Here is a 57,671-nt window from a genome sequence, read left to right as displayed (position 1 = left end):
AAAGCACGGTGTAGTCTGGGGAAACTCCCTCTTTAATTTTGATCCATTTGCGTTCCGGCGGTCCTTCGAAGCCCTTTGGAAATTCCATCCCAGTTGTGTTCATGATCATAAAGGCTATCGCATCCTTCGAAGGTGAAATCACCGCGGCATAGTGGCCATTTTTCAGAAAATGGGGCTTCTTGTACTGAATTCGTTCTTCCACCGATGGAATGGTTTGGTGAACCATCTCTCTCAGTTGCTTAGAAAGCTCAATTTGCCAAGCTGCTCCCAAGTTCTCGATAAAGGCGGCAACCTCTTCGTTCATCACTCCCTCATCATCTCCTTTCCTCAAATTTCATTCATATTTTGAATATACCATATTAGGAATATTCCGGTAAAGGAATTTTGTAAAAATTTTCTATTCACGAAATGCTGCACCGCGCCTGCTTGTGGAGAGACAGAAGCAAAACCAACAAGCATGCAATCACCACCTGACCCGACTGCCCAACTGTGGCTGGCTCCGTGGTTCCTGCAACTGCTTTCCCCAGCTTCTTGTTTGCAGGCTGTTGACAGAGAAACCAAAAAAGGGCCGCAACAACCTGCCACTTGGCAGCTGTTACAGCCCCTAAACCGTTTACGACACGATTTCTAGCTTACTCTTCCTCCCCAGTCGCCACCGGGTTGTCTTCCCAACTGATCCAGTCGCTCCAGCTTCCGCTGTAGAGCTTCACATTGTCGAAGCCCGCTTCGCTCAGGCCCAGCACGTTCGGGCACGCCGTCACGCCGGAGCCGCAGTAAACGATGATTTCATCGGCATCGCGCAAGCCGGCAAAATGCTGCTCCTGCTTCGCCGCAGGCAACCACGAGCCATCCGCGCCGAGCACGCCTTTCCAGAAGTAATTCCGGGCGCCGGGAATGTGACCGGCTACGGGATCGATCGGCTCTTCCAAGCCGAGGTAGCGGCGCTCCTCGCGCGAGTCCACGAGCACAACGCCCGGACGGCCAAGCTTGTCCTTGACCTCGTCCATGGAAGCCAGCATCGTGCGCTGCACCTTCGGCGAGAACGTACGCGGATACACAGCGGGCTCTTCATCCGTTACGGGATACCCGGCTGCTTTCCAAGCGGCGTATCCTTGGTCGAGCACGTACACCTCGGAGTGGCCGAGGAATTTCAGCATCCACCATAGGCGCGAAGCCATGGCTCCGCCTTGATCGTCGTAAGCGACGACGGTTTTCGTGCTGTCGATGCCGAGGCTGCCGACGAGGATCGAGAAGGCTCCCAGATCCGGGAGGGGATGCCTGCCGCCGTGCGCCATTTTGGCACCGGATAAGTCTTTCTCCAAATCAACGTATACGGCTCCCGTTATATGGTCCTGCTCATAATTGTTTCTGCCGGATTCTGGCTGTCCTAACGCAAAACGGCAATCCGCAATGACGATGTTGGCATCGCCCAGCTGCCCGAGCAGCCACGATTGGCTCACGATATTTTCCACAGATTATGCCACCTTCCTCTACCTGCAATGACTTGCCCATTTCATTAAACCTTCACTTATTTTATCGTAAAAATCCCGCGCACGGAAGTTATGTTTGGAACTTGGCTGCGGTACATTCAGCTACCTAAAAGAAAGACCGTCAGGCAATGAGCCTAACGGTCTAATGGTTTCTTCGATGTGGTCCCTTCTATGTTGTATTTTATACAACCATTATGGGCTTGATGAAGCTTAAACATCCTCTACATTGTATTTTATACAACGCGGAGGGCTATAAACGGTTGATTCCACGCCATTTAGGCAGAAATGGTTGCACTTTATACAATCAGGTGCCGCTTTGCAGGTCACAGACACCTTTTATGTTGTACTAAGTACAACATAGGCTAGCAGCCGTGAAAATCCCCTAACACAGCTACCGGACGGAGCATCCACACCCCATTACCCGCGGTCAACCGCCGGCGCAGAGACTGGGTTTGGGGCTGCATCGGTTGAATCTTCCTGCGGTTTTACCTTACGGATGAAGAAAGCAAGCACAAGCGCAGCAATACTCAGCCAAGTCGCGATGACGAAGGAGTGATTGATGCCGTAGATCGTTGCCGCTTGCGTAACTTCTGCCATTTGAGCTTTGTTGGTCGGATCGATTCGGCCCGAGATAATGAGCTCTTTTGCATGAGAAGCCGCTTTGTTCGTCATGAATGTCACAAGAAGCGCCGTTCCAAGTGCGCCCGAGACGTTCCGAAGCGTCTGCGACATCGCGGATCCGTGTGCATTCAAGCGCCGCGGCAATTGGTTCATACCTGCTGTTTGAATCGGCATCATGAGCATGGACATCCCAAACATCCGCGTCGTATATACCAGCATCAAATGATTGTAAGTCGAATCTGCTGTAAGCTGGCTGAACTCATAAGTGGTTATAGTTGTAATGATAAGGCCGATAACAGCCAACCAGCGGGCGCCTACTTTGTCGAAAATCATACCCGTAATGGGGGACATAATCCCCATGAGGATTGCTCCCGGCAGCAAGAGCAAACCCGATTCCAGCGGTGTGAAGCCCCTGATGTTTTGCAGGAAGATGGGCAGCAGGATCATGCCTGAGAACATGGCCATCGTGATAATGGCATTGATTAATGTCGTCAGCGAGAACATCGAGTATTTAAATACGCGGAACTCGAGCAACGGCGTTTTACCTTTTACCGAGCGTATAACAAAGAGCAGCAAAGAAATGGCGCCCACGACAAGACAGGTCACAACATTCGTGCTTCCCCAACCATCGCTCCCCGCTGCACTGAAACCGTAAAGAATCCCGCCAAAGCCGAGCGTCGAAAGAACAACCCCCAAGATATCGAGGTTCGGTCTTGAGGTTTTAATAACATCCTTCATAGAGATAGCGCCGAATATAACGGCAAAGATAGCAAGTGGCAGAACGATATAAAACAGAACATGCCAATGGTAATGCTCCACAATCCATCCGGACATCGTCGGCCCGATAGCCGGAGCGAAAATCATCGCGATCCCCATCATGCCCATAGCTTTACCGCGTTCAGCGACAGGAAAAATCGTTAGAACCACAACGGACATAAGCGGCATCAGAATCCCGGCACCGACAGCTTGCACAAGACGGCCAGCCAAAAGCATACTAAAACTTCCGGATAACGCACATATAATCGTTCCGATAGCGAATAATGTCGAGGCAGTTAGAAATAGCCTGCGCGTTGTGAAACGGTTGATCAGGTAGGCACTGATTGGAACGAGAACACCGTTCATGAGCATATAGCCGTTTGACAACCATTGGATCGTGCTTTCATTCACGTTCAGGTCCGTCATCATTTTAGGCAATGCCACATTTAAAACGGTTTGACTTAATAAGGCCACGAATGCTGCGATCAGCAACGAAGCCATGATAGGGCCTTTGCGTAGCGTTGCATTAACCATGCTAATCATTGAGATCATCCTCACTTATATTCTTTAAAATCTTCAAAATCTCATTTTGAACCCGGTTGAGCTGCTCCTGATCCTCCTCAGACAAGTTGAGCAATGGCCGAAGGAGTGCCATACGCGTTTCATTGGATTCCTCCCACAGCGCCGCTCCTTTGTCCGAAAGCTTCAGCGTCATCGCCCGGCGATCTTTCTCGGTGCGTTCACGCGTCACCAGTCCCGATTTGAACATGCGATCGACGATGCCGCTCGTTGTGCTGTTCCCAAGTCTCAGCTTCTCAGAAAGCTCCATGAGCCTGATCCCCGGATACTCTTCAAGAATTCGAAGTACGATGAGCTGGAGCGGCGTAAGCCCATGACGTTGAGCAACTCTGGTCATAACTTGATAGAAAGCTTGATTGACTTCCCGGTACGTCTGGAAAATTTGCATAAAGCGCTGCTGTTCGTCCAAAAGAGCCCCCCTAATTATTTCGTATACGAATTAATATTATGTTCCAAACTTAATGATATGTCAATTTTTATATATGGGTAATGTGGAAACATTCTTAGTATTTGTGATTCTCCCTACATTATGAAACTGATTTTTAGGTCGTATCTGCCGAACAAAACTGCACGCAAAAAAACCTCCAACCGCACGAAGCGGAGATGAAGGTTAACCTGTTATGGTCAGAATGGTGAAAGATAGATTAATCGCCGAGACCAATCGTCGGATTCACAGAATACGTGAGCCAATCGCTGCGATCTCCGCCCATTTTATCGTAAAAAGCTTGCGCACGGAAGTTGTCCTTGGCCGTAGTCCATGATAAATTAGCGTATCCATGTCTGGCCGCATACCCTTTGCAAGCTGCGAAAAGCTTCGCCGCCGCACCTTGACCGCGCTCTGCTTCAATCACGTAGAGATCGTTCATGACCGCTATTTTGGAAGCACGCAAAGTACTGAAGGTAAAATACAAGGTCGCGAAACCGACCAATGTCCCCTCCTCCGTCTCGGCTACGAATTGAATGCCGTCCTTTTGCTCCAGCAGATGATGGATCAGCCCGTTCAGCTTCTCATCCTCAGGCTGGCGATATTGATAGAAGTCCACGATATAAGCGAGCATTAACGTTTTTAACTGGGGAATATCTTGTATAACAGCTTCACGAACTGTAACTTGGGTCATTGCAATGACCTCCTCTTCCAAATAAAAATCGTTATCTTCATTGTACCCAAAAACTTTCAGTTGCATGGATCGAACTCCAACAACAACCCTGCAACGACTTACAGCTCCTCCATCTCTTTGCGATACAACAGGTACAGCATCCAGACCAGCACGATGCAAAAGCCCGCAGCCCAATAGAGGATGGACGCCACATGCGTGGATACTCCATAATAAGCCGAAGAGAATAACACAAAGGCAGTCAAAAGAGCGGGAAAAAACACATAGTTCTGGGGATGCCACACATGCCGCAGATGCTGCACATTCCAGCCATTCCGTACGTTCCGAGTCTCCCCGGCACTCCCTGCATTCTTTCCATGCCGCTCCAGCCGCAAAGTAAAACCTAATCGGTTCATATGCAAGAGCAACGCCGTAAGACTCGTAAGGAGCGCGGCATAGATCTTCAGCGGATGATACACCGAATCGAGCCTGTCAAAATAATCGTACACGGGAACGCCCGTCACGATGGATACGGCAAATAAAACAATAGCCAAAAAGACGCTATAGCCTACTGCCCCAATCATTACGATCATGAGCGCATGGAGCCCGCGCAATCGAAATAGATAGTGAACGCAAACGGCTTTCAGTACAATAAGAAGCATAGGACTCCAAGACTTCGTACCCGCCATTAAGGTGAATAGATCGATAAAAGAGGAGATGCCTACGGTGCAGATTAGCGCAATCGGCCATTTTTTATTAACCGAAATACGAAATGTATGTAATCCTAGCATGAGCATAGAAAAAAGAATACATGAACTGCCTGAAATATGTAAAAGCCAACCCATGCGAACCTCCAGCCAATAAATGAAAGGGTGATAATCAAATGGCCTATGCAGGCTTACCTTGGCAAATTGTGCCCCTAACAGACACGCACTGCGTGGAAGTATGTACATGGAAATACCCGTCTCCCTATGAGCTGTACAATTGGCCATCATGGGACATCATGCTCCGGGAGCAGACCGAATTCGCAGATGAGAACATTCGAGCTGAACAATACCGGGCCATCGTTGATGAAAAAGAGAGCCTGTGCGGCTTCGTTCAATTCTTCCCGATGCTTGGCGTTATGCGCCTGGGACTGGGCCTCCGTCCGGACCTTTGCGGGAAGGGCAATGGCGCACAATTCGTGCGGCTCATTACCCGCGAAGCGCTGCGGCGAGCTCCAGGGCAGGAGATCGATTTGGAAGTGCTCGTATGGAATGAGCGGGCCATCCGCACTTACGAGCGTGCCGGTTTTTCCATCACCGATACGTATGACAAGAGGACGCCCACCGGCATGGCGCTTTTTCACTGCATGGTGTACGGCGATTACTCAAAATCATAAGCAACCGCCTCGGCCTCGCTCTCTCCCGCATACGTGCGGAGAAGGTCGAGGAAGGGCTTCCCGTAGTTGCGGTATTTGACCTCGCCGACGCCTTTGATCCGCAGCATGGCGGACTCTGAGGTCGGACAGCTCTCGCTCATCTCACGCAGCGTGCTGTCGGAGAATATAATGTACGGCGGCACTTTTTCGCGCGCGGCAATTTCCCGGCGAAGCAGTCGAAGCTGCTCGAACAAAGTATTGTCGACGGCAGCGGCTTTGACCTGCTGCTTGCGCACCTTTTGGAAGACGGGCAGCTTGCCTTGAAGCACTTCCGCTGCGGGCTGCATCAACCGGACAACCGGATACTGGCCTTCGGACAGCTGCAGGAACCCTTCCGAGATTAGCACGTTGATCAGATCGGAAATTTCTTTCTCCGGCAAGTCCCGCATAATGCCATGCGTCGGCAGTCGATCGAACCGGTATTCGACAATTTTCTTCGCTTTGGAGCCCTTGAGCACAGAAGCAACCATCGAAATGCCGAAGCGTTCGTTCATGCGGCGGATGCAGGAGAAAATTTTCTGCGCTTCAACGGTAATATCGACCGTATCGCGGTCGTCTTTGCAGGAGGAACAGTTGCCGCAGGTGTCTTTGATATTCGTTTCATCAAAATAGTGCAAAATAACATTCCGCAAACACCGTGGCGAATAGCAGTAATCAATCATCGTCTGCAGCTTCTTATACTCGTTCGCTTTGCGTTCAGGCGAAAGCTGGTTCTGCTCGATAAGGAATTTCTGCGTCATAATATCCTGTGCGCTGAACAGCAGAATGCACTCGCTCGGCTCCCCGTCCCGCCCTGCGCGGCCGGCCTCCTGATAATAGGCCTCCATATTTTTCGGCATATTATAGTGAATAACATAACGCACGTTCGACTTGTCGATGCCCATTCCGAACGCATTCGTCGCGATCATTACCCGAATATCGTCATAGAGAAACGCTTCCTGCATATAAGAGCGCTCGTCATCCGTCAAACCGGCGTGGTACTTCCCAGCGGCGTAGCCTTTTTTCCGCAAGGACTCGTACAACTCCTCCACATCTTTGCGGGTAGCGGCATAAATAATACCGGGCTGATGCGTGTGCTCTTTCACATAATTGTGGATGTAATCCCGCTTATTCTCTCCGCGAAGAATCGTGAGCTCCAAATTATCGCGGGAAAAGCCGTTCACGAAGATGCCCGCCCGATCCAGCTCCAGCAGCCTTGCGATATCGGCCGTCACCTCGGCTGTGGCTGTAGCGGTAAAGGCCGCTACGATCGGACGATTCGGAAGCTCGCGAATAAACGGAGCAATGGCGACATAGCTGGGGCGGAAATCATGCCCCCATTGGGACACGCAGTGCGCCTCGTCAATGGCCACAAAAGGGAGGTTCAGCGCCGCCATCCGCGCGCGGAACCGCTCCGATTCAAGCCGCTCGGGGGCGATGTACAGCAGCTTGTACTTGCCCTGCATCGCGCCCTGCATCCGTTGTTCGACTTCTCTGGCTTCCAGCGTGCTGTTAATGAACGTCGCCGGAACGCCCAGCGCACCCAGAGCATCCACCTGATCCTTCATTAAGGAAATCAGCGGCGAAATGACGAGGGTCACGCCCTCCATCAGCAGCGCGGGGACCTGATAGCAGATCGATTTACCGCCGCCCGTCGGCATAATGCCAAGCGTATCCTTCCCCTCGAGCAGATGGGTAATAATATTTTTCTGCCCTTCGCGGAACTCGGGGTATCCATATACTTGTTGTAAAACCTTCCGTGCACCATCCAACATAGCTTGCATACACCTTTCTTTATCTCACTAAAAGCACTCAACAGACTCGCATTTAAACCAAGTAAATGACGGAAACCAGCTTTTCCCCATCATGAACCTTCAACACGTGATTTCCCGGGTCGTGGCGAACCGAGCCCACACCGATCTGCATCACAGGGCTGCTTCCTAATCCATAGAAAATATCATCAGCCAGCGTACGCAGACATTCCTCCTGTTCATTCTGCTCAAGCTCCTGCCAGTCGTCCGCGTTCATGTCCAGCAGCTCATAGAAACCGTCCACCATCTCTATGCCGCGCACGAAATCCGTTACAATGTCCTTATATTCTCTTCCGAATTTTATACCCATGATCAAGTCTCCCTTCGGTAGCTAACCTTCTGTCTTCACTTTATCATATTATAGGTTGGAATGCAGGGTTAACCGATTTTCCCCCGGATAAAAAAATACCGTTTGGCATAAACTGTGGAAATGGGCAATTTCGGAAAAAATCTGTTACTATGGAAGAAGGAATGTACCGCTCGGAGGGTAGGAAAGCACACATGCTGAAACTGCAGATTCCCAAAAATCGAATGAACTACCTAATCAAGCAAATCCCGCTGCATTTCGATGCTGCCGTTCTGGAGCAGGGCTGGGAGTACTATCATAAAGGCCGTGTGGCGGATGTCGATCTGAAGGGCACGAGCATTCAGGCGACGGTTGCAGGCAAGAGACTGCATAACGCGACGGTGAATTTAGAACATTTTGCGGACAGCTCCTGCAGCTGTTCCTTTGATGGCTTTTGCCAGCATATCGGGGCTACGTTCTTCAGTCTTTACGCCCCTTATGGACGGCCGGAGCTGCTTCTTCAACAGTTAAAGCAGCAAATATACGCCAGGAAAAGGCCCGTACGCGGCGCTTCCCCGGCACAAGAACGCAAAGAAGCCGCCAAGGCGAACAAACCCGAGGAAACGGCTCTGCCCGCCGATTGGCATCGTTTTTTCGAAGGCAGATTTCATGGCTTTTCGATTTCGCATCAGCATTCCATCGAAACGTTTTATGACTCTGCACTGGAGTCGCTGCCAGGGTTTGCGGCCGATTGGAAAAGCGCGATGCGCGAAATCTACATGCTCCATATTGTGCTTTTCATGATGCGCAAAATCGAACAATTTTATCAGGAGACCAAAAGCTCCTATTTGTCTTATTATCACGAAAACGGGTGCAAAATCGCCGCCAAAAACTGCGAAGACAAGCTCGTCCAGCTTGCCCAGGGGATGGATATGAACGCCATCTTCACGGCTGAGCCCAAACACCTTCTTGCTACGCTGAAAATGCTCGGGGAATTCGCGCTGCAGGGCAAAGACAGCCCGATCGACTGGCTGTTCGTGTACCGGTTCGTCTGGTGGAAGCTGTCCGGCCAAACAGAAGCGCAGAAAGAAGAGATTCAGCGGCTTGATGCCCTGCTTTCCAAGAAGGAACAGCTTGCCAGGAAGAAAGATGCGCTGATTGCGGCAAGAGCTCATTTTCACATTATTCAAGGGGATACGGACAGCGCCTTCAGGCTGCTGGAGCTTCTGGCTCATCCCAACGCGAAGGATTATTTCCTGTACCTGAATTATTATTATAACGATAAACAGTGGAACAGCATGCTGGTATGGCTTCGCTGGTTGTTTAAGTCCATTGCGCAGGCCAATCACGATGATTTCCGCACCTTTTGCCAATATTGGCTCGATACTACGAAGCATTTGGAGTCCGATAGCGAATGGGTACAGGTTATGGAGTCTCTGCTGCCTCGCTCGTATTACTATTACACAGCCTATTTGCTGCAGACCAAACGGTACCGCCAATGGGTGGATTTGCAGCTCGCCAACCGCATTTCGCCGCTGAACCTGTACACGCTGGAGTTGAAAGCAATCGAAGAACACGATGCGGCTCTGCTCCTTCCTCTGTATCATCAAGCGGCGGAACGGGCGGTTTTGGAGAAAAACAGAGCTTCCTACAAGACCGCCGTCCGTCTTCTGAAGAAGCTTCACGCGCTTTACAAACAATTAGGCCAAAACGATCGCTGGGAGCACTATGTGTACCGTTTATCGGATAAATTCTCACGCTTGCGTGCCTTCCAAGAAGAGCTCAAGAAAGGAAAATGGATTCGATGATCGAAACCAGCGCGCTGACGGTTCATGTTAATTCCCTCCCCAGCGGCTCCTTGTTCCTATGGGGATCCCGCGAGAACGGCGGCATATGGGACGCCCTTGATTTGAAAAATATGCTCTTTGCCTGGCACCGTTCTTCCTTCTACGGCACCTTCATGGAGCCGAGCGAATGGCAAAATCGCGAAGGCATCGAGCTTGCGCCCCTTGAGGCGCTCGACTATTTCAGCGATCCGCAGCCTGTCCAGCATCTGCAGCTCAGCTGGCATCAAGACTGCGCGGATTTCATTCGCTTAGCGCCTGCGGTTCGCGAGGCACTGGCAGCCGGAAGCTTCATGCCGGATTATGAGAAATGGAAAGCAGGCGAGATCGGCTGGAAGCTGCAGCTTCCGGCCGACCTGCAGGCGCTGGAATCGCCGGCCGTCTCCCGCTGGATTCATGCGCTCATCCCCGAATGGGTGGACGCCGACGGCATGATGAAAGATAATTTGCGCAAACTCGAATCCGCTTATCCGCTCATGCGCCGCGGCGAAATTGCCGACGATCTCTGGCTCGACGAAGAGGACTGGCTCGTCGCCATCGGTTGGCGCCAAGACCGGTCGCCGATGCGCACGTGCCTGCAGCTCGCCGAGCCGGACCTTGCGCACAGCGCTGGCTGGCAGCTGCGCGTGCTGCTGCAGGACCGGCTTGCGCCGGAAGTGCTGCGCACGGTGACGCCTGCCGGCGAGCCGGTGCGGGGCGAACTGCCGCTGCCGGAGGCGTGGCAGCCGGAGCTTGGCCGCGTAGAGCGCGACGCGGCCAAATGGGTACGCATCCTGCCGTGGCTGGATGCGGGCGAAGGCGCCCTCCGTCAGACGCTGACGGAGGAGGAGGCTTGGCGCTTCCTCGCAGAGGGAAGCGTGCGGCTTGTGGAGGCCGGGACGAGTGTGTTCCTCCCGGCCTGGTGGGAGCGCATCCGCAAGATGAAGCCGAAGCTGCGCGCGAAGATCAAGTCTTCCGTCGGTTCGGGACGGGAGACGATGTTCGGGCTGACCCAGTTGATGCAATTCGACTGGAAGCTGGCTGTTGGCGACCTGGAGCTGACGGAAGAGGAATTCCGCCTGCTCCTGGAGGAGAAGCGCAAGCTGATTCAGATACGCGGCAACTGGATTCAGCTCGACCCGAAATTCATGGCGCAGGTCGAGCAAATCATGAAGCAGGTGCAGAAGAAGCAGGGCCTCTCCTTCCGCGATGTGCTGGAGCTGCATTTCGCGGGCGATGCGGCCGGGCTGCTTCCCGAAGAGGACGATCCCGATGCGATGCGCTACATCGAGATGGAGGTCGAGCTGAACGAACAGCTGCGCCACATGGTCGATCAGCTGACACAAAACGCGGCGATTCCTACGGTTGAGCCGCCGCCCAGTTTTCAAGGCTCTCTGCGCCACTATCAAGTGGACGGGATTTCTTGGCTGCTGTTCCTGCGGCGCTTCGGCCTCGGCGGCTGCTTAGCCGATGACATGGGGCTCGGCAAAACGATCCAATGGATCACCTATCTGCTCACGGTCAAAGAGACCGAGCAGCCTGCCGCTCCTTCCCTGCTCATTTGCCCGACCTCTGTGCTTGGCAACTGGCAGATGGAGCTGAAACGTTTCGCCCCCTCGCTGAAAGTGCATCTGCACTATGGACCTCAGCGTTTAAAAGGAGCTGCCTTTACGGAGGCTGTCGGCAAAGTTGATTTAGTACTGACTTCTTACACGCTGTCCCATCTGGACGAAACGGAGCTTGGCGGCATCGCCTGGAACTCCATTTGTCTGGACGAAGCGCAAAATATAAAAAATGCGTATACGAAGCAAGCCTCGGCGATCCGCCGCTTGAACGGCTACCATCGCATTGCGTTGACGGGTACGCCGATCGAGAACCGGCTCACAGAACTGTGGTCGATCTTCGACTTCGCCAACCCCGGTTATCTCGGCACGGTGCGCGAGTTTACGCATCGCTACGTGAATGCGATCGAGAAAACGCGCGATAGCGAGATCATCGGCAAAGTTCAGAAGCTGATCCGCCCGTTCCTGCTGCGCCGCGAGAAGAAAGACCCGGCGATTCAGCTGGATCTGCCCGAAAAGAACGAGTCCAAAACGTTCATCTCGCTGACCGCCGAGCAGGGCTCGTTGTACGAAAACTATATCCAGGACATGTTTGACCGGCTGGATACGCTCTCCGCGATGGAGCGGCGCGGGCTCATCCTCGCCGCGCTGACGAAGCTCAAGCAGGTATGCAACCACCCTGCTTTGCTGCTCAAGGAAGGGCTTGCCGCCCCGTGGAGCGGACGCTCGAACAAGCTCGAGCGCCTGCTGGAAATGGTCCAGGAGCTGCGCCAGGAAGGCGACAAATGCCTGATCTTCACGCAATTTGTCGAGACCGGCAACCTGCTTCAGCATGTGCTGCAGCAGGAGCTGGGCGAGCCCGTGCTGTTTCTGCATGGCGGAACGACCAAAACCGGGCGCGATAGCATGATCGCGCACTTCCAGAGCACGGATGACCTGCCGGCGGAGGAGCAGCGCAATGTGTTCATTCTTTCGCTGAAGGCCGGGGGCATCGGGCTCAATTTGACGGCGGCGAACCATGTGTTCCACTATGATCGCTGGTGGAACCCCGCCGTCGAGAACCAAGCGACGGACCGCGCCTTCCGTATTGGGCAGACGCGCCATGTGCAGGTGCACAAGTTCGTCACGCTCGGCACGCTGGAAGAGCGCATCGACGAGATGATCGAGCGCAAGCTCGGCCTCAGCCAGCAGATCGTCGGCTCCGGCGAGAACTGGATCACCGAGCTGTCGACCGACGAGCTGCGCGATTTGTTCTCGCTGCGCCGCGAGTGGGTTGAGGCGTAGGCCGTGCTGAGCGCCATGGCGGATGGTGGATGCTGGGGCTGAGCCACATGGTGGATGCTGGGGCTGGGCCACATGGCGGATGCTGGGGCCTCTGTGGCTGCTGCAGATGCAGCAGCCAGCATAGTCGCGGCGGACGTATTATTCCGCTAGCTGACTTTGCTTCAACCGTGTGCGAGTCTGTGTTATGTAGGAACTGCAGGCCGCTATTTAGGCCATAAACGGAGTCTTCACAATCTCAGGTGAACAGCAGGGCCTTATTTCACTGAAATGAGCCCTTTTCTAACCAAAACGGCAAAATAGAGGATTATAGTTCCCCATTGCTGGCTCAAAGAGCTATTATCGGTGGAATAGTGTCCTCACGTTACCTTTACTGTGAGGGAGTGGGGCACGCGCTTTATGCGTCTTTTGTGCCTCCCCATTCCCATGTCACAAAAAAGACCGTCTAGCTTGATGCCTGACGGTCTTTCTCTACGTTGTATGTCATACAACAGTATTTCTGTATTTTGTTTTTGCTCCGCTCTATGTTGAACTTTGTACCACAGTATTTCTGTACTGCGCCTCTGTTCCACTCTATGTTGAACTTTGTACCACAGTATTTCTGTATTGTGCCTCTGTCCCACATGTTGAACTTTGTACCACAGTATCTCTGTACTGCGCCTCTGTCCCACTCTATGTTGAACTTTGTACCACAATATTTCTGTACTGTGCCTCTGTTCCACTCTATGTTGAACTTTGTACCACAGTATTTCTGTATTGTGTTCTTGTTCCGCTCTATATTGTACTTCGTACCACAGTATCTCTGTACTGCGCCTCTGTTCCACTCTATATTGTACTTCGTACAACATTAATGCTATATTTCCACCCCTGCTCCACCCTATGTTGTACAAAGTGCAACGTTTCGGGCTGAAATGGACTATTTTTAGGATATTTCGGCAAAATGAGTGTATATTGTACAATGAACGCTAGGATGGCGACGTAAAGACCACCTTTATATTGCACTTTATACAACGAAGACGGGCATTATAGAGAAAGCTCTACCTTGTCGTAGATTCCCGCCCGGCCCTGCCTAAATCATCAAATCCAAAAACAAATAATACCCATCACCCAACGCGCAGGAGTAGGTCTGAATTTGATGCGAAGTATCCAAATCCGTGTATACTTGCGATAAAGTCCCCTGCTTCTGCAGGTTCATCATAAGAATGTTGGAGATAAAATACGGACGCCACGTCCAGTTCGCTCCGCGGTAGCTTACATCTTTGCTCCAGGCATCGTTTTTGCGGATGTAGTTGGAAGAAATTTGTGAGCCGTCCTCCATGCATATGTAAATCCGAATACAATTATCGGTCACAGTATTAATCGTATGTTCAATAAGCCGGTCCGCATCTTCCGCCGATACAATCCCATAAGCCGATTGGGTCAGGGCGTCCAAATTTCGGTGAATGGCTGACAAGTGGCTGTTTCGTTGAAACTCGCCTTGGCCGAACAGGTTCATTTCTTCTTTGAGCAGCGGCTTGAAAGCATCCTTATATTGCAGATACGGCTCTGCTTTGGAGAAGAGGTAGCCTTGAACATACCTAGCTCCCACTTGCAGCGCACTGTGCAGCTCCTGCTTCGTTTCAACTCCCTCTACGAGCAGGGAAGCGCCCATTTGAGCCGCCAGAATGGAGAAGGATTGCATCAATGCTTTATAACCTGCATGGATCGCGCTTTTTTTCAATATATTCAGATCGATTTTCAAAATTTTCGGCTGCAAGCTGGCGATGCGGTCAAAGTTGCTGAACCCGCTGCCCACATCATCTATCGCGATGGTACAGCCGAATTCCCGATAAAGCTCCACAATTTGGGTAAGCTCATGCAGCTTCCCTGTGAACTCCTCTTCCGTAATCTCAATCACGATACGCGCCGGATTGATATCATATTTTCGCAATAGTTCGATCGTAGGCAGCACGCCTGTGCGTTTATAGGTCCGATAAATCCAAGACGGTTTTAAGTTAATAAATAATGAACTTTGGTCGTGTGCGGAGGCCAGCTGTTCAATCGCCAGCTCCCTGAGGTGTCGATCGATGAGCAGCTGCATATCTTCCGGAATGTCAGGGTTTTTGAAAAAAGGCCCCAAGCTTTCGACATGATTTCCACCAATTCGCCTGCCCAGCGTCTCGTAGCCGATGATCTCCTGCGTTTGAAGAGAAAGAATGGGCTGGAAGAACGGACGTACTTCATGTCTCAGCGGAATCCTGCTGTCATTAACCTGCACGGTATGCGCCCTCCTCATCTGAACTTCCATGTTGCCAAACGTAACATGAACCTAGTAATGAATAGTATTGTAAACGACATTGTCGATTCTTGCAATCCAATTCATGGGAGATAACATAACACGATTGTAAATTGAAGGAATTTTGTTGAGTCTTGTCGAATTTCATCTAAAAATCCAAATCCATCATATATTCTATGTAGAATTCAGGTGACCAAGTGGCAATGAGAACATTCACGAGATCGAGAATCTCCATGTTATACGTTATTTTAATCGTCGTTTTGCTTGCTTTTGTCAGCGTATCCAACTACATTGCTTCACGCAATATGGAGAGTGAAAGCAATGCGATCGTGAATGATTCCATTCCGATCACCAAAACAACGAACAGCTTGCTAACCGATCTGATCAATCAGGAAACCGGCATTCGCGGTTATGAGATAACCGGCAGCGAGCAATATTTGGAGCCTTATACGACAGGCAGAAAGCAGCTGGAGGAAGATCTGGACAACATTCGCATGTACGATAAAAAGTATCCGACCCTGCAGCTTATTATGGATACGCAGGCGATTCCGGCGATTACCAATCTGCAGAAGTTCTTTGACTCCCAGCTGGAGCTGATTCGCGCAGGCAAATTGGATGAAGCCAAGTCCCGGACGGCAGCCGGCAAGACAATGATGGATCGTTACCGTGTCATCCATACGAGCATCGAGAAGATCATTGGACAAATTACAGAAGATGCCTACGAAACTTCGCTCAAAGCAGGCAAAACCTCCCGGGCCATTACACTGGTTGGAGGCATTATCGCTTTAATTGCAGGGGTGCTGTCCCTCTTCATCTCCTTCCGGGCTATTCATGCCGAAGAAGAGCTTCGTAAAAGCGAGGAAACTTACCGCTATATGGCCGAGAGCCTCGAAACGCAGAATGAGGAGATCATTGCCCAGCAGGAAGAGCAGCAGGTCACTTTAGCCAAGCTGTCCGAGAGGGAGCAAGATCTTGAGCTGATTTCCTCCTACCAAGAGAAACTTACCGGCTACGTGGAACTCAAGGATTTCTTGAAGCATACGCTGCCTGCGCTGTTGAATTCCCTGCTGCAGGATGCAGCCCTTGTCGTGATGAAACGGGAAAACGCGGGCACGACTCCCTCCTATGAGGTCATCCATTCCATCGGGTATCCGAAGGATCACATCCAGGTGCATCAGAAGGAGCTTTTTGGGCCGGCAAGGCGGGTTTTCGAAGAAGGAACGAATCTGATCCACACGCGGGATGTCTCCGGGCATGAAAAGGGTGTGCATGGCGGAATGAACCATGCTGTCGATCACTATGTTCCACTGCTCGACGATAAACAGACGGTCATCGGCTTCCTTCTGCTTACGAGCTACCAAAGCTCCGTGTTCCAAGAAAACAACCAACGCTTGACCAAAGGTTTGGTCCGTCAATTCGGCTTGGCGTTCTTCGCGCAGGTGATGAATGACGAGAGAGTGAAGCAGGCCGCTCATTTGGCGGAATTGAACGATGAACTCATTGCCGAAAAACTGTTAATCGAAGGTCAACGCGACCTGATTCAAAATATTTTGGAATCGGCGCACGAAGGCATGATGATGTGCGATTCCCAAGGGACGATCCTTTTCTCCAATCACCGAATGAACCGCTATTTTGGCCTGAACGAGCGCATCGGCGAGAATTTGGTGACTTGCTGCCACGCTATCGCTGCTGAAACGACGAGCTTTTTTGGTGCGGCGGCTTCGATTGAAGCGCTGATTAACGGCACGCATACGCATCTTACGCAGCGTTTTGGCTTTGTGCTTGACGACCAGCCCCAGCATGCGGAGCTTTATGCGACCGTCGTCAGTGAAGATACGGAACAGCAAGGATACCTCTTTGTTTTCCGTGACCGGACAGAAGAAGAACGTGTGGATGAAATGAAGAATGAGTTCATTTCCATTGTCTCTCATGAGCTGCGGACTCCCTTGGCCAGCGTGCTCGGCTTCATCGAGATTTTGCTGCATCGCGAGCTGCCGCAAGATAAACAGAAGAAATACATGGAAACCATTTATAAAGAAGCTCACCGTCTATCGAATTTAATTAACGATTTCCTTGATTTGCAGCGGATGGAGTCCGGCCGGCAGTTATACCATTTCTCCCCGATCAATTTGCTGCCGACCGTACAGGATATCGTCGATCAATGGCAGGACAAGCAAAACCACAGCATCGTCATTCACCAGCAGGAGAAAGAATTATGGGTACGGGCAGACGCGGACCGGATCCGGCAAGTATTCCACAATCTGATCTCCAATGCGATTAAATATTCTCCGGGGGCGGAGCGCGTCGACATTTATTTGTCCGCAGCGAACGGTAAAATTGTCGCATCCGTGCAGGATTACGGACTTGGCATCCCGGAGGAGGCCCATGATCAAATGTTCTCCAAGTTTTTCCGGGTCGATAATTCCGACCGCCGCCAAATCGGGGGAACCGGCTTAGGCTTAGCCATTGTGAAAGAAATCGTCGAAGGGCATAACGGACAGATCTCCTACGAGTCTCAAATGGGGGAAGGCACTACTTTCCGAATTGAATTCGAGCAGTACAAGCTATCTTCCATGGAAGGGAAAATCGTTATTTTCGAAGATGATGACGACCTCGCCAAACTGATCCAAGTTGCGCTGAATAAGCTAGATCTCCCTTCGATTCAATTGCGCTCTGCGGAAGAAGGCATTATCGCTTTGAACCGCTGCAAAGGCGAGCCGATTCTGTTCATCGTGGATATTCATCTTGAAGGCGTTAAGAACGGATGGGATTTCATCTCCGACTTATCCAGGCACCCGATGTACTACCAAACTCCGGTGATTGTATCGACCGCACTCGATCAGCCGCAAGATTTCCACGAAAAGGATATTCAGAAATATCTTAAAAAACCTTTCTCGATGCAGCGACTCGTCCAGGTTGCCAAAAATTTGCTGGATAACAAGAAAAGCAATGCATATGTTTTTCCGGCGCAGGACAAAGACTCTCTCTCCAGTACTCTACAGCGCAACGGAATCGATGTGCTTGAGATGAAAGAAAATATGGATATGATTGAAGTAGAAATTAAGAAGCCGAAGTTAGACGCCTAGATCAGCCTAGTCACTCCTTCTCCGATTCGGGGAAGGGGAGATTTTTTTATTGTAAAGCGACAGGGATTTCTCTGCCCGGCGGCCAATATACTAAAGGAAACGCAACTCATCATTAGGAAAGGGTGACCCCGGTGGCAAAGCTTGAACCCGCTTCCAACCCGATACACACTCGCAGCGCTTGGACATTGTTCTTCTCCCTGCCGATATTCGCTTGGGCCATGTATGATTTCGCGAATACGATTTTTTCCTCCAATATCGTGACGGTCTTCTATCCTTTTTATTTAAAAGAAACGTTAGGCAAAAGCGAGGAGCTCAATCAGATTGCCAGCACGTTCATCACGTACTCCAACGCTTTATCCAGCTTTTTTCTCGTGCTGCTGTCCCCCTTATTCGGCGTGTGGATCGACCGGACGGGCAAAAAGAAAGCCTACCTTGTCCCTTTCACCTTAATTTCCATTCTGGCGACACTGCTCATGGGCGCTTCCGCCATTTGGCATACGGATCAGCAATGGGCAGGGCTCAACGCATCGATTCTGGGTGTCATCTTCTTCTTCATGATCGCCAAATTCTTTTATAATTCGAGCTTAATCTTCTATGATTCCATGATTTCTGATCTGGGCAGCGAGCGTGAAATCCCTATCGTGTCCGGCATCGGCGTAGCGGTCGGTTATGTCGGCACTTTGGTCGGGCTCGTCGTATTTCCGCTCATTAACGGCAATCATTTTGAAAATACGTTTATTCCCAGCGCGCTTATGTTCTTACTTTTCTCCTTACCGATCATGTTCCTCTACAAAGAGAAACCGCAGAAGCCGGTTAGCGGGAACAAATCACTCTTGAGCGGCTATCGTGAGATCTGGGCTACGTTCAAAGAGGCGCGAAAGTACCGTGCCGCGTTTCTGTTCATGATCGCCTACTTCTTCTTTAACGATGCCATTGCCACGGCAATTGCCGTCATGGCGATTTACGCAAATACGGTGATGGGCTTCACCACCGGGCAGTTCATTCTTCTCTACTTAGTTTCGACCGTATCGAGCATCATCGGCTCCTTCCTTTTCGGCTATGTCACCCGCCGTGTAGGACCTAAGAAGGCCGTAACCATCGTTGCCTTCATCCTCATTATCGCGATTGCCATAGCGGCGCTAGCGACAAGCCAAAGCCTGTTCTGGGCCGCCGGCAGCCTCTATGGCGTGTCCATGGGAGCCATGTGGGTAACGTCCCGCACACTGATCGTGCAATTAACGCCCGAGGAGAAACGCGGCCAGTTTTTCGGCTTATTCGCCTTCTCCGGCAAAGTATCCTCGATTGTCGGACCGGCGCTGTACGGATCGATTACCTGGGCACTCGCTTCTACAGGCAATCTCGCCAGCCGCGTCGCGCTCGGTTCCCTTCTGGTGCTGGTCGTCATCGGACTCCTTGTTCACATGCGCGTGCCGCAAAAATTGCAATCTTCCACTTAGTTCGTGTACAATAGCTTTTAATCATAAGCGAAAGGTGTGAGGAGTATGAAGGGTCCTGTGATCAAGCAGAAACGTTTCCTATTTCTCATTTCCGTTAAACACTAAAGCGTTCGCTGCTTTAGTGTTTTTTTTCGCGCCGAAGCTGATCTTCCTAAGCGGGCAGCGGTGATTTTGAAGCAAGAATACAGATTGTCTCAAAGGGAGGAGAGATCGACATGCGGTATAAACGGGTCCTCATTAAACTAAGCGGTGGGGCTGTAGCGGGAGAAAGCGAGTTCGGCTTCGATCCTAAACAGCTGGATCATATCGCGAACGAGATTATGACCGTCGTTCAGTTAGGCGTCGAGGTGTGCCTTGTCATCGGCGGAGGCAATATTTTTCGTGGCAATATGGGCGAAAGCTGGGGGATCGAGAAGGCGGAGGCCGACAATATCGGCACACTCGCTACCGTCATCAACAGCCTGATGCTGCGCGGGGTTCTGAAAGCGAAGACCGAAGCGGAAGTGCGCGTCATGACGGCGATTCCGATTGCTTCTGTGGCTGAGCCTTTCATCCGGCTTCGAGCCATTCATCATTTGGAAAAAGGGTACATCGTGATTTTTGCAGGCGGCAACGGACAGCCCTTCGTCACTACCGACTATCCGTCGGTTCAAAGAGCCATTGAAGTGAACTGTGAAGCCATTCTTGTAGCGAAGCAAGGCGTTGACGGCGTGTTCGATAAAGACCCTAAGCATCATAAAGAGGCGCTTCAGTACAAATCTCTCCACTACAACGACGTTATCCATCATAATTTGAAAGTCATGGATCAGTCCGCTTTCATTCTCGCGCGAGACTATCATATTCCCATTCATGTGTTCAATTTCGACAAACCCGGCTCCATGAAAGAAATTTGCGCAGGGCAAGATACAGGCACGATCATCAGCGCCTCCTCCGAGCTCATTTACCAGCAGGGATAAGCAGACAAAAAAAGGATAGAGATCAGTTTACAACTGCCGCTCTATCCTCTTTGTTTATTCGTTTTTGCCCAGCATTAGCACGTAATAGTCATTCGCATTCTTCGTTCTAAAGCCGCAGGATTCATATAACCCGAGCGCTTTCTCGTTCTCGACCGCTACTTCAAGCTTGACCTTGCCCGCCTGATGCCGCTGCTTAAGCTCTATAATGGTCTGGCTCAGTATCTGACGCCCATAACCTTTGCCACGATATGCCGGCAGGACGCAAAAGCCGTAGATGAATCCGCTGCTATCCTCCCCGATCATGGCTCCGATTTTTGCAATTGGTTCTTTCTGCTCACCGAGCCCAAGCTCTGCGATCCAGGTTCGCTCTTTGTCACCGGCAAGCGTTTGATTGACGTATTGTCTCGCATCGTCCTCCGGCATGTTGAAGCCGGACGTGTTCAGTTCAACGAGCAGCTCCGTATCCTGCACAGTGGCGGAACGAAGCGCGATCGGCTGTTCGCCAGTTTGCGGAGCCCTTGCCGCATCCTCCTGAAGCTCCATCACATACTCGGAGAAACTGTAGTCCGCTCCAAGCTTCGTCAAAAATGCCTTGCCGCTCACCGATCCGCGTTCATTGATGAAAATCGCTTTCGGCACTCCCCTGCCTCTGCACGCTTCCAGCGCGGCCTGCACCAATTGGCCGAAAATCCCCTGATTCCGCACCTCCGGATGCACCATTCCGCTAATTTCCACTTCCGTAGACAGGAAGCTGTATATCGCCAGAAAGCCGACAATCCGGTCATCCCGGTAAAATAAAAAGTCATTCGTCACGCCTGGCGGACGATCGGATAATGTGCTCCAGTTCAGTTTTATTTCAATATGGTCATGGCGGTTGCAAGCCTCCCATAATTCCCTAACTTCCTTCAGCTCCTGCGACGACAGTCCTGCCCGTGGAATAATGCCTTGTTTCACTAGGTTGTCCTCCATAAGACTTAATTACTTGCCTACTGTCATTATACAGGTCTGGTCTGCCGCGGGGTAAGCTAATAATTCGTTTTACATAAAGTTTCGTCACATCGTCGCCCTTGAAAGATTGCCTCTTGATAGAGCTGCGGGTGAACCAACGGGAAAAACTCCCGTTAATCTCCCCCTAGAGAAGGGTGTTGCTAGAATTTACTGGAATTTCTCCTGTTAATATAGCCATAACGCCTACAATTGACGGTTTTCCGGTTAATTAACGGGAGGATTTCCAGTTAAAAGAGCAGACGGAGGTTATACTTTGAAATTAACAGGATAAATTCCATCTAAATTGATGAAAAGAACCAGCCCGCTAAGAAGCCAAGAAGCCGACTCTTCTTATTGCGCCTGCCGGGCGTATTCATCCGGCGTTTGGCCGGTTATGGATTTAAAATCTTTAATAAAATGCGACTGATCGTGATAGCCGAGATCCATCGACAGCTTGGACCAGTTCGGCTTCTCGCTGACATCGGTCGCCTCCGCCGCATTCTGAATGCGCGCCAGCTTAATGACCCACTTAGGGCTAACGCCTACATAGTGGTCGAACAAGCGCTGCAGCGTTCTTTTGTTTATGTCGAAGCGATCGCAGAGGGCGTCTACCTTCGTGACGTCAGGCTGCTCGTTAATGAAATCAATGATTTCATTGATATAAGTCACCTGCGCATCCTTCCCGGGCAGCTTCGGCCTGATCATTTGCTCCATAAGCGCCACCATGCCCTGCTCATCTTCTGCAGCGAACATAACCTTCTCCAACGCAAGCGGATCGACGTCAAAAACACTCCGAACGCTCAGCGGACTGAGCCCCATGTCGGAAACCGGCCGCCCCACGAACGGATAAAAACCGCCGGGCTTGAATTTGGCGCCAAATACACAGCCCTGCCCTTCCAGATAATGGCCGTATTTCTCTTTGCCAGGACCGTAAATAGCCGTTCGCCCCGGCTCCACGATCAGATTGACGCAGGGGTTCGGAATGACATGCTGCTCATAAGGTTCTTGGCCCCTTAAATCCCACCTTACGATCCAGAAATGGCGAATGAAAAAGGCCAAATCCTCCGAGGGAGTCACTCTGGAAAGCTGAAATTTCCGCGGTACTTGCTGGAGATTCATAATGCCCAGACTGGGTGTAATGAGGTCAGACATGATGCCGATCACTCCTTGTCGCGTTTTTACAATACTTGAGGCGTACAATCCTATATCATGAATGTAACACATACGAGGGAGTGAGTGGCAGTGGAACTGAGATACGAATTTTATATTGGTGCAACATGCAAAGAAGTGTGGGATATTTTGGTGACACCGGAGGGGACGCGGAAAATTTTGTTCGGAAGCGTGCTGGAGTCCACATTTGAGATCGGCTCCGATTTCAGATACATCGGGCCTGGCAACGACGGCGATGAAACCGTTCATGTGTACGGCACGATTCTGGCCTATGAACCGGAGAAGCATTTGTCCTGCATCGAACATGCCGGTCCGTCCTACAACCCGAATCATGCGGATTTCCAATCCCGGATGACGTTTACTTTGGAGACGGTCGGCAGTTGCACGAAACTGACGCTCGTCAATGACGAATGGACGCCGAACCACCCGAGCTTCGAGAGAACGAAAGCAAGCTGGTGGATGATTCTAAGCAATATTAAGACACTTGCGGAGACGGGCAAAACACTCGATTTCGGCTGGTAAAATTGCGGCTATCCCAGAAGGTCATTCATGCGGACCTTTTGAGATAGCCTTTTTCAAATCGCCATTATAACGGTAAAAGCGCGAGCGATGTTTTCTCCTCCAGCCCGGCAACCATATCATGCCAAGCCTGCGGCTTATTCGCCAAAACGGAGTAGTAGCGTTTCAAGAAGCTCGCAACAATCGCCGCATCAAGCTGAGTCATCTCCTCATCTGTCGGAAGGAAACAAAGGTCCAGCTCCTCCACCGCTTCCCCGTTGTTCTCCCAAGAAGGATGAACGTATGGGAAATCAATCCGTTTGTACCCGAGATGCGACAACACTTCACGCCGCACATAAGGATCCATCGGCTTCACGCCGCCGAATGCATGGCTTTCGATCCGATACGGATCATAGATCTCGGCAAACATCCCCAGCATCGGCTTGCCCGATTCGGCTGCTAAGGCCTCCAGGTCGTTCCAGCGCTTGCGCGCCAGGAAACGGCCAATGCCCAGTCCCGCTTGACCGATAATGGTGAAGTCCGTCAACGCTACCTGGAAATCTTCGTAATAGCGGTACTCTGTCGTGCCGACGACCTTCCCTTCATGCACAGCGACGAACACCCGGATACCAGGGTCCTCCAGCGGCTCTTTCCACAAAGCATATTCCAGTACTTCCTCTGGCGGGAATACCTCTTTCATCAAATCGTGCATGGCACGAAACAAAGGGTTGTCTATACTCTTAATCCGTATGTATTCCATTAGCTCCTCAAGCTCCTTTATGTCAAAATTCGAAATGGATTTCGCCACTCCATCAAAAGCGCATAGTTCAGCGACTCTTTATCCTCCAAATAGTCCGGCACCACCTGCACCGGCGTCCGGCCGCAGCGCAGCAGGAAGGTAATAACAGGGTCTTTGCAGTTCCCTGCCATGACCGCTTTCGCATATTCCTCCGCGCTCATGGCGTCAGCATACTTGTGGTAGCCCGGCATGCGCCCGCCCCCAAGCAGCCTGCGCAGCCCCAAATGCACAACAACCTCATACATGGATTGCATCATCCATTTGCCGAGGCCGAACTTGCGGTAGGCGGGCATCACGCAAATATCCACAATGTATAACGTATCGCCTTCCGGCCGATGCGTACGGATGTAGCCGTCGTCAGTCAACGCCGACCAGCTGTGGTCGCTAGCATGCTCTTCCTCGTAGCTAACGAGCAGCCCCGTGATCGACCCAACAATCCGGCCTTCCACCTCGACACAGAGGGCGCCTTGGGGGAAACGCGTGACATGCTCCGTGAGCTGCTCTTCGTTCCACCAAAGCTCTGACGGAAACGGCGGCGGAAAGCTTTCCTGCTGGACGCGGATCAGCGCGTCGAAATCGGCTTTTTCATAATTGCGTATGACCGCCTCGATCGGCTTGTCTCCGTCGAAGACGTACAGCTTTTTAGCATAAAATCGGTGCGAATTTACGTCCATAACGCTATGAAATCCCCCCAGCTTTCATTAAGCCCAATCGGTGTACAGATCCGTTCTGCGGTCACGCCACGTAGTGACGGAGCCCTTGTCGCGGACAAGCGTCAGCAGGTCTAGATCCAAATCAGCCGTGACCACCATGTCACCGTTGATTTCGCCTTCAACCATAATGCCTTTGGGCGGAAAAGGCACGTCGTTCGGGGTAATGACAGCCGCCTGGCCAAAGTTAGCACGCATGAAATCTACCGTAGGCAGAGCGCCGACCGTCCCCGTTGTGACGACATAGATTTGATTTTCGATCGTTCGCGCATGGCACGTATAACGCACCCGGTGGAACCCATGCCGGTCATCCGTACAGGACGGAGCAAACAGCACATCGGCGCCGCGGGCTCTGGCCATCCGGACAATTTCCGGGAACTCCACGTCATAACAGACGAGAATCGCAATACGCCCTTTTTCCGTGTCAAAAACCTGCAGCGAATCGCCGGCTCCCATATTCCACTCCTTCACCTCGGTTGGGGTAATATGGATCTTTTTCTGCTCCCCGATCCGACCGTCCGGATAAAATAAAAACGCTGTGTTATACAGTTTGCCTTCCTCAGAAGTAATGTGCGTACCGCCAATGATGTGCATGCCCGTCGTCTTCGCCAACCCTTGGAAAAGCGTCCGATAAGCATCCGTATACGTGGGCAACGCCTCAATCGGCAGCGCTTTGCCGTTCTCATCGCCAATGGACATGAGCTGTGTCGTAAACAACTCAGGAAACAGCACAAAATCCGCCTCAAACTCTTGAGCCACCTTCACATAATGCTCAACTTGCGCGGCGAACTCCTCAAAATTACGTATCGAGTGCAAATGATATTGTACAGCCGAAACTCTCATTTTCAAGTTCATCTCTCCTTATCTTGTCATCGTTCCCAGTACCCAGTACCGGATTTACAGGCTAACGAGCACCCGTCCTCTTACTTTCCCATCCAGCACCTCTTGCGCCGCCTCGGCAGTCCCGTCCAGCGCAACTTCCTTATACACCATCCGCTCAAGCAGCGGCGGCTTCAACTCAGCAGCTATCCGCTCCCAAAGGGGCTTCCGGATCTCCGCCGGGCAATACACCGAATCAATGCCCAATACATTCACGCCTCGCAGAATAAAAGGAAACACAGTCGCTGCAAAATCGCCACCGCCCGTCAGACCGCTCAGCGCGACGGAACCGCCGTATTTCATCCGGCTCAGCACATAGGAGAGCGACTCGCCGCCAACAGGGTCCACGCAGCCGGCCCAATACTCCTTGTCCATCGGCTTCCTCACAGATGGGGTAAGCTCTTCCCGCGGTACGACCCGTTTCGCCCCCAATTCAAGCAAATACGCATGATCGGCGGACTTGCCCGTGCTTGCTTCTACCTCGTAGCCAAGCGCGGCCAGCATCGACACGCTGTTGCTCCCTACCCCGCCCGTCGCGCCGCGAACGAGCACGGGGCCCTTCTCCTTGCCCAGCCCGTTCTCTTCCATTCGCTGGATCGAGAGCGCCGCGGTAAAGCCAGCCGTCCCCAAGATCATCGCCTCGCGGGCGGACAGCCCTTTCGGCAGGGGGACGACCCAATCGGCCGGAACACGCGCATACGCGCTAAATCCGCCGTAATGTCCCGTTCCCAGCTCATAGCTGGTCACAAGCACCTCATCGCCCTCGCGAAAGCGCGGGTCCTCCGAAGCGGCAACCGTCCCTGCCAGATCAATCCCCGGCACCATGGGGTACGTGCGCACGACGCGTCCGTTCGGACTGCAGGCCAACGCATCTTTATAATTAATACCCGAGTAACGCACGCGTATCGTCACTTCACCCGGCGGTAAATCTTCCATTCGCAGCTCTTTCACTTGTACGGAGAAACGCTCCTCCGTCCGCTCCACCACCAACGCACTAAAGCTTTCCATGCAGCTTAGCCTCCTCGATCCTCGATCCATATAAGTTTCGATCAGGTGATTTTCCATCAACTACCTATTCAGTGTACTAGAATCGGAAGCAGGATTCAAAGGGTTTGCAGCGCATCAACGCGCAAAAAACTCCCCGGCCTCATGACCAGGGAGCTTCTCTTACTGCTGCTGCACAAAGCCCGCAGCTTCCAAAAACCGTCCAAAAGCCGCTTGCCCGGCTTCATCACGCTTGAACACGCCCGCGTCGAGCAGCACGTCCATGAACTTGCTGCCGACCTCCGCCTGCAGCGCCGCCTTCGCGCCGCCTGCCGTCAGCGCAGCGCCGTGCTTCGCAAGCAGCGCCTCGATCCATGCCGCATGCTTATGCAGCGGATGAGCGGCCTCCTCGCGGATCGCGCTGCCGAAGTCGGCTTCGCCGGTGAGGATCTTGGCGATATCCGCCAGCTCCTCTTGCAGGCGGCCTGGCAGTACCGCCAGCCCCATGACCTCAATCAAGCCGATGTTCTCCTTCTTGATGTGGTGCAAGTGCCGGTGCGGATGGAAGATGCCATCCGGATGCTCTTCGCTGGTGCGGTTGTTCCGCAGCACCAGGTCAAGCTCGTACTCGCCGCGCGCATTGTTGCGGGCGATCGGGGTAATCGTGTTATGCGGGACACGCTGTCCGTCCTTCTCGCTGAAGGCGAGGACGTCCGCTTCCGCATCGCTGTATGCGCGCCAGTCGTCGAGCAGCTTGCTGGCCAGCTTATACAGCAGCAGCTTGTTATGGCTGCTCAAGCGCACAACCGACATAGGCCACTTCACGATGGCGGCCTTCACGCCGGCAAATTCAGCGTGGGCGAACATGCTCTCGCTTGCCGCTTTCTCCATCGGGAATTGATGGCGTCCGCCCTGGAAATGATCGTGGTTCAGAATGGAGCCTCCCACGATTGGCAGATCCGCATTCGATCCGATGAAGTAATGCGGGAATTGATCGATGAAATCCAGCAAGCGGTAGAACGTATTCGCCGTCGTTTTCATCGGGATATGTTTCTCATGGAAAATAATGCTGTGCTCGTTGTAATACACGTATGGCGAGTACTGGAAGTACCATTTCTCATTATCCAGCTCTAACGGGATAAAGCGCAGATTTTGCCTTGCCGGGTGATTCACACGGCCTGCATAGCCTAAGTTGTCCGCGCAAAGCAGGCATGCGGGATAGCTGCTTTGGGGCAGCGTTTTGAGCAGAGCAATCTCCTTCGGATCCTTCTCCGGTTTCGAGAGATTGATCGTGATTTCAAGATCGCCGTAGGCCGTATCCGCCAGCCAGTATGCATTCCTCTGAATACGGTCCATTCGAATATAGTTCGAATCAATGGACTGCTTGTAGAAATAATTCGTTGCCGCCTCGACCCCGGTGGTCTTGGCCGTGCTCCAGAATTGATTCACAACCTCGGAAGGACGGGGCATTAGCAGCCCCATAATCCGTGCGTCCAATAAATCGCGGTACGTCGTTGTATTCTCCTCCAGAAGACCCGCCTCATAAGCCGCATCCAACAGCTCTTCCAGCAGGGCAACAGGACTGCTTAGCTTCTCAGCCGGCACTGCTCCTGCATAAGGCTCAGCAAGACCGAATAAATCAAGCAAAGCATTGCGTGACGTATAAACATCCAACTGCTCGATCAGGCCATTTTGCTGTGCGAACTGAAGGAGCCTTTCTATGGTCAATGCTGCAGATTGCGATGCTTCAACTGTCCGTTCCATGTGCCACATTCCTTTCTTAAACAAGCCTACTCGGCATAACCGTCCGGGTTATTTTGGTGCCAGTTCCATGCGCTTTCAATGATGGATTCCAAGGAATCGCGGCTCGGTTTCCAGCCAAGCTCCGTTCTTGCCCGCTCGGAGGAAGCGATCAGCGTAGCCGGGTCGCCAGCTCTGCGCGGCTCGATAACTGCCGGAATCGCATGCCCGGTTACTTTGCGGGCGATATCGATAACTTGCTTGACCGAGAATCCCGTACCGTTGCCAAGATTATAAATATTGCTCTCCGCTCCGCCGCGAAGCTTCTCAACCGCCAGCACATGAGCGCTCGCCAAATCGCTGACATGAATGTAGTCGCGCACACAGGTTCCGTCTTCCGTCGCGTAGTCATCTCCGTAGATGGAGATATGGGCGCGTTGACCTAACGCTACTTGCAGGATGATTGGAATGAGGTGCGTCTCCGGACTGTGATCCTCGCCGATTTTGCCGCCGGCATGCGCGCCAGCCGCATTGAAGTAGCGAAGGGAGACGTATTTGATGCCATGGGCCGTGTCGAACCATTTCATCATTTTTTCCATCGCCAGCTTCGTCTCGCCATACGTATTCGTAGGAAGGGTCCGGTCGCTTTCCAGAATCGGAATGTTCTCCGGCTCGCCGTAAGTGGCGGCTGTCGAAGAGAACACGATATTTTTCACGCCGTATTGATTCATTTTCTCAAGCAGACACAGCGTTCCGTACACGTTATTATGATAGTATTTGGCCGGGTTCGTCATACTCTCGCCAACCAGCGAATTCGCCGCAAAATGGATAATCGCGTCAATGCTGTTTTCCGTGAAAACCGTATCCAAAAACTCGCCGTCACGCAGATCGCCGACATACAGCTTGCCGCCAAGCACAGCATCCCGGTGTCCTTGCTGCAAGTTATCGACAATAACGACTTCTTCCCCTTTGTCCAGCAGCTCAGCTACTGCATGCGAACCAATGTAGCCGGCTCCGCCCGTTACTAATATCGCCATTTACAACGCCTCCTCGACTTGTTCGACACCGTTTCCGATATCACATACATAGAAGCTTGGTGTTAAACCTGTTTGCTCGGTATATTCTTTGCCCACTTGATCGATAAATGTTTGCACGCTGTCCTCATGAACCAAGGAAACCGTACATCCGCCGAAGCCTGCGCCTGTCATGCGCGCGCCAAGCACACCCGGAACCTTCAATGCTGCCGCAACCATCGTATCCAGCTCGAAGCCGGTAACTTCATACAGATCGCGCAGGGAGTCGTGGGAACCGATCATCAGTTTGCCGAAGGCTTCAAGATCGTTCTTTTCCAGCACTTCAATCGATTTGAGCACGCGATCAATTTCTTCAATTACGTGCTGCGCTCTACGGCGGACCGTTTCGTCCGGAATGAGGTGCTTGTATGCGTTGAACTGATCAAGGTTCAATTGGCCCAGCAGCGTGATCTCAGGGAACTGCTTTTGCAGATAAACAACGGCTTGCTCACATTGGCTTCTTCTCTCGTTGTAAGCGGAATCGACAAGACCTCTGCGTTTGTTGGTGTTTCCGATCACCAGCTTATAGCTGCCGCTTTGGAACGGTACATGGCGGTACTCCAGCGTGTCGCACATGAGCAGAATTGCGTGATCCTTCTTGCCGTTAGCAACAGCAAACTGGTCCATGATTCCGCAATTCACGCCAACGAATTGGTTCTCTGTTTGCTGCGCGAGCAGGGCGATTTTCACCGTGTCAACCGGATATTTCTCAAGCGTTTCCAATGCGAAAGCCGTAACAACCTCGATGGAAGCCGAGGACGAGAGTCCGGCACCGTTCGGAATTTCGCCGTGGAACAACAGATCGTAGCCTTGAGTAACCGGCAAGCCTGCTTTGGCCAAATGAACGAAGATTCCCTTCGGGTAGTTGATCCAGTTATCTTCTTCTCGATAGGACAAGTCATCTATGGAAATTTGTTTGCAAAGCGCCATGTTGGTCGATGCAAATCCGATGACACGGTCTTGTCTTGGACGGATCAGCAGCGTTGTTCCGAACGTTAACGCCGCCGGGAATACATAACCGCCGTTGTAATCCGTGTGCTCACCGATCAGGTTAACCCGGCCAGGAGCATGAAACGCTGAAATTGGCGCTGCGGTTTCCCCGTAAATTTCAATAAACGTGTCTTTTAAAGTTTGCAAATCTGCCATTCTGGCACCGCCTTTAGTTTATTTAGGATTGCTGCAGGAGCAACTTTGTAACTTCAGTATAAGAGAAGTACGTGCAATTGGCTATGGAGGCATGTTATTTTCGCATGGAAAAATGTGATTTCAATCTTTCTTCCCTTCAGCGAAATATGGTAAATTAGAAAGACCATAAGGCCATATCAATGGGAGCTGAGGATACGTCATGTCAAAGCAGGAAAGCTACTACGTCGTTTCGAACCCGTTACCGTCCGGAGAAAGCGCTCTGACCGTGCTGTTTGCCGGGGAGAGCCAGACAAAGCCTGTACACCGGTTAGGCCCCAAAGTGTACGACTACTACTTAATTCACTATGTTATTTCAGGGAAAGGCGTGTTTTCTACACAAGGGGAGGAGTATGCGCTAGGCGCGGGCGACAGCTTCGTCATCGAGCCTGAGCAGCTCATCAGCTACGTTTCGGATGAAAGCGATCCTTGGCATTACTGCTGGATTGCTTTTACGGGCGAGCAAGCTCCGGCGCTGCTGGCTTCAACAGGCGTCAATCCTCTGCGGCCTATTCTTCATACGAACCGCAACCGGCATATTCCTGTGCTGTTTCGGCATATTCAACAAGCTTTGCGGGCCAGAAAAGCGAACGCACAGCTGAAATCCGTCGGATACTTGCTTCTTCTATTAGGTGAGTATTGCGAAGCTTTATCCGCCTCCACAACCGCCGGCATCGTCTCGGAAGTGGAGAGCGACCGGATTGTTCAGCAGGCTATTCACTATTTGTCTACGCAATATGCCGAGCCCATCACCATTGAAATGATGGCGGAAAGCTTAGGCTATAACCGTGCCTATCTGTCACGCTTGTTCAAGCGGCATACGAAGGTCGCCCCGGTTACGTTCCTGCTCAAGCTTCGAGTGGATAAAGCGCGCCAGCTGCTGCGCGAACGGTTAGAGCTGACGATCGAGCAGATCGCGGCTTCTGTGGGCTTTTATGATCCGCTTTATTTTTCCAAGCAGTTCCGGCGCTTATACGGCGTTTCACCCAGCGAGTACCGGAATCAAATCAAATCGCTTTAAACGATGTGGCCATCTCTTCCAAGCAAGCTACTTCATTCCCTCTGAATTAAAGGGAAAAGTTCCTGCTATTTCGCGCACATTCAGGGAAATCGCGCGATTAAATGGAATTCCTCCTGCTATTGGCGAGGATTAACCACACACACATGGGATACGGGCAAATTAACAGGAGTTTTTCCTGCTAACTGGAACACGCAACTAAAAATCACTTAAATAACGGGAAGTTCTCCCGCTAATGCTCTACAAACGAAAGAAAAGCAAAAACACCACCCCAGGAGCGTGCTCCCATGGTGGTGTTTCTCATTTCTTTTACCGTTTGCCCGGATCGTAAGGCTCGCCAAGAGCCGACGGTGCTTTAGCCCGGCCTACTGCGCCAGCCAATACTAAGATCGTTAGTACGTAAGGCAGCATGTAGAGGAACTCTTGCGGAATGTTTTTCGAGAATTCGAACAATCGCATGAAGTTGTTCAGCGCCTGCGCCATACCGAAGAATACGGCAGCGCCAAGGGCGCCAAACGGATGCCACTTACCAAAGATCATCGCAGCCATCGCGATAAAACCTTGGCCGGAAATCGTGTTATGCGAGAAGGCGCTTGTTGTCGTCAACGTAATTGTCGCGCCGCCAAGTCCGCCCAACAGACCGCTGATCAGAACTGCGATGTAACGCACGCGCTTAACTTTAATTCCAACGGTATCCGCGGCACTCGGATGTTCACCTACGGAACGCAGTCGCAAGCCGAATGGGGTTTTGAAAAGCACGTAGTACGTTACGCCTACTAGAATTAGCGCAATATAAGTGGTTGGATAAGCGGTAAATAGCGCATATCCGAGATACGGGATTTTCGACAATAGCGGAATTTCCCATTTGGAAAACACATCGTTTAACGTTTCGGTTTGACCTGCGCCGTTGAACAATACTTTAACCAGGTACAGCGTAACGCCAGCGGCCAAGAAGTTAATGACCACCCCGCTGATTACTTGGTTGGCCTTGAAGGTAATTGTCGCTACCGCATGAATGAGAGCGAAAATCAGCGCAAACAACATGGCTGTCAGCAGCCCGATCCAAGGGGACCATACGCCCATGTCCGCCTTTTCCGCATAGTAAGTGCCAACCGCTGATGCAAAGGCACCCGACACCATAAGACCCTCGATTCCGATATTGACGACCCCGGAACGCTCCGAGAAAATACCGGCAATAGCTCCGAAGATCAGCGCCGTTGAGTATACGAGTGTTGTGTTAATAAGTTCACTGAATTTCGTGAAGAACGCGTTGAGCATTGTGAGCAGGTCCATGTTACGACGCCCTCTCTTTCTTGCGTTTGCTATAGAACGGGATGAGCACCCATTTGACAATTCCTTGTGTGGCAACAAAGAAGATGACCGAACCGATGACGATACGGATAATTTCCGGCGGCACATCGGCACCGAAACTCATTCCCGCTGATCCGTAGGATAAGCCGCCGAATAACGCAGCACCGAGGATAATCCCGACCGGATTGTTAGCGCCCAGCAAGGATACCGCAATGCCATCGAATCCGTAGCCCGGCGAACCTGCTGCAACGACTTGATAATGGAATACGCCTAGAATTTCGAAGACGCCGCCAAGTCCGGCAAAAATACCCGAAATAAACATCGCTTTAACAATATTTCGATTTACATTCATACCCGCATACTTCGCGGCATCAATGTTATGGCCAACGGCACGCAGCTCGTAGCCCTGCTTTGTTCTCCATAGAATCACATAGAAGACGACTGCTGCAAGAATCGCAATCACGGTCCCCCAGTGAATTCTGGCATGATTCATAAGCTCTGACAGCCAAGTGATGCTTAGCGAAGCCGAGTCCTGAATCATGTAGGAACGCTGCTGTTTCGGCTCCAACAGGAACGCATTTACGATATAGTTCGACAGGAATAACGCGATCCAGTTAAGCATGATCGTTGTGATAACTTCGTTAACCCCGCGTTTCGCTTTCAAATAACCCGCGATCGCTCCCCAGAGACCTCCAGCGAGCGCACCGACGATAACGGCTAGCGGAGCATGAATGATCCACGGCAGCCCTGTCACTTTTACACCGATAAAAGTAGCTCCCGTCATGCCCATGACGAATTGTCCCTCGGCTCCGATATTAAACAAGCCTGTCCGGAACGCAAAGGCGACGGATAATCCCGTCAAAATCAACGGCGTGATCGCACGAATCGATTCCCCGATATCATAGGAATTACCAAAAACACGGGAAAATAACGCCCCATAGGCGGCAATCGGGTTGTAGCCCCCTGCCAGCATGACGAGCGCTCCGAATAACAGCCCGAGCACAATCGCCACGATGGGGTTCACCGCTGATTCACTTGTAAAAATACGAACAACCTTATTCATGAGCAGCTCCTTTCCCTGTGCGCTTGCTGCCAGCCATCAGGAGTCCGATCTCTTGATCGTTCGTCTCTTGCGGCAGCACTTCTCCCACAATCTGTCCTTCATAGATAACGGCAATGCGATCCGATACATTCATAATTTCATCCAGCTCAAAAGAAATCAGCAACACGGCTTTGCCCTTATTCCGCTGCTCAATCAGTTGGCGATGCACGAATTCAATGGCACCGACGTCCAATCCGCGCGTAGGTTGAGCGGCAATGAGCAGATTTGGATTCTTGTGTATTTCCCTGGCAATAATTGCTTTTTGCTGGTTGCCCCCCGATAAAGAACGGGCCTTATTGTAAATGGTTGGCGTTCTTACATCGAACTCCTTAATAAGCGCTTCCGCGTGGCGGTCAATCGCTTCATAATTAAGGAAGCCCGCTTTGTTATAAGCAGAGTGGAAGTACGTCTCCAACACCATGTTTTCACTCATGGAGAAATCGAGTACCAGTCCGTGTTTGTGCCTGTCCTCCGGAATATGCGACAAGCCGGCCTCGGAGATCTCTCTCGGTGTCCAGTTCGTGATCTCGCTTCCTGTCAGCATGACTTGTCCGCTATCAACGGATCGCAGCCCTGTTAACGCTTCGATCAATTCACTCTGTCCATTGCCGTCGACTCCGGCGATGCCCAGAATTTCTCCGGCTTTCACCTCGAAGTTAAGCCCTTTCAAAGCAGCAAGGCCTTGTTGATTCCGCACAACCAAATCTTTAACTTGAAGAACGGATTCCCCTAGTTTCACTTCTTTTTTCTCAACCTTGAAAGAAACATCGCGCCCGACCATCTTCTCCGCCAAAATCTGCGGATTCGCGTCTGCGCTTGCAATGGAACCGATTACTTTCCCGCGGCGAATAATCGTCACGGTATCGGCAATCTCCATGATTTCTTTCAGCTTATGTGTAATGAGAATGATGGATTTACCTTCTTTGACCAAATTGCGCATGATGACCATCAATTCGCTAATTTCTTGCGGCGTCAGTACAGCTGTTGGTTCATCAAAAATGAGAATATCGGCGCCGCGATACAGCGTTTTCAATATTTCAACGCGCTGCTGCATGCCGACGGAAATATCTTCGATTCTTGCTTTTGGATCAACGCGCAGCCCGTATTGCTCGGATAGCTTGCGCACTTTGTCTTGCGCTGTTTTAATGTCAACGTTAAACCCTTTTTTAGGCTCCATGCCCAAAATAATATTTTCCGTTACGGTAAATGGCTGAACCAGCTTGAAATGCTGATGCACCATCCCGATGCCTAACTCAATCGCCCGATTGGGGCTATCGATAAAGACTTCCTTGCCTTGTACTTTAATAAAGCCTTCGTCAGGCTGGTACAGCCCGAACAAAATATTCATCAGTGTGGATTTACCTGCACCGTTCTCGCCAAGCAGGGCATGGATTTCACCTTTCATCAGCTTCAAGCTGATGGCATCATTCGCTACAATGCCCGGAAACCGTTTCGTTATGCCGCTAAGTTCAACAACAGGGACTTTTTCGCTCATCAGATCACCCTAAGGATCAATTTTTTGGTACTTTAAACTAAGAACAAGGCTAGTTATTGTAACTAGCCTTGTTTGAACAGAAGCAAATCTATCGTTCGTAACCGCTATGCCTTTTATACAATTATTATGGAGTTTCAGGAACTTTGATTTCGCCGCTGATGATTTTTGCTTTGTACTCGTCAACTTTTTTCAAGATATCAGCAGAAACATTTTTCTTGGAAGTATCAGGAAGGCCTACACCGTCATCTTTCAGACCAAGTGTAACTGTTTTGCCGCCTTGGAATTTGTTGTCGATTACGTCTTTGGAAACACGAGCAACCGCGTTGTCAACACGTTTCAACATGGAAGTCAGTGTCACTTCATCGCCGAACTCAAGGGATTGGTCTTTATCTACGCCGATAACCCATACTTTTTTACCGTTTTTCGCACGGTCTTTGGCCTCGTTGAACACACCGTTACCAGTGGAACCAGCTGCGTGGAAAATGACATCAGCGCCATCGTTGTAGATCGTAGCTGCTGCCGCTTTACCAAGGTCAGGCTTGTCGAATGCGCCTGTGTAGTTGATTTGAATCTTCGCATTTGGATTTACCGCTTTCACACCAGCTACGAAACCGGCTTCAAAACGTTTGATAACCGGAATGTCGATACCGCCGACGAATCCGATTTTGTTGGATTTTGTCGTAAGACCTGCAACTACACCTACAAGGTAAGAACCTTCTTGCTCGGAGAAAGTAACGGACTCTACGTTTGGAGCTTCAACAACGTTGTCAATGATCGCCAATTTCGCGTTCGGGTTTTGCGTTGCAACCGTTTTAAGTGCATCGCCCATCAAGAAGCCGATACCCCATGTCAAGTTGTAGCCGTCTTTAACGAATTGGTTTAAGTTAGGCGTGTAGTCTGCATCGCTTTTACTTTCCAAGTTCTTCACGTTAGCGCCGGTTTGCTTTTTCAATTGCTGCAAGCCTTCCCATGCGCTTTGGTTAAAGGATTTATCGTTAACCCCACCAATGTCTGTAACCATCCCGATTTTGAAATCTTTACCGCTGTTGTTGCTTGGTGCTGCGGATGAGCTAGCTGCTGGAGTTGCGGATGCTGCCGGTTTAGTTTCTTCTTTTTTGGCGCAACCAGTCAAAGCAAGTGCGGAAACAGTGACAGCCATCAGTGCAGTTGTGAGTACTTTCTTCATCATTTCTACCCCCAAAAGATAAATTTAAAATTGAACCTTAAATCCCACATTCTAGGTTGACCAGAACCACCATAATTATGCGTGTTTGGCTAAACCGAGTGTATCACTTTATAACGGAAGTTAAAAGCAATTCACAGCATAATTCGTGATGTCAAACAAGTTGACACGGCCTTTTTTGTAACCCCCTACAATATAGGTTTTAAGCCCCAATGATTTATTATACTACCGCCGGTTAATAAAATCTAGATGACGTTTTCTTTTATTTTTCGACCAATAACGTCAAAAATTGATCAGGCACCAGCGGTTGGCTAAATAGTTCTCCTTGCACCTCCTTGCATTGGAGAAATTTCAGGTATTCGAACTGCTCCTCCGTTTCGACGCCTTTCGCAATCAGATTCAATCCCCAGCGGTTAGCCATCCGAACGATAGCGGCAGCGAGCAGTTGATTCTCGTCATCATCGACCAGATCCCTGATCAAAGTGCTGTCCAGCTTCACACTGTCAAACGGCATGCCCTCCAAGCCGCTTCGCGCAAACAACCCGGTACACAAATCATCCATCGTAATGCGCACGCCAAGCTTCTTCAGCATCAGCAACTTCTTGCTCGCTTCCTGCACATTCGACGACGTAATGCTCTCTGTCAGGTCCAACTCGATCTGCCCGGGATCCATTCCCGTCTCTTGCAGGATCTCAGCAATTTCTCCCGTGAAATAGTCGCTTTTGAACTGCGAGGCTGTAATCGCAATCGTCATCCTTAACGGTTCATGGCCTGCGTCCTGCCAGGCTCTCATCTGCTTGCATGCCGTCCGCATCGCCCAATGGCCGATTGGCACCATGAAGCCCAATTCTTCGGCTGCTTTGCGCCAATCCATAACGGTGCGCAGCTGACTGCTCCCTTTCTCCCAATGAAGGCTGACTTCCATCCCGATCAGCTTACGTCCCGCGATTTCATATTGCGGTTGATACCGCAATTCAAATCGTTCCTGTTCCAGGGCCGAACGGAGCTCGTTTTCCATGTGGGCTTTAGTCTTCACCCTGACATCGATGTCCGAGGCGTAGAATTGAAAACGGCTATTCTCCTGGCTTTTGGCTTCATACATCGCCTCGTCCGCACGCTGCAAGAGGTGCTCGGGCCGTGTGCCGTCCAGCGGATAAAGCGCAATTCCCATGCTGGCTGTGATCGCGACAGGCTTTCCATCCAGAATAAAAGGTTCCTCCAAAACCGATTGAATGCGCGTAGCTACCACTCTCACATCTTCCGGTTTGGTAAAAGATTCGAGCAAAATAATAAACTCATCGCCGCCCTGCCGATAAACCGTGTCAGATCCCCGCAGACAGGCCAGCAATCTTTCGGCAGCCAATCGAATGAGACGGTCTCCGCAAGCATGACCCAAAGAATCATTGACTTCCTTGAACCTGTCCATATCCAAAAAGACAACGGCCGCAAGTTGATCATGCCGCTGAGCATGGAGCAGCACACTGTTCAACCGGTCTTCGAACAACCGGCGGTTAGGCAATCCCGTTAATGTATCATGGTAGGCCAGATAGGCAAGCTCTTTGCTCTTCTCCTCCTGCTCGAGTCCCCTTAACCGCAAGCGGCGTATAAATACGGCAAAAAAGAAGCAGATAAACGCTTGAATGAGGACAAACAATAAAACTTTAGGGGTAATTTTGAAAGAAGCAACGGCAAGCAGATTGACTGTCAGCAGAAAAAAGCCCAGTAAGCCCAAATAGCGGAGCTCCTGCGCTTTGGTCCGTTGGATCCACTTTATAAAAAAGCTTCTCATTGGGGGGGAACCTCCATTCCGGTGATCAAAAAAAGGCTATTCCAAATGGGAATAGCCTTGGGTGTCGATAAACAGCATCCTGTTGGCTGCCCAGCCGTCGTTGTAGGCATGGCAACCTTAGACGCCTATAGGGATATTCAGGTTAAAAACGTAAAAAACGGGACTAATTAACTATAGCATAGTTATTCCCAGCCTGGCTATTCTTTCTTAAATCAGCAAATTAAACAGTTTCGGATCCTTATTGATTTCGATATAGCCATAGTCCTTCCGGGACAGGCGCTCGATGAGCCCCTCGTAATCGTCTTTATTTTTGAGCTCAATACCGACTAGTGCAGGAGCATCATCCCGGTTATTTTTTTTCGTATACTCAAATCGGGTAATATCGTCAGTCGGTCCCAGGACTTCTTCCAGAAATTCACGCAAGGAGCCCGCGCGCTGCGGGAAATTGAGGATAAAATAGTGCTTCAACCCCTCGTACACGAGCGATCTTTCCTTGATTTGCTGCATCCGGTCAATATCGTTGTTGCCGCCGCTAATGATGCACACCACGTTCTTGCCGCGAATCTGATCCCTGTACGCATCAAGCGCCGCAACAGGAAGCGCGCCTGCCGGCTCGATGACAATGGCATTGTTATTGTAAAGCTCCAGGATCGTCGTACATTCTTTGCCTGAAGGAATGATGACGATATCGTCCAGTTTCTCTTGACAAATGTCAAAAGTCAGCTCGCCTACCTGTTTGACTGCAGCTCCGTCCACAAACTTCTCGATCGTGGACAAGGTTACGACTTTACCCTGCTTGAGCGACTCCTGCATGCTGGCGGCGCCCTCCGGCTCAACGCCAACGATTTGCGTGCGCGGAGAAACGCTGTCCACATAAGTCGCCACGCCCGCTACAAGGCCGCCTCCGCCGATCGTCGCGAAGATAAAGTCCGGCGTCTCGGACATTTGATTCATAATCTCCAAACCGACAGTCCCTTGCCCGGCAATCGTACGCACGTCGTCAAACGGGTGAATGAACACTTTGTTTTCTTTCGCACAGTACGCCTTCGCATGGTTGGAGGAATCATCGAAAGAATCCCCAGTCAGAATCACTTCTACAAAAGCTCCGCCAAACAGCTTCACCTGCGCGATTTTTTGTCTTGGCGTCGTCGTCGGCATGAAGATTTTCCCTTCGATGCCAAGCTGTTTGCAGGAGTAGGCCACGCCCTGCGCATGATTGCCGGCGCTTGCGCACACAACACCCGCTTCGCGTTCCTCCGGCGTCAAGCTTTGAATCACATTGTACGCTCCGCGAATTTTAAAAGACCGGACGACTTGCATATCTTCACGTTTCAGATAAACGTTGCATTCATACAAGTTAGAGAGCTGCTCATTGCGTTGCAGAGGCGATGGTTCGATCACCTTGCTGAGCACATGATTGGCCCTAATAATATCTTCCAAACCTACTTTTCCGGAAACAACCATTTTTCTCTTACTTCCTTTCTCTCCAAAATGCTTAATAAATTTTAAAGATTATTGTAGCATACTGGAGAGCGCCTGTAAGAAAATATTATTGGAACATTTTTTGAATTCGCTTATACTGCGCGAAAAGCTGCCCTCAAGTAGAACGCTCCGCTTGAGGACAGCTCTTTTATTCCTTGCAGCGTCCTAGTAATAGAAACGCGGCGAATCCTGCAGCTCCGCCCGTTTCTGCAGGAAGCGGTAAAAGGCGCTGGCTGCTTGAGCCTTCGTCACTTCTTGCTTCGGCGCAAACTTGCCGCCGTCCAGAGACATAATGTTCAGCCCGACAACAATGGCTGCCACGCCTACTTGCTTGACCTCAGCGGCATCCGTGAAACGGTTGTTGAATACGCCGTCGAATTTCGCCAAGTTTTGGTACCCAAGCGCCTTCACGATCAGTTTGGCCATCTCTTCGCGATCCAGCGTAGCTTCCGGATTGAATTCAGGGCCAGCGTCCAGCAAACCGCGGTCGACCGCATTCTCGACATATGCGAAGTAAGGCGAAGCGCTGCCTACATCCGCAAACGATGCCTTGCGTTCCGCTCCGTAATAAATGCCCCCGCTCCCGCCATTCATGGCGATGACAAGCATTTTGACCAGCTCGCCCCGCTTAATCAGTTGGTCCGGGTTGACTTTGCCGTCTTTCACATCAAGCGCTTGGTAATCCACCATGAGTTGTAGTTCGTTTTTCGCCCAGTGGCTGTCGATATCGCTTACGGTTACCTTATCCAAAGACATGATTTCGCCGGTTTGGCTGTTTCTCCACTTTCCGGTTTGCGCATCGAGCAGGAACGTCTCACGGTTGAACTTCGGAATGAGCGAGTAAACAAGCTTAGCTTCCACTTTCTCATTGGCATTCGTCGGAGCTGCCGTTGGAGGAATCTCTCCTGCGGCTACCATGACATTGTATTTCTCAAACGGAATGACGCCGTTGTACCCGCCGTTTTCGAGCACATAGTTTAATTGAATATCAAACTGGGAGAGCCATAGATCCTTGGCTGTATCAAGGGCCAGAACCTCCGGTTTCTGGCTCGGATACGTCATGTCGCTGAGTCCGAACTGATAGTTCACGATTTGGCCCGTTACACGGTCAATGCCGATCGACACAGCCTCATAGCCTGCTGCAACGCCGTCGATGACGCGATTGAAGCGGATATCCCAATTCCGCATATGTTTAAGCTGCTCCTCAGGGTAATCCTTTTCGGATTGCTTGCTGAGCACCAATTGATCGGTGTACGCAGGGACTTGCTTTTTCACGAAATCAATGCTCTTGGCCACTGCGTCCTCTAAGGAAATCTTGCCTTCAATCTCCTTAGCCGTGTCAGGCCCGTACGGCACATAGCTATTGAAATTCGTAATTTCACCGGTTTTGCTGTTCACACTGGCCCAAGCGCCCCCGCTGCCCAATTTCCCTGCAGGGTCATTCTCAGAAACCATGTTCCAGCTCAGGTTCCAATTGGAATTGGTTTCCTCGGTTTCAGGGTTCGATCCTTCGTTGTAGGAAGCCTCCTGGAGCTTGTAGTCGGACGAAAGATTGAACACGCTGCTTACCTTTTTCACAGCCTCATCCTTCGTCAGATTCAGCGTTGCCGCCGGGCGCTCGCCCAAAGGTTTGTCCGTCAGCGGCTTGGTTTCCTGCTTCTGCGGAACTGCCTGCCACACGTCTCCGGTTACCGCATTCAGCGAGAACCCATTCATCATATAAGAAATAATCGGCAATTTCTTTCCTTTGGCGCCGTATGGAATCTGATAAACAAGCGATAAATCGGCTTTGTCACGGAACAATTGTGCGGCCTTCTCTTTCGTAATCGGCGTCACGTTCTGCTGGAATGTCACGTTATCCATCCAGTTAAAGTTATAATTCGTAACTTGGCCTTCTCCATTGACGCTTACCGAAATACCATTGATGGCAAACGGAACACCGTCAACCGCTCGATCGTAGCGGATATTATATTGGTAATTGCCATTCAGAGGCGTGCGGAACGCCTTCTCTTCCGAATCGTTGTAAATAAGCTCTTTTTGCTTGTCTGGGTTTACTTTAGCAATGAAAGCGGCAGCGACATCTTTGGCTGCTTGGAAATCTACCTTTGGCGGATAACTTGGCTTCCGGTCGGGATCATTGTCGTTCATGGAATAAGAGGTTAGCGACCCGTCCATGCCATTGATGGCTACGTTCATATAACCGTAGTTCTGGTCCTTCACCTTTTTCACATAATTAATGTTCCACGTCGGGAAATTTCGGCCGTTGATCCCATAGTAAGCGTTTAAACTGACCGATTGAAAGATGTAGCCTTCAGGCAGCGTTATATAGGCTTTCGCCCGTTCCAGCGCCTGCTCTTTCGTGATTTTGGCATCCAGCGTCTTAGCGCCTCCGCCAGGCATGACAGGTAGTGAAATGGCCTTGCTGTCCGCAGTCACCTCATTGGCCCAAACGGCCGGAGCCGCCGTGAGCAGCAAACTTGAAGCAAGTGCCAGCGTTCCTGCTTGTTTAACTAATTTCAAAGTCCTCTTCCTCCTTTTAAACATAAAATTTCCCATAATACTCCTTAACGCAGGAGACCAAAAGAAAGTTGCTGACAACCCGCATAAAAATAAAAAAACACATCTCCAATCACCCTGAAGGATGTATGGACATGTGTTGTGGTTTATAGATCGTTTTGGGAACTGCTTGGTTTTGCGTTTTCAGTGCTTAGGGTGTGCATGAGCTCCTTCATTTCCCCTTGCGTTAAATCGCGCCATTTGCCCACCTTCAGATTCCCCAGATGAATATGCATGATCCGCACACGCTGCAAGCGCACCACCCGGTAACCGAACGCTTCGCACATGCGGCGAATTTGCCGGTTAAGACCCTGCGTAAGAATAATCCGAAAAACACGGTCGCCAACCGGATAAATTTCGCAAGGCTTCGTGACCGTGCCGAGAATTCGAACACCGCTCGCCATTCCCTTCAAGAACATGGGCGTTATCGGACGGTTCACCGTCACGATGTACTCTTTGTCGTGATTATTTTCCGCGCGCAATATCTGGTTCACGATGTCCCCGTTATTCGTTAGCAGGATGAGACCCTCGGAATCTTTATCCAGTCGGCCTATCGGAAAAATACGTTCCGAGTGCCCGACAAAATCTACAATATTGCCTCGAATATGAGCTTCTGTCGTGCTCGTAATGCCCACCGGCTTATTGAGCGCAATATAGACGTGCTCCTTCTTCTCGCCAATCGGTTTGCCATCGATCCGAACTTCGTCGCCCGGACCTACGACGCTCCCCAGTCCGGCAAGCTCGCCGTTGATGGTAACGCGTTTCGCTTCCACCCACTTGTCCGCTTCCCGCCTGGAGCAAACCCCTGTTTCACTAATAAATTTATTGATTCTCATGCTTGGGAAATCCCCTTCTATGCCGTGATCCTATTCCCTAGGTACCTTCTATTATGCTGGATTCAACACGACGGTTCAAGTCAGCAGTGGCAAGGAGCATTTCCTCCTGACAAGCAAGGAGCGTATAATAGATAGCACACTAAACCAACATGGAGGCTAGCATGCATTTTCTTATATTGGGAGCTACAGGAAGAGTAGGGTCTCGCGTTTTGGAGCAAGCGCTGGCAGACAACCACAAAGCAACCGTGCTTGTGCGAGATCCTCATAAAGTAAAGATCGGCTCCGAACAGCTGACCTTGCTGCAAGGAGACGCATGCGACCCTGAAAACATCCGCCGTTCCCTTGACGGCGTAGATATCGTAATCAGCTGCCTCGGCACCGATGGCGGTACCGTGCTGACGGAGGTCACGCCCCTTCTCATCCAGGCTATGAAATCTCATGGCGTGAGCCTCATCGTCACGGTCGGTACAGCCGGCATCCTGCAAAGCAAGGAGCATCCCGGACTGCTCCGCTACGAAACGCCAGACACCAGACGCTCCTCTACACGGGCCGCCGAGGAACATCGTAAAGCCTGGGAGCTGCTGCAGGCCTCCGGCTTGGCGTGGACCGTCGTCTGCCCAACCTATTTGCCGGACGGCGAGGCGCTTGGAACCTACCGTGTGGAACGGGATTTCTTGCCGGATGACGGCAAATCCATCTCCGTGGGGGACACGGCGGCTTTTACTTACCTTACCGCTTGCGCAGGCGATCACATCGGGCACCGCGTGGGATTGGCCTACTAGATCCGGATCGGAAAGAGGCATAAGAAAAGGATGGTCGCCGTTTGGGCTTCCATCCTTTTTTGCGTTTTAGTAGCGTCTGCCTCTTTCCCCGGACAAAGCTGCGATGTTGAGCCCGGAGATCAAAATACCGATAATGCGGAACACATACCCAGCCACAGGAATAAAACTTAAAAAAGCCATAATGATGTTGATAATCGACTTGATCGTGGTCCCATTGTTAGTGAGAATCGCAAACACTACATTGACGAAAACGAGCGGGATTACCCACGAACAGGACCACAGGTACACGAAAGGGATAAGCCCCAGCAAATACCCGACCGCAATCGCGATTTCCGACAGCAGCTGAAGCAAGTTGAGCAAACGAATTGTATCTGAACGTATACAGCTCCTCCAATTCAATAAGGAAATTATTTCTATACCCTATTGTAGCATAGGGCTTTGTGTTCTAGAAATGCCGGTAAACCCAATTTTATGGGAGAAATCCAACCGGCACTGGGCGCCCGTGAGGGCAGGGATACGGCGAATCGGGTGCCTGCATGAGATGTGCAACGTAGGCTTAACACCAGCATAAGATGTACAACACGGGCTAAACACGAGCACGAGATGTACAGCAAGGGCTCAACACCAGCATGAGATGTACAGCAAGGGCTTAACACCAGCACGAGATGCACAACAAGGGCTAAACGCCAGCATGAGATGTGCAGCAAGGGCTAATACCAGCATGAGATGTACAACAAGGGCTTAACACCAGCACGAGATGCACAGCAATAGCTAAACGCCAGCATAAGATGTGCAGCAAGGGCTACACACCAGCACGAGATGTACAGCACGGGCTAAACACGAGCACGAGATGTACAGCACGGGCTACACACCAGCGCGCAAAAAAAAGACCGCTTGGCTTTCGCCTAACGGTCTTTCCTATGTTGTACTTTATGCAACACTATAGCTGTAATTACGCCTCCGCACGCAGCTATGTTGTGCTTTGTACAACGTTCCAGGCGGAAAATGGCCATATTGGGGGCTTTTCCGGCTAAATGCTTGCACTTTGTACAACATAGTGCGGGAATTCGACGAATATGCCGCTCTCAAATTGTACAAAGTGCAACGTAGAGCGGAACTCCATGGCTCTGACCGCTTCTACGTTGCATCTAAATAGTGCAACAAAATGCAGCATGCGGAGTTACAGCGCCAAAAGGCGGTCTACGCAGCAGTTGCCCCTAGCTGCGCCCCTACAGGCCGCTCCGCAGTCCGTCCTCGCCAGCGGCGGCTGTCTCCGGATGTCCCTGCTGCAGCTGGTACATCTGATAATACCGCCCGAGGAGCCCCATCAGCTCCTCGTGATTGCCCCGCTCGACGATTTCGCCGTGGTCGAGCACAAGAATTTGGTCGGCGTTCTTAATCGTCGACAAGCGATGGGCAATGATGAAGGTGGTCCGCCCCTTCGACAGCACCTCGAGCGCCGCCTGAATGACGGCCTCGGTCTCGGTGTCGATGGAGGCCGTCGCCTCATCGAGGATCAAGATCGCCGGGTCGAACGCCAGCGCCCGGGCAAAAGAAATGAGCTGCCGCTGACCGGCCGACAGCGTGCTGCCCTTCTCGATCACGGGCTCGTCGATGCCGTGTGGCAGGCTTTGAAACATCTCCGCTGCGCCGACCTCGCGCAGCGCCGCCTCGACCCGTTCCCGGGTGATGGACGGATCGTCCAAGGAGACATTGGACGCAATCGTCCCCGTGAACAGGAACGGGTCCTGCAGCACGATGCCCATATGCTGCCGCAGCTCCTGTTTGGGCATCTCGCGCACATCGCGGCCGTCCACCGTGATGCGGCCCTCGTTCACATCGTAGAAGCGGAAGAGCAAATTCAAGATGGAGCTTTTGCCCGATCCGGTATGCCCCACAAGCGCTACCGTCTGCCCCTGTTTGGCCTCGAACGTGATATCCTTCAGAACATTTTCGCCTTCTTTGTAAGCAAAACGAACATGCTCGAACTTCACGTTGCCCAGATAGCGCTCAGACTGCCCGGTCGCTACGTCAATGCCTTGCTCATCCAGCAGCTCGAATACGCGATCGGCCGATACAATGGCCCGCTCCAGGTTCGGAAGTTGATTCACAATGCCGACCATCGGATGGAACATGCGGTTCAAATAATCAACGAATGCGTACAGAACGCCGACCGTGATTAACGAATGCAACGAGCTGCCGCCGACATACCAGATGAGACCGAAGAAGAACAGGTTCCGCACAACGTTCATCAAGTTATGGGAAGTCAGCGAGTTCAGGCTGAGCAATTTATTTTGATACTTCGTGTATTCCTCGTTCAATTGCTCGAATTCTTGCGTCGTTTCCTTTTGTCTGCGGAAAGCCTGGATGATCGTCATCCCTTGAATCGCCTCATTAATCATCCCGTTGATGGAACCGATCCGCTCCCGGATTTCATGATTATAGTGCGAGGCATATTTGCGGTAAACAATAATCCATCCATAGAGCAAAGGCAGAACAGGCAGCGTGAATAACGCTAATCTATAGTCTAGTATGAACAAAGCCGCTATGATACCTACGATATAAATCGTTCCTGTAAAAAAGTTCGCTAACACCTGAACGTACAGATCTTTGACAGACTCCGTATCGTTCGTGATCCGGGAAACTATTTTCCCCGCCGGCTGATTGTCAAAATAGTTGATCGGCAGCCGTTGAATCTGGGCGAACACATCGCTCCGCATCCGCTGAATGATCCGATTCGCCGCGGACTGCAGCAAATAGCGCTGACCATAGGTAAAGCCTGCGCCAATGAGAATCAGCACAAAATAAAGGGCTGCCAGCTTCATTAAGCTGGTGAATTCAGGCTGATAGAACGTGTAGAGCTCCTGAATGCCGAGCTTTTTAACCGTATACTCCGCCTGTTCCGTTCCCTGCGTAATCGTAAGCTTCCCGTCCGGCGTCAGCTTGCGGGCGCCGTCAAAAGCGAGCGGCTGATCCAACCAGACAAACTGGGTGCCTGCCTGCAGAATACGAATCTCCTGCCCCTTCGGCTCCCCTGCCGCAAAATGATCGCTCCGCTTATAGAAGGTCCCGTTCCACGGGACCGCCTTCTCGGTTTGCGTGGCTGACACCGTCTCATACCAAGGCTTCTCAATGCCAAGGATGTGCGTGTCGATCATCCTCTTGGCGATGAAAGGGCCGGCCAGCTCCGTGGCTACCGCGACGGATAAGCACAACAGCGCGATCAGCAAAGGCTTTTTGAAAATCGCCGCATATTGAAATAACCGCTTCCCTGTTTGTTTCATAAGGGTTCTCACCTTCTTTTCACAAGATGTCATCGTTTCTCTATTTCTTCCGTTCAGCTAACCTGCTCCTCTAATTGCTGACGGTCATACTGCTCTTTATACCAGCCGCCGAGTGCCAGCAGCTCTTCATGTGTGCCTTGCTCCACGATATACCCCTCATCCAGCACCAAAATCAAATCGGCATGCTGAACCGCAGACAGCCGGTGCGTCGTGATCAGCGTCGTTTTGCCGGCGCGCTCGGAGCGGATGCCGCGGATAATTTCCGCCTCTGTCTTGGCGTCCACTGCGGAAAGGGCGTCATCCAGCATGAGGATTTCCGGATCTACATAGAGCGCCCGCGCAATCGATACGCGCTGCTTCTGGCCGCCGGATAAGGCCACGCCTTTCTCGCCAACCAAAGTTTCCAAGCCGTCCGGCAGGAACTGGACGTCCTTGCGGAAAGCCGCAAGCTCCAGCGCTTGCATGAGCTGTTCCTCGGTGCCTTGGCTGCCGCCGAACATGATGTTCTCTCTCACTGTTTTGGAGAATAGAATCGGCTCCTGCGGAACATACCCGATCCAGCCGTGCATCGTATCGATCTTCAACTGCTCAATCGGCGTATCCGAAACGGCAACCGTGCCTTTTCCTAGCGGATACTCGCGCAGCAGCTGTTTGAGGAGCGTCGTTTTGCCGCTTCCTGTACGGCCTACAATGCCGAGCGTCTGTCCGCGTTTCAGGTGGAAGGAAATGTTGACGAGATTATCAATGGAAGATGACGGATAACGGAAAGTAACACTTTTGAAGCTGATGGAATTGGGCAGCAGCAGCGTCGTGGCATTCGGCTCGTCTTTGACATCCGGCTTATAGCCAAGCGTCTCATTCACCCGATCCAGCGAAGCATTGCCGCGCTGCATGATGTTCATCAGCTCGCCGATCGCGAACATCGGCCAAATCAGCATGCCAAGGAACGTGTTGAAAGACACCAGCTCCCCAAGCGTTAACTCACTATGGAACACCATATACCCTCCGTAGCAGAGACCGATTAAATAGGAGATCCCTACAAGGATTTTGACCGTTGGTTCAAAAAGGGCGTCGATCAGAGCAACCGCTATATTTTTGCGGAATACGTCGTCTGTCATCGTTTTGAAGCTTTGTTCACTGGCTTTTTCCTGGACAAAAGCGCGGATGACGCGCACCCCGGCAATCGTCTCGAGCACCCGGTCGTTCATTTGACCGAAAGCGTCCTGAGCGCGGATGAACCTCTCGTGGATGCGCCCCCCATAGATCGTGATGGCAGCAGCCATAAAAGGCAGCGGCAAGATCGCCGCGAGCGTCAGCTTCCAGCTGATGAAGAAGCCCATCATAGCGAGAATGGTCAGCATGAACAACGTTGAATCGACGAAGGTCAAAATCCCGAAACCTGCTGTTGTCGAGACCGCCTGCAAATCGTTCGTGGCCCTGGCCATGAGATCTCCCGTACGGTTGCGCTCATAGAAGGTTGGCGTCATCCGCAGCAGATGCCTCATTAATCGGGAGCGAAGCACGCGCTCCAGGACAAAAGCGCCCCCGAACAGTTGGTACAGCCAGACATAAGACAATCCATAGCCGGCTACGATCAACGTCCCCCAGAAGGCGAGCAGCTGGAACAGCTTGCTGCCTGTTAAAGTCCCCATGTGTATGCCGTCAATCGCGTAGCCAATCAGCTTCGGAGGTATCACATCGATGATTCCGACGATAATCAGAAGCCCAATCGCTAACGTGTACCGCTTCCAGTTCATTCGGAAAAACCAGGCTAATTTTTTCAATACGGTAAACATGAATTTCATCACTCCTTTGCTTATTCACGCAAAAAGGCACACCGCACGCAGCGATATGCCCTTTCTAAAAACAGAAAAGCGCTCGTTACGAACTTCTTCGTAACCCGCGCTTCTTCATCAGCGTATGTGAAGGGGTTGCAGCAGCCAAATAAAAAGCACCGTTAAGGAGCTTCAGTTTCGGCTAACAGACGGGTTACTAAGTATGAAATTGGCAGATCGATTTCTTCGTGCTCAAAATGAACAATTGGATCCAGAACCATCATAATCATCTTGAAACCCTCCTTCTTAACCGCAACCAGCTTGCGTCTTTATAATTTACAAAAGTTGTATATTCGCGCTTACAGAGGTGATCTTAACACCCTTTTCAAGCCTCTGTCAATCGGAGAAAAAGACTATAAAAGAACTCTCTTACCTCGACATTTCGGATGCATTTACTTGCCATTGAATCCCTTTTCCATTGTCACACATGTTTCAAAATCATCCGGCATATTCATAGGCATAGGGGTTTATATCGCGCTGGGGGAGTGGATGGGCATGGTCGACCAAGTATGGGCTTTGATAGGATGGATTGCCGCATTCGGGGCGGTCATCGGAGGTGTTGTTGCACTCATTGCCCGGTTTGTTAGCCGCGATTCGACAAAGTACGATATGGTTTTTCTGTGGGATAACCGTTTCACGCCGGAGGAGCTGGAGCTGGACGAGCCTGTTTGAGCATAGAGCGTTATGAGTTAAAAGGGGCTATCCCAACGAGGTGAGTTGACAGGAATATCTCCCGCTAAAAGGCTCTGACAGGCTTCTGCAGTGAGAGTAGAGGAGAATTTCCCCTTTAATCCGACTGCAGAAGCAAGATTGCACAAAGAGGGTATCCCATAAGTCATGGAAAATGACTAGGGATACCCTCTCATCTTTATGTAAAAGAAACCGGAAACCTGCCAACTACAAGGGGACTTGGCTCTTATCTCGATTGAAAAGAGCTACCGCCTGAGAGGACCTGAACTGACAATGCCATAGCGGTGCAGCGTCTTTCGGCCGATCCAGCCCACGAGGCGATCGGTAATGAAGCCCATCAGACCGAGGCTGATCAAACCGACGAATATCCAATCGGTACGGAAAAACAGTCGGGAGTTCCAAATCAGGAAGCCGACCCCTTCGTTGGCGGCAATCATCTCCGCGCCGATGATCGCCATATACGAAGTGCCCATGGCGAGCCGAATGCCGGTAAAGATGTAAGGCGTTGTCGCAGGAATGACGACGTGGAGCAATATTTGCCACTCCGAAGCGCCCATGCTGCGGGCGGAACGAATTTTGTCTTCCTCCACCGACAGTACGCCTGTCAACGTGTTCATAATGACGATGAACAGCGTCGCATAGGTGATCAGCGCAATTTTGGATTGTTCCCCGATGCCGAACCAGACGAGGAACAGCGTAATGAAAGCAATCGGCGGAATGAACCTGATGAAGTTCAGAAACGGTTCGGCAAACATGCGAATAGCCTTTACTTTGCCGATTGTGAGCCCGATCGGAATCGCCAGCAGGCTGCCGAGTGCCCAACCGACAAGCACCCGGTAGAAGCTGATGCCGATGTAATACATTAGCGATCCGTCCTGCAGCAGCTCCCGTGCGCCTAGCCAGGTTGCGACCGGGCCAGGCACGACTTCCGGGCCGTACAGCCAAGCGCCCAACTGCCAGACCAGCAGGGCCAGCAGCCATAGGAGCGGAATAGTCACCCACTTATTTCCTAAAGTGCTCATGGATACCCCGCTCCTTCCAGCTCCGCATCGAAGTGAGACTGAATTTTCCTGTGCAGCGCGTAAAATTCCGGGGAAGCCGCCTCGCGCGGGTAAGCGAACGGCACTTCGTAAATATCCGAAATTCGTGCGTTCGGCCCAGCGGACATCACCGCAATCCGTTCCCCGAGCAGCAGCGCTTCTTGAATATCGTGCGTGACGAAGATGACCGTCTTGACCGTCTCTTTCCAAATTTGGGATAATTCTTTCTGCATCATGCGACGCGTCATCGCATCAAGTGCTCCGAACGGTTCATCCATGAGCAAAATGGCAGGATCGTTAGCCAAGACGCGCGCGAGCTGCACCCGCTGCTTCATTCCCCCGGACAGCTCGCGCGGGAACTTGTTCTCATGCCCATATAAGCCGACAAGCTGGATGAATCGATCCGAAACTTCCTTGCGGCGCTCCTTCGGATGCTTGCGCATCTTCAGCCCGAACTCCACATTCTGCCGCACGGTTAGCCACGGAAACAACGCCGCATCCGCTTGCTGAAACACAACCGCTCGCTCCCAGCCGGGCCCGTCGATTTCGGTTTCACCCACGCGCAGCCGCCCGCTGGACTTAGCGACAAACCCGGCGATCATATTCAGCAGCGTTGACTTGCCGCACCCGCTCGGTCCGAGCAGCACGAAAAACTCCCCGCCTTTAATGACCAAATCGATGTTCTTGATAATATAATGAACGTCGCCGGGTTTGCCAGACTTAGGCTCGGCGTAGCTCTTGTCGAGCTGTTCGATCGTAATGGTCGTTGATACAGCGTCAGCTAACGACATCCCCATCTCCTCCCTTTCTTAGCGTGCGTAAGTAACTCGATCCGGCAGCGCTTTGCGGATGCTGTCCAAGTTCAATTTGGTTTTCAAGTCAAAATCATCTTTAATAATGCCCTCTGTCACCATGTATTGCTTCTGGCTGGTCAAGCTGTCGAACGATCCTTGTTTAAAACCGAGCTCCCAATTGTTCGTCGGAATATCGCGAATCGTCGCTTCCTTAGGCTGCTTCACTTCCTTAAATAAAATATCGGCCGTCTCGTCGGGATTCGCAGCAACAAACTTGGATGCTTCATTTAGCGCAGTCAGGAAATTCGCAACGCCTTGCGGATGCGTCTTAATCAGCTCGTTCGGTGCGATAATAGCGCCCCCGATTCTTACTTTCGTTTTGGACATATCCGTCAGCTCATGGATGCCTTTCACCTCAGCGAACTTAGCGAGCAGTGCAGATCCAGTCACCCAGGTGGCGTCAATGTCACCCTTCTTCAATGCGACATACGCCTCATCGAAGCCGCCTTGCCCGATCTGCTTCGTATCGGCTGTCGCGATGCCGCTGGCTTTTAAATATTCGTCCCACAAGTACGGCAGGAAGGTCCCCCGCAGCGTGCTAAGCTTCTTCCCCTTCAGATCTGCCGCCTTCTGGATGTCATCCCTGACGTACAACTTCCATTGCGCCGCCGAAACGTCCGTGTTCGTACCCGTCGCTGCAATAATGGAATAATCCCCTTTGCTGACCGCGTTCAAAACCGGAAAGTCCGCACCCCATGCGATGTCAGTCTGCTTGATAAAAAGCGAATTGATGCCTTCCGCCGGCGTAGCGAACGTAACGAGTTCAGCGTCAATACCGTATTTGTCGAAAAATCCTTTGGTCTTCGCAACCCGGAACACCGGATTCGTCAAAATATCGGCAATTTTGACCTTGATTGGGTCGGACTTGACCTCCGTCTTCGCCGCTGCTGTAGAAGCCTGCTGTGCCGCTGTGCTCGCTGACGGCGACGATGCCGTGCCATTGACCGGCTTGCTGTTGTCCTTGCCGCAAGCTGTAAGAGCAACGGCCAACAAAGTCATAACGGCCAGCACAAGATGCGTGGAACGTCGTTTTATTTTGCTCATGGTATTCCCCCTCAGGCTTTATTGGATTATGTATCGACGGCTATTTATCAGGCGTTTCGTCCGTGCTGGCCACGCAGAAGGCGCCTTCATCGAAGGAATGCGTACCCGTGACGGCCACGACCGATTCCGTGCCCCTTCCGGCAGCGCCGGGCACCCGGTAATCGGCGACATCAAGCGGTACAATAGCTTCCTCCTGAGGTTTAGGCAGCTGCGGCACCCACTCGTAAGGCACGCGGTAAGCGCGGTAGACCATGTTGGCGTTGCGCTTATTTTTGTAAGGGGAAATATATTCCCATACGAGCTCGTGTGCGCTTGTTACTTCAAAAATGCGGCCGTCCGCTCCTTCCGTAATGAGCGTGTTGCCGTTGGGCAGCCGCTGTGCGGAGCTGATGTACGGGCTATAGAAGCGATAAGAGTCCAGCGGCGCTATGAAGCCCGCTTCGGTTGGCGTATACTGCCATTCGATCTGCAGGGTAACCGGGTTGATCTCCAGCACGCGCGAATGATCGCGAAGGGCGTTCTTCTGACCGTAAGGAGAAGATGGATTCGGCAGTCCGTACCCGCCCCAGCCGCCGTTGTCGAATACGAGCAAATTCCCTTCGCCCGGCAGTCCTTTCGGAATGATATGCGCATGATGCTGACCGATGATCCAGCCGAGATGCTTGACTTCCGGCTTCGAGTAATCCGGTCCGAGCTGCCAGACAATGCGGCCTGTGCGCCGGTCGGTAATAGCGATAATGTTGGACTCGCGGGCGTCCCAAATAATATTGTCAGGATGGAAGCGTTCGTCCCCGGCATCGTAGAACTTATTCGGCCCGACCCAAGAGGCGGAATTGATGTGCATCCAGTCGCCGCCGGTATCGTTGCCGAAGTGCCGGCCGTTCGGATCGCGGAACAGCACGTTTTTCGCCGCTTCGTCAAAGCCGAGCTCCTCGAAATGGTCGCTAACCGCCCACTCCCAGAGGATGTTGCCCTCCCAATCGACTTCAATAATCGTGTCGTCCAAAAGCACCTTATCCGAAATTTCCAGTTTGCTGACATTTCTGTGAGCAAGAATAAGCGTGCGGCCGCCATTCGTCTTCGGCTCCTGCCCCGGGGCGTAATAGCCGACCGGATTGCCTTCCCGCTGATAGTCGTGATGGGCGCGGGCCATCCACTCCGGCTCATAGCCGGGATCCTGGATAAGCTCATAGCGGTTGAAGCGCCAGACAATATTGCCGTTCCAATCCACTTGGACGAGATCCGCCTCATCCTGGAAGCCGTACCTCGGATCGCGCTCTTTGGTGCTGCCCGTTACATAGCCGCCCGGCAATATTTTATTCGGGAAGCCGCGAAGGCCCTTCCATAGATGAACTTCTTTTCCGCTCATGTCAATGAGCAAAGCTCCTTCATCGGCCGCCTGAAAAATCGTATAGCCGCTCCATGCTTTCTCCGGTAAATAGACGGTTGCTCCCGTCGGGTAAATCGTAGGGTGTCCCATCCCCATCTCTCCTTTGCAACATAAGTTAATAGTTCAAAAAATTGCCCGTTGTGACTTGGGTCGCAGGTTTGGCCTGCTCCACTTTGGATGCTGCGTTGTCCTGCGCCAGCTTCAGCACCGTCTCTGAGAAGCCCTCCAAATTGTTGGTAATCCGAAGGAAGGCGTCCTTCTGCCAGCCAATCTCCTGCTCGGTAAATTGGCCGAACAACAACTCAATCGACCTCTGGCTGATGTTGCGGTGGCGCGCCAGCAAGCTGCGCCCTTCCTCCGTAATAGCGAGCAGCACCGTGCGCCGATCCTCCTCCATGCGGCGGCGAACCGCAAATCCCTTCTTCTCCAGCTTGTCGCATAATGCCGTAATGGCCCCGGAGGTCAAATCCAGCTGCTCCGCCAAATCCCCGAGCCGCTGCTCGCCATCGCGGGCTATTTTGTGCATAATCAGCATGCCAGGCAGCGCAATGCCTTCAATCGATACTTTATCGCGTTCCTTGACAAACTTGCGGACCATGCGGCGAAACAACCAATCAATTTCTTCAAGTCGTGACCATTCGTTGTGCACGCTAACACCTTTCCTTCTTGAACCTGTCTTCGTTCGTTAACATGAAAAAAAGCCCAACATCCTCCCCGTTCCCGGGAATTCGTTGCGGCCTTTGGCGGTCCAATCGGCGTATGAAATTATTTCAGTCCTAAAATAATGAACGTTAAAGGATTGTAGCCTAATATTAAACCCACAATTCATACCTGTCAAGTTGGTTTTAATAAAAAATAATCCGCTGGTTTCTCCGGCGCTTGAAACAACAAAAAAGCATACAGACATTGTTGCCTTGCCTGTACGCTAAATGACACGTTCAAGAACGCCGCAGATCTCTAAATGAGCCCCATCAGCAGAATAAAGGTGAGCAGCGAAACCGCCATTCGAAGCAGAGGCCACGGAGGAACTACGTTCATTTGCGGATCAAGAATATGCTGAATGCGAACATTCATGGATGTTTCGGCGAATGAAGCATGGGATAAGGATAGATGCTGTGTCGGCGCTTGCTGTTTGAGCAGCTTGAGGAGAGCGCTGCCTAAATCTGCAGATTGATTCATTTGGCCAATCGCATACTTATCCGCCCTAAGCTCAATCATAATGGGGTATTTGTCAGCCAGCCAAGCGAATAGCGGAATGTACCAGAACGCCTTGGAAATGACGGAAAGCAGGAAGACAGCGAGCGGATCGCGGTGCTTCATGTGGCTTTTTTCATGCTCGATCACAGCCTGAAGCTCGCCCGGTTCCAGCATACCCAGCAGTCCGGTCGACAGAATGATCTGCGGCTTCCATAAGCCTATCGTCATGGCCGTTGGCGTTTTGACAGATATAATTCGCAGTTGATGCGCCTCCAGCCGGTGCATGCCGCGGTACTGCAAGGCGAGCTGGGCATTTTGGTGTCTTTCAACAAGTTTCTTCGCTTTAGCCGCCTGATATGCCTGCCGAATCGTCAGCCAAACAACTGCGCTGAGCGTATAGATGATCACCATATTCACCAAAGTAAGCGCAAGGGGCGCAGGTATATGGAGATTTTTAAATAGGATGACACACAAATCAAAGATGTTGTAGCGAGCTTTCGAGTTGAAGAGAAACTGGCCGACAAACAGCAGCATTTGTCCCAAAACAACCCCTGCCAAGGCTAAAGAAGCCGCATACAGCCATTTCAATCGCTTTTCCATATCGGTTATCGATCCTTTTTCATGTCTTTGATTTTCTGCTCCAATTGGTCCAGCAAGCCGGGATCTACTTTATCCAGTGCATCCACCATATGGGTCACCGCCAGCGAGCCGAACTCTTCAATCAGATCCAGCGTGAGCTCCTTGGATTGAGCTTCCATGAATGCTTCTCTTGTTACAACCGGCTTGTACAGAGAGGAACGGGCAACAGCTTTCTTCTGCAAAATGCCTTTGTCCACCAGACGGTTCATCACGGTCATGACGGTGTTGAAATTATTCGCTTTGTTATCGCTGTCGTTATCAAGCTTCTGTTGGACGTCCTTAATCGTCATCTCCTGAGCTTTGTCCCAAAGAATCTCCATAATTCTGGCTTCCAAGGGGCCGAAAAAACGGTTAAGTCCGCTTCCTTCATATTTAAAATTTTGCATTTTCATAATATACACACTCCTTACACTACAAATTGTAGGTCGGGTTGTGCAGAGAAGTCAAGATAAGCCTTTGGCGATACGGGATGACACTTTACATGGGGGTAAAAAAGATTTATAATACTTACATATAGTTAGTAATTAAATATTTTATAGTAGAGGAGCGATTCTTATGCATATACAAGTATTTTCGGCTGATCAACAAGGTGTTGGCGCATTTGACGGGGGCAAATTCATGGAGCAGCGCGCAATTAGCTTTCCTGGCGAGAAAACAGCGGTAGACCGGGTAGGTTCCTTATTTTACTGGGCCTGGGGGAAAGCGGCCGATGTTGCGGAAATCGGGATGCACCCGCACAAAGCGTTCGAAATCGTTACCTATGTGATTGAAGGACTCGTGGAACACCGCGATTCGCTAGGCTCTCTGGAAACCGTGACAAACGGCGGCGCTCAAGTCATTCAAGCCGGTTCAGGCGTCTATCACGCGGAGGCGTTCCGGACCGTCGGGTCCGAGGGCATGCAGATCTGGTTCGAGCCTCATCTCAGCGAAACAGTGAAAAAGCCTGCCACTTACAATCAGTATGAGCATGGCCGATTCCCGGTCCGCCAGCACGACGGCGTAACAGTGAAGCATGTCATTGGCGGTGACGCTCCGATTCAACTGGATACCGACGCGAACATGTATGATTGGAGCTTCGAACCGGGGGCATCGTTCACTTACTCCCTTGATCCAAAGCGGCAGTTGGCCTTTTTGGTTATTAGAGGGCAAGGGTTCAGCGAAGCCGCCGCAGCTGGCAAAGCGCCTCAAGCTTTGTCCCATAAAGATTTTGTCGTTGTCGGGCCGGATAGCCCGGAAGGCGAGGCGCTTCAACTGAAGGCGGATAGCGAGCAAGGCCTGCGCATCATCGCGATCGAAGTGCCGGTGGACCCGGGGTACGCGCTGTACCGCAAATAAGGCTGGGCGGCTGGTGTGATGGGACTGGGTAGTGCAGGACTGGCGGTGCAAAGACTGGATGATGCGCGACTGGGTAATGCGGGGCTGGATGGTGCAAAGACTGGATGGTGCGCGACTGGGTGCGGGGCTGGACTGGGCGAAAATATGGCAAATGGGAACTGCGATCCCTTATTTTGCAGATAATCGAAGCTTCGGCTAGCTGAAGGGAACTATGATCCTCTATTCGATCAATTCTGATGGTAGACTTTTCTGTATACACACACTAAGGAACAACCTTTATAATAAATACAACAATAAAGGTTAGAGGTGTG

The 57,671-nt window shown here is 51.4% G+C and carries 49 protein-coding genes (1 of these 49 running past the window's edge); 13 read left to right on the top strand and 36 right to left on the bottom strand.

What is annotated here, in order from left to right; genetic code table 11:
* The 6 genes from AC3WRW_RS12915 to AC3WRW_RS12890 form a co-directional block, all read right to left on the bottom strand.
* Window positions 1-304 carry the 5' portion of a DUF1801 domain-containing protein gene (locus tag AC3WRW_RS12915; protein WP_492546766.1) on the bottom strand. 35 nt of this gene lie to the left of the window's left edge, so 304 of the gene's 339 nt are visible here — the first part of the coding sequence; it begins with the start codon at window positions 302-304; its stop codon lies off the left edge, out of view.
* A 328-nt stretch (window positions 305-632) separates the two neighbouring features.
* Window positions 633-1,472, bottom strand: coding sequence for a sulfurtransferase (locus tag AC3WRW_RS12910; protein ID WP_492546726.1), 840 nt, complete (start codon window positions 1,470-1,472; stop codon window positions 633-635).
* A gap of 435 nt (window positions 1,473-1,907) precedes the next feature.
* Window positions 1,908-3,410: a DHA2 family efflux MFS transporter permease subunit gene (locus AC3WRW_RS12905; protein WP_492546725.1), complete on the bottom strand. Its 1,503-nt coding sequence runs from the start codon at window positions 3,408-3,410 to the stop codon at window positions 1,908-1,910.
* Window positions 3,403-3,855 (bottom strand): MarR family winged helix-turn-helix transcriptional regulator, encoded by a 453-nt coding sequence (locus AC3WRW_RS12900; RefSeq protein ID WP_492546724.1) that lies wholly within the window; start codon window positions 3,853-3,855, stop codon window positions 3,403-3,405. Before AC3WRW_RS12900 ends, AC3WRW_RS12905 begins: the two co-directional genes overlap by 8 nt.
* 235 nt (window positions 3,856-4,090) lie before the next feature.
* A complete protein-coding gene (locus AC3WRW_RS12895) occupies window positions 4,091-4,630 on the bottom strand; it encodes a GNAT family N-acetyltransferase (RefSeq protein ID WP_492546723.1) in 540 nt (179 codons plus the stop codon).
* Window positions 4,631-4,662: 32 nt separating this feature from the next.
* Entirely contained in the window at window positions 4,663-5,385 is a 723-nt protein-coding gene (locus AC3WRW_RS12890) for a hypothetical protein (RefSeq protein WP_492546722.1), read from the bottom strand.
* Window positions 5,386-5,423: 38 nt separating this feature from the next.
* On the opposite strand from AC3WRW_RS12890, the gene AC3WRW_RS12885 reads away from it, so the two are divergent.
* Window positions 5,424-5,921 carry a GNAT family N-acetyltransferase gene (locus tag AC3WRW_RS12885; protein ID WP_492546721.1) on the top strand — a complete coding sequence of 166 codons (498 nt, stop codon included), beginning with the start codon at window positions 5,424-5,426 and terminating at the stop codon, window positions 5,919-5,921.
* Here AC3WRW_RS12885 and recQ read toward each other — a convergent pair.
* On the bottom strand, window positions 5,906-7,714 hold the full coding sequence (gene recQ, locus AC3WRW_RS12880; RefSeq protein ID WP_492546720.1) for a DNA helicase RecQ: 1,809 nt from the start codon (window positions 7,712-7,714) through the stop codon (window positions 5,906-5,908). The genes AC3WRW_RS12885 and recQ overlap by 16 nt on opposite strands.
* Before the next feature lie 52 nt (window positions 7,715-7,766).
* Window positions 7,767-8,060: a hypothetical protein gene (locus AC3WRW_RS12875; RefSeq protein WP_171685347.1), complete on the bottom strand. Its 294-nt coding sequence runs from the start codon at window positions 8,058-8,060 to the stop codon at window positions 7,767-7,769.
* Window positions 8,061-8,251: 191 nt separating this feature from the next.
* On the opposite strand from AC3WRW_RS12875, the gene AC3WRW_RS12870 reads away from it, so the two are divergent.
* Together AC3WRW_RS12870 and AC3WRW_RS12865 are read left to right on the top strand one after the other, a co-directional pair.
* Window positions 8,252-9,844: an SWIM zinc finger family protein gene (locus AC3WRW_RS12870; protein ID WP_492546719.1), complete on the top strand. Its 1,593-nt coding sequence runs from the start codon at window positions 8,252-8,254 to the stop codon at window positions 9,842-9,844.
* Window positions 9,832-12,705, top strand: coding sequence for a DEAD/DEAH box helicase (locus AC3WRW_RS12865; protein WP_492546718.1), 2,874 nt, complete (start codon window positions 9,832-9,834; stop codon window positions 12,703-12,705). The genes AC3WRW_RS12870 and AC3WRW_RS12865 overlap by 13 nt, the downstream gene beginning before the upstream one ends.
* Before the next feature lie 1,066 nt (window positions 12,706-13,771).
* On the opposite strand, the gene AC3WRW_RS12860 is transcribed toward AC3WRW_RS12865, so the two are convergent.
* Window positions 13,772-14,959 (bottom strand): EAL domain-containing protein, encoded by a 1,188-nt coding sequence (locus AC3WRW_RS12860; RefSeq protein ID WP_492546717.1) that lies wholly within the window; start codon window positions 14,957-14,959, stop codon window positions 13,772-13,774.
* A gap of 251 nt (window positions 14,960-15,210) precedes the next feature.
* On the opposite strand from AC3WRW_RS12860, the gene AC3WRW_RS12855 reads away from it, so the two are divergent.
* From AC3WRW_RS12855 to pyrH, 3 genes are all read left to right on the top strand, one after another.
* A complete protein-coding gene (locus AC3WRW_RS12855) occupies window positions 15,211-18,063 on the top strand; it encodes an ATP-binding protein (protein ID WP_492546716.1) in 2,853 nt (950 codons plus the stop codon).
* Between the two features lie 131 nt (window positions 18,064-18,194).
* Complete coding sequence (locus AC3WRW_RS12850) at window positions 18,195-19,520, top strand: MFS transporter (RefSeq protein ID WP_492546715.1); 1,326 nt, start codon at window positions 18,195-18,197, stop codon at window positions 19,518-19,520.
* A 215-nt stretch (window positions 19,521-19,735) separates the two neighbouring features.
* Window positions 19,736-20,476, top strand: coding sequence for a UMP kinase (gene pyrH / locus AC3WRW_RS12845; RefSeq protein WP_492546714.1), 741 nt, complete (start codon window positions 19,736-19,738; stop codon window positions 20,474-20,476).
* A 54-nt stretch (window positions 20,477-20,530) separates the two neighbouring features.
* On the opposite strand, the gene AC3WRW_RS12840 is transcribed toward pyrH, so the two are convergent.
* Both AC3WRW_RS12840 and AC3WRW_RS12835 read right to left on the bottom strand, forming a co-directional pair.
* The gene (locus AC3WRW_RS12840) at window positions 20,531-21,430 is read right to left on the bottom strand and encodes a GNAT family N-acetyltransferase (RefSeq protein WP_492546713.1); all 900 of its coding nucleotides are present in this window, start codon (window positions 21,428-21,430) and stop codon (window positions 20,531-20,533) included.
* Window positions 21,431-21,814: 384 nt separating this feature from the next.
* Window positions 21,815-22,615 (bottom strand): DUF6597 domain-containing transcriptional factor, encoded by an 801-nt coding sequence (locus AC3WRW_RS12835; RefSeq protein ID WP_492546712.1) that lies wholly within the window; start codon window positions 22,613-22,615, stop codon window positions 21,815-21,817.
* A 90-nt stretch (window positions 22,616-22,705) separates the two neighbouring features.
* On the opposite strand from AC3WRW_RS12835, the gene AC3WRW_RS12830 reads away from it, so the two are divergent.
* Complete coding sequence (locus tag AC3WRW_RS12830) at window positions 22,706-23,155, top strand: SRPBCC domain-containing protein (protein WP_492546765.1); 450 nt, start codon at window positions 22,706-22,708, stop codon at window positions 23,153-23,155.
* 64 nt (window positions 23,156-23,219) lie between these two features.
* Here AC3WRW_RS12830 and AC3WRW_RS12825 read toward each other — a convergent pair whose 3' ends face one another.
* The 7 genes from AC3WRW_RS12825 to AC3WRW_RS12795 all read right to left on the bottom strand — a co-directional run bounded on the left by AC3WRW_RS12825 (window position 23,220) and on the right by AC3WRW_RS12795 (window position 30,462).
* On the bottom strand, window positions 23,220-23,891 hold the full coding sequence (locus AC3WRW_RS12825) for a GNAT family N-acetyltransferase (protein WP_492546711.1): 672 nt from the start codon (window positions 23,889-23,891) through the stop codon (window positions 23,220-23,222).
* A 17-nt stretch (window positions 23,892-23,908) separates the two neighbouring features.
* Window positions 23,909-24,604 carry a GNAT family N-acetyltransferase gene (locus AC3WRW_RS12820; protein ID WP_492546710.1) on the bottom strand — a complete coding sequence of 232 codons (696 nt, stop codon included), beginning with the start codon at window positions 24,602-24,604 and terminating at the stop codon, window positions 23,909-23,911.
* A 27-nt stretch (window positions 24,605-24,631) separates the two neighbouring features.
* Window positions 24,632-25,489, bottom strand: coding sequence for a carbon-nitrogen hydrolase family protein (locus AC3WRW_RS12815; protein ID WP_492546709.1), 858 nt, complete (start codon window positions 25,487-25,489; stop codon window positions 24,632-24,634).
* 48 nt (window positions 25,490-25,537) lie between these two features.
* A complete protein-coding gene (locus AC3WRW_RS12810; protein ID WP_492546708.1) occupies window positions 25,538-26,527 on the bottom strand; it encodes an acrylyl-CoA reductase family protein in 990 nt (329 codons plus the stop codon).
* A gap of 159 nt (window positions 26,528-26,686) precedes the next feature.
* Complete coding sequence (locus AC3WRW_RS12805; protein ID WP_492546707.1) at window positions 26,687-28,267, bottom strand: UDP-glucose--hexose-1-phosphate uridylyltransferase; 1,581 nt, start codon at window positions 28,265-28,267, stop codon at window positions 26,687-26,689.
* Window positions 28,268-28,293: 26 nt separating this feature from the next.
* Window positions 28,294-29,280 carry a UDP-glucose 4-epimerase GalE gene (galE, locus tag AC3WRW_RS12800; RefSeq protein WP_492546706.1) on the bottom strand — a complete coding sequence of 329 codons (987 nt, stop codon included), beginning with the start codon at window positions 29,278-29,280 and terminating at the stop codon, window positions 28,294-28,296.
* Window positions 29,281-30,462, bottom strand: a complete 1,182-nt coding sequence (locus AC3WRW_RS12795) for a galactokinase (RefSeq protein ID WP_492546705.1) — start codon at window positions 30,460-30,462, stop codon at window positions 29,281-29,283.
* Between the two features lie 199 nt (window positions 30,463-30,661).
* Between AC3WRW_RS12795 and AC3WRW_RS12790 the strand changes: the two genes are divergently transcribed.
* Window positions 30,662-31,519: an AraC family ligand binding domain-containing protein gene (locus AC3WRW_RS12790; protein ID WP_492546704.1), complete on the top strand. Its 858-nt coding sequence runs from the start codon at window positions 30,662-30,664 to the stop codon at window positions 31,517-31,519.
* A gap of 306 nt (window positions 31,520-31,825) precedes the next feature.
* On the opposite strand, the gene AC3WRW_RS12785 is transcribed toward AC3WRW_RS12790, so the two are convergent.
* The 5 genes from AC3WRW_RS12785 to AC3WRW_RS12765 all read right to left on the bottom strand — a co-directional run bounded on the left by AC3WRW_RS12785 (window position 31,826) and on the right by AC3WRW_RS12765 (window position 38,396).
* Window positions 31,826-32,809: an ABC transporter permease gene (locus AC3WRW_RS12785; protein WP_492546703.1), complete on the bottom strand. Its 984-nt coding sequence runs from the start codon at window positions 32,807-32,809 to the stop codon at window positions 31,826-31,828.
* Window position 32,810: 1 nt separating this feature from the next.
* Window positions 32,811-33,890 (bottom strand): ABC transporter permease, encoded by a 1,080-nt coding sequence (locus AC3WRW_RS12780; RefSeq protein ID WP_492546702.1) that lies wholly within the window; start codon window positions 33,888-33,890, stop codon window positions 32,811-32,813.
* Window positions 33,883-35,424: an ABC transporter ATP-binding protein gene (locus tag AC3WRW_RS12775; protein WP_492546701.1), complete on the bottom strand. Its 1,542-nt coding sequence runs from the start codon at window positions 35,422-35,424 to the stop codon at window positions 33,883-33,885. Before AC3WRW_RS12775 ends, AC3WRW_RS12780 begins: the two co-directional genes overlap by 8 nt.
* A gap of 124 nt (window positions 35,425-35,548) precedes the next feature.
* Window positions 35,549-36,610, bottom strand: coding sequence for a BMP family lipoprotein (locus tag AC3WRW_RS12770; protein ID WP_492546700.1), 1,062 nt, complete (start codon window positions 36,608-36,610; stop codon window positions 35,549-35,551).
* A gap of 259 nt (window positions 36,611-36,869) precedes the next feature.
* Window positions 36,870-38,396: a putative bifunctional diguanylate cyclase/phosphodiesterase gene (locus AC3WRW_RS12765; protein ID WP_492546699.1), complete on the bottom strand. Its 1,527-nt coding sequence runs from the start codon at window positions 38,394-38,396 to the stop codon at window positions 36,870-36,872.
* A gap of 45 nt (window positions 38,397-38,441) precedes the next feature.
* Between AC3WRW_RS12765 and AC3WRW_RS12760 the strand changes: the two genes are divergently transcribed.
* Window positions 38,442-38,567 (top strand): hypothetical protein, encoded by a 126-nt coding sequence (locus AC3WRW_RS12760; RefSeq protein ID WP_492546698.1) that lies wholly within the window; start codon window positions 38,442-38,444, stop codon window positions 38,565-38,567.
* A gap of 36 nt (window positions 38,568-38,603) precedes the next feature.
* Here AC3WRW_RS12760 and ilvA read toward each other — a convergent pair whose 3' ends face one another.
* The 3 genes from ilvA to rluF all read right to left on the bottom strand — a co-directional run bounded on the left by ilvA (window position 38,604) and on the right by rluF (window position 43,270).
* On the bottom strand, window positions 38,604-39,860 hold the full coding sequence (gene ilvA / locus AC3WRW_RS12755) for a threonine ammonia-lyase IlvA (protein WP_492546697.1): 1,257 nt from the start codon (window positions 39,858-39,860) through the stop codon (window positions 38,604-38,606).
* A 183-nt stretch (window positions 39,861-40,043) separates the two neighbouring features.
* A complete protein-coding gene (locus AC3WRW_RS12750; RefSeq protein ID WP_492546696.1) occupies window positions 40,044-42,398 on the bottom strand; it encodes an S-layer homology domain-containing protein in 2,355 nt (784 codons plus the stop codon).
* Between the two features lie 143 nt (window positions 42,399-42,541).
* The gene (gene rluF, locus AC3WRW_RS12745) at window positions 42,542-43,270 is read right to left on the bottom strand and encodes a 23S rRNA pseudouridine(2604) synthase RluF (RefSeq protein WP_492546695.1); all 729 of its coding nucleotides are present in this window, start codon (window positions 43,268-43,270) and stop codon (window positions 42,542-42,544) included.
* A gap of 161 nt (window positions 43,271-43,431) precedes the next feature.
* Between rluF and AC3WRW_RS12740 the strand changes: the two genes are divergently transcribed.
* Window positions 43,432-44,052 carry an NAD(P)-dependent oxidoreductase gene (locus AC3WRW_RS12740; protein WP_492546694.1) on the top strand — a complete coding sequence of 207 codons (621 nt, stop codon included), beginning with the start codon at window positions 43,432-43,434 and terminating at the stop codon, window positions 44,050-44,052.
* Between the two features lie 66 nt (window positions 44,053-44,118).
* Here the strand turns inward: AC3WRW_RS12740 and AC3WRW_RS12735 are convergent, their stop codons facing one another.
* From AC3WRW_RS12735 to AC3WRW_RS12725, 3 genes are all read right to left on the bottom strand, one after another.
* The gene (locus tag AC3WRW_RS12735) at window positions 44,119-44,412 is read right to left on the bottom strand and encodes a hypothetical protein (protein ID WP_492546693.1); all 294 of its coding nucleotides are present in this window, start codon (window positions 44,410-44,412) and stop codon (window positions 44,119-44,121) included.
* An 869-nt stretch (window positions 44,413-45,281) separates the two neighbouring features.
* Entirely contained in the window at window positions 45,282-47,336 is a 2,055-nt protein-coding gene (locus tag AC3WRW_RS12730; RefSeq protein WP_492546692.1) for an ABC transporter ATP-binding protein, read from the bottom strand.
* A 53-nt stretch (window positions 47,337-47,389) separates the two neighbouring features.
* Window positions 47,390-49,132, bottom strand: coding sequence for an ABC transporter ATP-binding protein (locus tag AC3WRW_RS12725; protein ID WP_492546691.1), 1,743 nt, complete (start codon window positions 49,130-49,132; stop codon window positions 47,390-47,392).
* Between the two features lie 435 nt (window positions 49,133-49,567).
* Between AC3WRW_RS12725 and AC3WRW_RS12720 the strand changes: the two genes are divergently transcribed.
* On the top strand, window positions 49,568-49,843 hold the full coding sequence (locus AC3WRW_RS12720) for a hypothetical protein (RefSeq protein ID WP_492546690.1): 276 nt from the start codon (window positions 49,568-49,570) through the stop codon (window positions 49,841-49,843).
* Between the two features lie 263 nt (window positions 49,844-50,106).
* Here the strand turns inward: AC3WRW_RS12720 and AC3WRW_RS12715 are convergent, their stop codons facing one another.
* The 7 genes from AC3WRW_RS12715 to AC3WRW_RS12685 all read right to left on the bottom strand — a co-directional run bounded on the left by AC3WRW_RS12715 (window position 50,107) and on the right by AC3WRW_RS12685 (window position 56,417).
* Window positions 50,107-50,883: an ABC transporter permease gene (locus AC3WRW_RS12715; protein ID WP_492546689.1), complete on the bottom strand. Its 777-nt coding sequence runs from the start codon at window positions 50,881-50,883 to the stop codon at window positions 50,107-50,109.
* Window positions 50,880-51,692 (bottom strand): ABC transporter ATP-binding protein, encoded by an 813-nt coding sequence (locus AC3WRW_RS12710; RefSeq protein WP_492546688.1) that lies wholly within the window; start codon window positions 51,690-51,692, stop codon window positions 50,880-50,882. The genes AC3WRW_RS12715 and AC3WRW_RS12710 overlap by 4 nt, the downstream gene beginning before the upstream one ends.
* 18 nt (window positions 51,693-51,710) lie before the next feature.
* Window positions 51,711-52,799, bottom strand: coding sequence for an ABC transporter substrate-binding protein (locus tag AC3WRW_RS12705; RefSeq protein WP_492546687.1), 1,089 nt, complete (start codon window positions 52,797-52,799; stop codon window positions 51,711-51,713).
* A 40-nt stretch (window positions 52,800-52,839) separates the two neighbouring features.
* Window positions 52,840-54,279 carry an aryl-sulfate sulfotransferase gene (locus tag AC3WRW_RS12700; RefSeq protein WP_492546686.1) on the bottom strand — a complete coding sequence of 480 codons (1,440 nt, stop codon included), beginning with the start codon at window positions 54,277-54,279 and terminating at the stop codon, window positions 52,840-52,842.
* A gap of 25 nt (window positions 54,280-54,304) precedes the next feature.
* A complete protein-coding gene (locus AC3WRW_RS12695) occupies window positions 54,305-54,787 on the bottom strand; it encodes a MarR family winged helix-turn-helix transcriptional regulator (RefSeq protein ID WP_492546764.1) in 483 nt (160 codons plus the stop codon).
* Between the two features lie 359 nt (window positions 54,788-55,146).
* Window positions 55,147-55,986: a M56 family metallopeptidase gene (locus tag AC3WRW_RS12690; RefSeq protein WP_492546685.1), complete on the bottom strand. Its 840-nt coding sequence runs from the start codon at window positions 55,984-55,986 to the stop codon at window positions 55,147-55,149.
* Window positions 55,987-55,991: 5 nt separating this feature from the next.
* Window positions 55,992-56,417, bottom strand: a complete 426-nt coding sequence (locus AC3WRW_RS12685) for a BlaI/MecI/CopY family transcriptional regulator (RefSeq protein WP_492546684.1) — start codon at window positions 56,415-56,417, stop codon at window positions 55,992-55,994.
* A gap of 163 nt (window positions 56,418-56,580) precedes the next feature.
* On the opposite strand from AC3WRW_RS12685, the gene AC3WRW_RS12680 reads away from it, so the two are divergent.
* Both AC3WRW_RS12680 and AC3WRW_RS12675 read left to right on the top strand, forming a co-directional pair.
* Entirely contained in the window at window positions 56,581-57,360 is a 780-nt protein-coding gene (locus AC3WRW_RS12680; protein ID WP_492546683.1) for a pirin family protein, read from the top strand.
* Between the two features lie 31 nt (window positions 57,361-57,391).
* On the top strand, window positions 57,392-57,559 hold the full coding sequence (locus tag AC3WRW_RS12675) for a hypothetical protein (RefSeq protein WP_492546682.1): 168 nt from the start codon (window positions 57,392-57,394) through the stop codon (window positions 57,557-57,559).
* Window positions 57,560-57,671: the final 112 nt, after the last annotated feature.

Source organism: Paenibacillus sp. FW126-R14 (genome assembly GCF_058789495.1).
This window is presented reverse-complemented; position numbering and strand designations above follow the sequence as displayed.

Bases quoted from the DNA above. Each gene is read 5' to 3' on its own strand.
- AC3WRW_RS12905 (WP_492546725.1), bottom strand. From the start codon at position 3,410: ATGATTAGCATGGTTAATGCAACGCTACGCAAAGGCCCTATCATGGCT.
- AC3WRW_RS12895 (WP_492546723.1), bottom strand. From the start codon at position 4,630: ATGCAACTGAAAGTTTTTGGGTACAATGAAGATAACGATTTTTATTTG.
- AC3WRW_RS12890 (WP_492546722.1), bottom strand. From the start codon at position 5,385: ATGGGTTGGCTTTTACATATTTCAGGCAGTTCATGTATTCTTTTTTCT.
- AC3WRW_RS12885 (WP_492546721.1), top strand. From the start codon at position 5,424: ATGGCCTATGCAGGCTTACCTTGGCAAATTGTGCCCCTAACAGACACG.
- recQ (WP_492546720.1), bottom strand. From the start codon at position 7,714: ATGTTGGATGGTGCACGGAAGGTTTTACAACAAGTATATGGATACCCC.
- AC3WRW_RS12875 (WP_171685347.1), bottom strand. From the start codon at position 8,060: ATGGGTATAAAATTCGGAAGAGAATATAAGGACATTGTAACGGATTTC.
- AC3WRW_RS12870 (WP_492546719.1), top strand. From the start codon at position 8,252: ATGCTGAAACTGCAGATTCCCAAAAATCGAATGAACTACCTAATCAAG.
- AC3WRW_RS12865 (WP_492546718.1), top strand. From the start codon at position 9,832: ATGGATTCGATGATCGAAACCAGCGCGCTGACGGTTCATGTTAATTCC.
- AC3WRW_RS12855 (WP_492546716.1), top strand. From the start codon at position 15,211: ATGTTATACGTTATTTTAATCGTCGTTTTGCTTGCTTTTGTCAGCGTA.
- pyrH (WP_492546714.1), top strand. From the start codon at position 19,736: ATGCGGTATAAACGGGTCCTCATTAAACTAAGCGGTGGGGCTGTAGCG.
- AC3WRW_RS12835 (WP_492546712.1), bottom strand. From the start codon at position 22,615: ATGTCTGACCTCATTACACCCAGTCTGGGCATTATGAATCTCCAGCAA.
- AC3WRW_RS12825 (WP_492546711.1), bottom strand. From the start codon at position 23,891: ATGGAATACATACGGATTAAGAGTATAGACAACCCTTTGTTTCGTGCC.
- AC3WRW_RS12820 (WP_492546710.1), bottom strand. From the start codon at position 24,604: ATGGACGTAAATTCGCACCGATTTTATGCTAAAAAGCTGTACGTCTTC.
- AC3WRW_RS12810 (WP_492546708.1), bottom strand. From the start codon at position 26,527: ATGGAAAGCTTTAGTGCGTTGGTGGTGGAGCGGACGGAGGAGCGTTTC.
- AC3WRW_RS12805 (WP_492546707.1), bottom strand. From the start codon at position 28,267: ATGGAACGGACAGTTGAAGCATCGCAATCTGCAGCATTGACCATAGAA.
- galE (WP_492546706.1), bottom strand. From the start codon at position 29,280: ATGGCGATATTAGTAACGGGCGGAGCCGGCTACATTGGTTCGCATGCA.
- AC3WRW_RS12795 (WP_492546705.1), bottom strand. From the start codon at position 30,462: ATGGCAGATTTGCAAACTTTAAAAGACACGTTTATTGAAATTTACGGG.
- AC3WRW_RS12790 (WP_492546704.1), top strand. From the start codon at position 30,662: ATGTCAAAGCAGGAAAGCTACTACGTCGTTTCGAACCCGTTACCGTCC.
- AC3WRW_RS12785 (WP_492546703.1), bottom strand. From the start codon at position 32,809: ATGGACCTGCTCACAATGCTCAACGCGTTCTTCACGAAATTCAGTGAA.
- AC3WRW_RS12780 (WP_492546702.1), bottom strand. From the start codon at position 33,890: ATGAATAAGGTTGTTCGTATTTTTACAAGTGAATCAGCGGTGAACCCC.
- AC3WRW_RS12775 (WP_492546701.1), bottom strand. From the start codon at position 35,424: ATGAGCGAAAAAGTCCCTGTTGTTGAACTTAGCGGCATAACGAAACGG.
- AC3WRW_RS12770 (WP_492546700.1), bottom strand. From the start codon at position 36,610: ATGAAGAAAGTACTCACAACTGCACTGATGGCTGTCACTGTTTCCGCA.
- AC3WRW_RS12765 (WP_492546699.1), bottom strand. From the start codon at position 38,396: ATGAGAAGCTTTTTTATAAAGTGGATCCAACGGACCAAAGCGCAGGAG.
- AC3WRW_RS12760 (WP_492546698.1), top strand. From the start codon at position 38,442: ATGGGAATAGCCTTGGGTGTCGATAAACAGCATCCTGTTGGCTGCCCA.
- ilvA (WP_492546697.1), bottom strand. From the start codon at position 39,860: ATGGTTGTTTCCGGAAAAGTAGGTTTGGAAGATATTATTAGGGCCAAT.
- rluF (WP_492546695.1), bottom strand. From the start codon at position 43,270: ATGAGAATCAATAAATTTATTAGTGAAACAGGGGTTTGCTCCAGGCGG.
- AC3WRW_RS12740 (WP_492546694.1), top strand. From the start codon at position 43,432: ATGCATTTTCTTATATTGGGAGCTACAGGAAGAGTAGGGTCTCGCGTT.
- AC3WRW_RS12730 (WP_492546692.1), bottom strand. From the start codon at position 47,336: ATGAAACAAACAGGGAAGCGGTTATTTCAATATGCGGCGATTTTCAAA.
- AC3WRW_RS12725 (WP_492546691.1), bottom strand. From the start codon at position 49,132: ATGTTTACCGTATTGAAAAAATTAGCCTGGTTTTTCCGAATGAACTGG.
- AC3WRW_RS12715 (WP_492546689.1), bottom strand. From the start codon at position 50,883: ATGAGCACTTTAGGAAATAAGTGGGTGACTATTCCGCTCCTATGGCTG.
- AC3WRW_RS12710 (WP_492546688.1), bottom strand. From the start codon at position 51,692: ATGTCGTTAGCTGACGCTGTATCAACGACCATTACGATCGAACAGCTC.
- AC3WRW_RS12705 (WP_492546687.1), bottom strand. From the start codon at position 52,799: ATGAGCAAAATAAAACGACGTTCCACGCATCTTGTGCTGGCCGTTATG.
- AC3WRW_RS12700 (WP_492546686.1), bottom strand. From the start codon at position 54,279: ATGGGACACCCTACGATTTACCCGACGGGAGCAACCGTCTATTTACCG.
- AC3WRW_RS12695 (WP_492546764.1), bottom strand. From the start codon at position 54,787: ATGGTCCGCAAGTTTGTCAAGGAACGCGATAAAGTATCGATTGAAGGC.
- AC3WRW_RS12690 (WP_492546685.1), bottom strand. From the start codon at position 55,986: ATGGAAAAGCGATTGAAATGGCTGTATGCGGCTTCTTTAGCCTTGGCA.
- AC3WRW_RS12685 (WP_492546684.1), bottom strand. From the start codon at position 56,417: ATGAAAATGCAAAATTTTAAATATGAAGGAAGCGGACTTAACCGTTTT.
- AC3WRW_RS12680 (WP_492546683.1), top strand. From the start codon at position 56,581: ATGCATATACAAGTATTTTCGGCTGATCAACAAGGTGTTGGCGCATTT.